The sequence below is a fragment of the Rhodoblastus acidophilus genome, from assembly GCF_025961575.1.
Taxonomy (GTDB): Bacteria; Pseudomonadota; Alphaproteobacteria; order Rhizobiales; family Beijerinckiaceae; genus Rhodoblastus; species Rhodoblastus acidophilus_C.
The window spans coordinates 57,672-114,101 of record NZ_JAOQNX010000003.1 but is presented as its reverse complement, the minus strand read 5'-3'; the positions used below and the strand labels follow the sequence as shown (position 1 = coordinate 114,101).

Below are 56,430 nucleotides of genomic sequence, written 5' to 3'. Positions count from 1 at the left end.
CCGGCCCGGACGCGCCGACGCTCTATAATTTCGAGCCGCTGCACCATATTGTCGCGCTGGAGGCGCGGAGCGTGGTGGCCCGGTTCGAGGATTACGCCGCAGCCGAAAAAGGCCAGCCGCAGCCGCGCAACGTGAATTTTATTACGGGCGCAAGCGGCACCACCGACATCGAAGGCGTGCTGGCCCGCGGCGCCCACGGGCCGCGACGCCTGCACATTGTTTTCATCGGATAAACAGCCCAATCAGGGCTCACCAAGGGAGCTGCGACCTTCCATAACGTTGCGTCATTCACGATGCTGTGATACCCGGGGTAATCGAATATTAAAATGATTGCCCGAGGCGCCCATGAGCACCGACCTGTCGAAATCCGACAACCAAAGCCCGACTTTTGTCAATTCGCATAAGATAACCACCGAATATAGCAGCGATGGATCAATCACCTTGGTCTCGACCGCTGCGGACGGTACGTTGGGGAACAACTCTGGAAACAGCTCGGGAAGCTGGATCCCGCGTTTTTCTCCTGATGGAACCAAAATCTCGTTCGAGTCGAACTCCTCGAATCTGGTCGCGGGAGACGCCAACAACGACCAGGATGTTTTCGTCAAGGATTTGAAGACGGGCGACATTGCACTCGTTTCCACCGCGAGCGATGGGTCGAAAGGGAATGGCGGCAGCAACGGCGGCGTCTTCTCTCCCGACGGGACCAAGATCGCGTTCAACTCCAGCGCGTCCAACCTTGTAGCGGGCGACACCAATGGCGTCACGGACCTTTTCATCAAGGATTTGACGACCGGCGCAACCACCCGCATATCCACCGCCTCCGATGGAGGGCAGGCGAACGATTCGACTTACGATCCGCCAGACTTTTCGTCGGACGGAACAAAGATCGTCTTCGATTCCGACGCCTCCAATCTCGTCGCCGGCGACACCAACAATGCCCCGGATGTTTTCCTCAAGGACTTGACGACCGGCGCGATCACCCGCGTCTCGACCGGCGCCGATGGATCGCAGTTGCCGGGCAGTTTCGGCCACTCCCTCTCTCCGGACGGAAGCAAAATCGCGTTCATCAGTTATGCCGGCGCGATAGATTATACCCATCCCTTCTGGTGGCTTAGCACGCCGTCACAAATCTTCGTCAAGGACCTCGCTACGGGCGAATTGACCTGCGTCTCGACATCCGCCGACGGGACACAGTCAAACGGCCGGTGTAGCGACGCCATATTCTCTCCGGACGGAACGAAGATCGCCTTCGGCTCCGACGCCACGAACCTGGTCGCAAACGACGCCAGCGGTTCCGACGATTTTTTCGTCAAGGATCTGGTCACCGGCGCGGTCACAATCGTGTCGTCCGCCGCCGACGGAACGCCAGCCAATAATTACATTGGAGAATACTGCATCTTCTCCCCGGATGGGACCAAGATCGCGTTCGACTCCGGCGCGTCCAATCTTGTCGAAGGCGACACCAACAATTCGTCGGACGTTTTTGTCAGGGATTTGACGACCGGCGCCATCACCCGCGTTTCGACGGGCGCTGACGGCGCGCAGGCAAATAACACCAGCTATGACCCATCATTTTCGCGGGATGGAAACAGCATCGCCTTCAACTCATACGCGTCCGATCTGGTCGCGGGCGACACCAACGCCACGTCGGACATTTTCGTCAAAACCTTCGCCAGTTCGGAGGCCGTCACATCGACCCTCACCGGCACAGTTCAGGACGACCCCACCAAGACGCACCTCACCACCGGCGGCCAGTTCCTGTTTGCGGACGCGGATCCCGCCGACACCCACTCGATCACGGTGACGGCGGGCGCCCACGCGCTCGGAACCCTAAATGCGACGCTGAAAAACGATTCGACCGGCAACCAGACCGGCAAGGTCGATTGGACCTACAACATTGATGAAAGCAAGGTCGCCGCGCTCCAGGGCGCGCCGGGGACCGACACGTTCGTGGTCACCGTGACGGACACAGCGGGCGGCGTCCTGACCGAAGAGATCACCGTCAACATCATCTGCTTCTATCCGGGAACATGGGTCGCAACCCCCATGGGCGAGGCCGCTGTCGAAACGCTCAAGGCCGGAGACCTGGTCATGACGTCGAGCGGCGAGGTCGCGCCGATCCGCTGGATGGGCCGGCAAACGGTGTCCACCCGCTTCGCCGATCCGGTGCGGGTCCTGCCCATTCGCATCAAGGCCGGCGCGCTGGGCGAGAACAGCCCCACACGCGATCTGCTTGTCTCGCCCGATCACGCGCTCATGCTCGGCGGCGTGCTGATCCACGCGGGCGCGCTGGTGAACGGCGCGACGATCACACGCGAACACGATGTTCCCCAGGTTTTCACCTATTGGCACATCGAACTCGCCGATCACGCGCTGATTCTCGCCGAAGGCGTCGCCGCCGAAACTTTTGTTGACAACGTCGACCGGCTCGCTTTCGACAATTGGCGGGAGCACGAAGCGGCTGGCGACCCGCCGCCGATGGCCGAGATGACTTTTCCGCGGGTGAAATCGGCGCGGCAGGTTCCAAGAGCCATTCGCGCGCTTCTGGATCGCCGCGCGGCGGCCATCGGTCTGGCGGCTTCAGAGGCCGCGTGAAACATAGGCCCCTGCGGTGAACTTCACCGCAGGGGCCCTGGATCGCTTCGGCCGCCGGCCGGGGACCGCATCAAAAATCGACGAAATGTCCCTGCGCGTTGAAGACGCGGTGACGGAGGTCGATGCCGAACGGACCGTCGGGGGTTTCCACTTCGATGTAGAACAAGGTTTCGGTCACGACCTGCGTCCGCAGGAACGCGACCGCCGCCTGGCGGCTGCCCGCCCGATAGACTTTTTTCGTCGCCATGAAGGCGGGGTCGATGGAATCCACGCCGAACGTGGTCAGCACATAGATGACCTCGTCCGGGGCGAGGGCGGGAAAAGGCTCCGGCGCAGGCTCCGGCTCGGAAAGCTCTTCCTCGTCTTCGGGCTCGGTCTCTTCGGCCTCGGGCTCTACGGTGGACGCCGCTTCGATCGGCTGTTGGGGCGGCGCAGGCTCGGAGTCCAAAACCTCCGGCGCCGCGGGCGCTGCTTCGGGGGCGCTGGCGGTCGACTGTTCAGGGGGCTCAGCGTCCTGTGCAATTGATTGCACGGCCTCCGGCGCGCTGGCGACCGGCTGTTCCGCCGCCTGAATCTCGCTTTCGGGCTTGGGCGCGCTTTCGGCCAAAACCGTTGCGCTGGCTGTGGATTTGGAGCCGCCGAACAATCTTGCGAAGAAACCCATGAGTCCGTTCCCTTGCGCCGTTTTTTTTGCGAGGCGTCCACTCCAGGACACTCAGAAGGACATGCGTCATTAATCCCGCCCCAAGCGGAGCGCAGAACCGCCCGAGTTTTCAACCAAGCAAGCGATTTGAATTCACGGGGATTGGCTGCGCATTGCTTTGCATCAACGCGCGTTGCGGGCCTCCAGCCGCCTCAAAGCGATCACCGCGATTTCATGGCGCGCGGCGCCGTTCTCGCGTCGATGCGGATCGAATGAGACGAAAATTCTCCGGATTCCGGCGGCGATTCGACCTCGTGCGGCGTCAAATCAGCCATCTCAGTATTTTTACGGAATTCGGCCGCCTTTATTCCGTGTCGCGCCCCTGGGGCTCGCGATAGCGCGTCCCCTCCGTCTTCGGGCTCTTGAGTTTCTTGCGTTGTCCCTGCTGCAGCATTTCGATCTGCACCTGCTGGATTTCAGACAGGCGCTGCCATTGCCGGGAGATCAGATAGTCGATCTTTTCGTGGAGATGGCGGATTTCCAGTTCCGCCTTGAGGTTGACGCGATAGTCGTTGAACGAGCGCTGGCGGTCCTTCTCCTCCTGGCGCTTCTGGCTCATCATGATCACCGGCGCCTGGATCGCGGCCAACGTCGACAGGACGAGGTTGAGCAGGATGAAGGGATAGGGATCGAAGGCGTCGCCCTTGACGATATTATAGGCCATCCACACCGCCAGGAACCCGGCGAAGGACAGCAAAAACTTCCAACTGCCGCCAAAGCTCGCGAGATGGTCGGAGAGGCGCTCGCCAAAAGTGCGATGCTCCTCGAAATCATCCTCGATGTTTTCGGCGATCGTGTCCTGGTTGGCGATGCTTTCGGCCACCTGCCGGTCGAGCTCGGAAAACTCGCCATGCTCCTGCTGCAAGAGCTCCTCGACATAGAGCATCTGGTAGCGCGCGAGTTCGCCCAGACTGATGCGGGCGTTTTCCGGGAGGTCCGGGTGGTCGCGCCGGATGCGTTCGGCGAGCGAGGGCCGCAGGCTGTCGATGCGCACCATCTGCCGCTTGCGATAGCGCCGCCCGCTGATCGCGGACGCCAGTTTTTTCACGCGCGGCTTGCCGCTGACGTCGGACTCCAATTCGAACGTCGGCTCGTCGGCCTCATGGTCGGCCGGATTCACGTCGAGCGGCAGAGTCTCAGGCGGCGCGGACATTGTCATCTCCGAAGCGAAGCGGCCGGTGGCGTTTCACGAACGCCTTGGGATCATCCGGGTTGCGCTTATCGGCTTGTGACGGCGCCGCCGCTGCGCTGTCAAGCGGTCTTGCGGCTCCAGATCCAGCAGGAGCCGCTCGGGTCGTTCGCGCCTTCGACAAACAGGCAGCCGGCCGGCGCGACGAACAGCTTGCAGGACCGGCAATCCCTGCCGTCGCCCGATGGCGCGTGGAAGCGCACCGCGGCCTGGGACAGCTTGACCCTGGCGCTGGCCGCGCCCGCCGGAAGCAGCGAACCGGCGGCCAAACCGCCGACGAGCAAAGTCCTTCGTGAAACCTTGGCATTGCCGGTGCGAGTGGTCATGGCGCCCTCCGTCGCGGAAAAAATAAAGCTGAGCCGTCTTGAGATGCGGGGGAACTCCAACACGACGGGCCTTGAGCGGAGCTGGTTTGCTCGAGGCGAGCGTCACGCGCCTCTCGCCCGCCAAATCCAGCATGTGCCCTCCGGCTCGATCGGCCCCTCGACGAAGGCGCAACTCGACGGCGCCACGAACAGCGCGCAGGAACGACAGGTCCTGTCGTCAGCGGACAATTTCTTAAATCGAACCGCGTCCTTCGACAGCTTGACGTGGGCGCTGGCTTCGCCGACGGGAAGCGCCGCCGCGCAACCGGCGGGCATTCCGCCGAGCAAGGCCCTGCGCGAAAAATGCGGATTTCTGGAATGAAATCGGGCCATAACGACCTCTCCAAACCAAATGTTCAAATCAGAATCGTTTCGAATGTATAGACAAGCATTAACCGAAACGGCGAAGGCCACAGCGGGGCTAATATAGGACTTTCATTTGAATTGTTTATGGCGTATTTGCGGCATACATAACATAAATTACAAAAATGTCGCAAATATTAGAAATGTATTTTAATGCCCTAAAAATTTCGCAGATCAGCGTCAATCGAAGCGCGCGGCCAGAGCGAGCGCCCGCCAGGCCCGCGCCGCATCGGAGAGATAGGCGCCTTTGCGCCAGACCAGGGCGAGGCGCCAGTCGACGCCGGGTTCGTCGAGCACCAGGCTGACCACGCCGCGCCGGGCGTGGCTTTCGACCAGCAGCCGGGGCAAAAAGGCCGCGCCGACGCCGGCCGCCGCCAACTCCACCAGAAAATCGATCTGACCGGAGCGCGCCGCCACCGCCGGCTCGAACCCCGCGCGATGGCAGGCGTTGATGATGACGCGGTTCTGCGCAAACCCGCTCTCGAACAGGATCAGCGGCGTCTCGCGCAGGTCGTTGATGCAGATGGTGTCGCGCCGCGCCAGCGGATGATCGGCGGCGACCAGGGTCATGAGGGGGTCGCGGCGGATTTCATGGGCCTCAAAATCCTCATCCACCGGCAGCAGCGAGGCGGCGAAATCGATTTCGCCGAGCCGCAGGATTTCCTCGAGCCGGGCGCTGCCCTGCTCGACCAGGCGAATGTCGATGCCCGGATAGGCTTTGCGAAACTGCGCGAACAGCGGCGCGAACAGGATGCCGCTGCCGACCGGCGGCAGGCCCAGCCGCAGCACGCCGCGCTTCAAGCCGCGCAACTCAGCGATTTCGGCCAGGAGATCGTCGCGCTCGGCGAGCAGGCGCAGCGCGCGGGCATAAACGGCTTCGCCGATCGGGGTCAGGCGGGGCTTTGGCGCGGGACGGTCGAGCAGCGGCGCGCCGACCTCGTCCTCGAGCGCGCGCACCGCCTTGCTGACCGTGGATTGCGTGGCGTTCAAAACCTTGCCCGCCGCGGTAAACCCGTTTTGGCGGATCACCTCGACAAAGGCGCGCAGGTTTTTGAGGTCCATGCCATTCTTCTATGGAATGGCTATCAGGAAATCAATTCATTTCCAGAATTGGAAACCGCGGCATAATCTGCCTACATTGATCCAGAACAATGCGGGGCAAACCCGCGCGTTTGGGGAGGAGGCGAAAGCCTTCCAGTAAAAAAATCGAGGGCCCCGACGCCGGAGGACCGTCTTCCGGACGCGGAGACTCATGTCCGGAGGCAAATCCATGGACCGCAACGAGGCCGCGCAGGAAACGCGGGAATGGCTGGAGTCGCTGAACTCCGTGCAGGAATTCGAGGGCGTCGAGCGCGTCGACGAGCTCTTGAACGAAGTGGTCGCCGAGGCGCGCAAGAATGGCGCGCAGCTGCCCTTTGCCTGGAACACGGCTTATATCAACACCATCCCGCCCGAAAACCAGCCCGACCATCCGGGCGTCCGCCCCATCGAGTCAAAAATCCGCGCCGCGATCCGCTGGAACGCCGCCGCGCTGGTGCTCAAGGCGAATAAAGTTTCCTCCGAACTCGGCGGCCACATCGCCTCCTTCCAGTCCGCCGCCACGCTTTACGATGTCGGCTTCATGCATTTTTGGCATGCGCCCTCGGAAAAACACGCCGGCGACCTGATTTTCATCCAGGGCCATTCCTCCCCCGGCATTTACGCCCGCGCCTTTCTCGAGGGGCGCATTTCCGAAGAGCAGATGCTGAATTTCCGCCAGGAGGTCGACGGCAAAGGCTTGTCGTCCTACCCGCACCCCTGGCTGATGCCGGATTTTTGGCAGTTTCCCACGGTGTCCATGGGCCTGGGCCCGCTGATGGCGATCTATCAGGCCCGCTTCCTGCGCTATCTCGAAGGGCGCGGCCTGATCCAGACGCAAGAGCGCAAAGTCTGGGCGTTCATGGGCGACGGCGAGATGGACGAGCCGGAATCGCTGGGCGCCATCTCTCTGGCGGGACGCGAAAAACTCGACAATCTGATCTTTGTCATTAATTGCAATCTGCAGCGCCTCGACGGCCCGGTGCGCGGCAATGGCAAGATCATCCAGGAGCTTGAAGCCGATTTCCGCGGCGCCGGCTGGAACGTCATCAAACTGGTGTGGGGCACGGGCTGGGACGAGCTTCTGGCCCGCGACTATTCCGGGCGGCTGCGCCAGTTGATGGAGGAATGCGTCGACGGCGAATACCAGGATTTCAAGTCGAAGAACGGCGCTTATATCCGCGAGAAATTCTTCGGCCGCTATCCCGAGACCGCCGCCATGGTCAAGGACTGGTCGGACGAGAAAATCTGGAAGCTGACCCGCGGCGGCCATGACTCGCGCAAAATTTTCGCCGCCTACAAGGCCGCTGTCGAGCACAAGGGCCAGCCGACGCTGATCCTCGCCAAAACCGTCAAAGGCTATGGCATGGGCTCGGCCGGCGAAGCGCAGATGATGGCGCATCAGGCGAAGAAAATGAATGTCGAGGCGCTGAAGCAATTCAGGGATCGCTTCAACATTCCCGTCGCCGACAGCGAGATCGAGCACCTGCCGCTGATCAAATTCCCGCCGGGCTCGGAAGAAGACAATTATCTGCACGATTGCCGGCAGGCGCTGGGCGGCTATCTGCCGGCGCGCCGGCGCCATTCGGAACCGCTGGAAATCCCGCCGCTCTCCGCCTTCGAGCTGCAGTTGAAAAGCACCGAAGGCCGCGAAATCTCCACCACCATGGCTTTTGTCCGCGTGCTCAACCATTTGTTGCGCGACAAGAACATCGGCAAGCGCATCGTGCCGATCGTGCCCGACGAATCCCGCACGTTTGGCATGGAGGGCATGTTCCGCCAGTACGGCATCTTTTCCCAGGTCGGCCAGCTCTACCGGCCGCAGGATGCCGACCAGCTCTCCTGGTACAAGGAGGACCGCTCCGGCCAGATGCTGCAGGAAGGCATCAACGAGGCCGGCGCCATGGCGAGCTGGATCGCGGCGGCGACCTCCTACGCCAATTCCAACACGCCGATGATCCCGTTCTACATCTATTACTCGATGTTCGGGTTCCAGCGCGTCCACGACCTCGCCTGGGCGGCGGGCGACATGCGCGCGCGCGGCTTTTTGCTCGGCGGCACCTCCGGGCGCACCACGCTCAACGGCGAAGGTCTCCAGCACGAGGACGGCCACAGCCACATCTTTTCGCAGACCATCCCGAACTGCGTCTCCTATGACGCGACGTTTTCCTATGAAGTCGCGGTCATCGTGCAGCGCGGCCTGCAACGCATGTATGCCGAAAACGAGGATGTCTATTTCTACCTGACCCTGCTCAACGAGAATTACGAGCACCCGGCCATGCCGGAAGGGGCGGAAGAGGGCATTATCAAGGGCGCCTATGTGTTCAAGCGCGCGCCCGAGGGCACGCCCAAGGAAAAGCGCATCACTTTGCTCGGCTCCGGCGCGATTCTGCGCGAAGTCATCGCCGGCGCCGCGCAATTGGAGCGCGATTTTGGCGTGCATGCCGACATTGTCGCGGTCACCAGTTTTTCGGAGCTGAAGCGCGAGGCCGATCATGTCGAGCGCTGGAACATGCTGCATCCGATGGAAGAGGCGCGCGTCCCCTACATCACGCAATTGCTGAACGCGCTGGGCGACAGCCCGGTGGTGGCCTCGACCGACTATATCCGCGCCTTCGCCGAGCAAATCCGCGCCTATGTGCCGGGCAAATACAAGGTTTTAGGCACCGATGGGTTCGGCCGCTCGGACTATCGGCGGAAATTGCGCAGCTTCTTCGAGGTCGACCGCAATTTCGTCGCCCTCGCCGGCCTGAAGGCGATGGCGGATTCGCAGCTGATCCCGAGCAAGCGGGTGGCCGAGGCCATCGATCTCTACCAGATCGATCCGGAAAAGCCCGATCCCACACGGGTTTGACGCCCTTAGCGTCATGGCCGGGCGCGTCCCGGCCATCCACGCGGCGCCGACATGCGAGCGGGCGAAGAATTGTTCTCGCGGCTCGGCGTGGATGCCCGGGACAGGCCGGGCATGGCGGCAGATCCAAAATTCTTCCGTTCTTTCAAGGTTCACTCAAATGTCCCAGATTGAAGTCAAAGTCCCCGATATCGGCGATTTCAAAGACGTGCCCGTGATCGAAGTGCTGGTGAAGCCGGGCGACGTCATCAAGGCCGAAGACCCGCTGATCGTGCTCGAGAGCGACAAGGCGACGATGGAAGTCCCCGCCCCCGCCAGCGGCAAGGTCGGCGAACTCAAGGTGAAGATCGGCGACCGCGTCGCCGAGGGCGTCGTCATCCTCCTGTTGGAGGCCGAAGGCGCCCCCGCCCCGGCCCCGGTCGTGCCGGCGGCGCCGCCGCCCGAACGCCGGCTCGAACCCATCGCCGTCACCGACGAGATCGACACCGGCAAGCCGGAAAAGCCGGTCAAATCCGGCGCGGCGCCGCTGCTCGGCCCGGGCGGCGCGACCGCGGATTTCTCAAAAGTGTTCGCCTCGCCCGCCGTGCGGCGCCTCGCCCGCGAACTCGACATCGACCTCAACCAGGTGCCGGCGACCGGCGACAAGGGCCGCATCACCAAGGAGGACGTGCGCAACTTTTTGGGGGGCGGCGCGGCGCCAGCGGCTGCGGCGACCGGCGCGGGCATTCCCGAAATCCCCGCCATCGACTTTTCCAAATTCGGTCCGATCGAGGAAAAGCCGCTGTCGCGGATCAAGAAACTGTCGGGGCCGTTCCTGCATCGCTCCTGGCTCAACGTGCCCGCCGTCACGCAGAACGACGAGGCCGACATCACCGATCTCGAAGAGTTTCGCAAAAAGCTCGATGACGAGGGCAAGAAGGCCAAGGAGCCCTATCGCGTTTCGCTTCTCCCCTTCCTGGTGCGCGCCAGCGTCGCGGTCTTGAAAGACTTTCCGGACTTCAATTCCTCGCTGAGCCCGAGCAAGGACGCGCTGATCTACAAAAAATACTGGAATATCGGTTTTGCCGCGGACACGCCCGAGGGCCTTGTGGTCCCGGTGATTAGGGACGCCGACAAGAAGGGCGTATTGCAGATCGCGAAAGAACTTGGCGAGCTCTCGACCAAGGCGCGGGCCGGCAAACTGACGCCAGCGGAAATGTCGGGCGCCACTTTCACGATTTCGTCGCTGGGCGGCATCGGCGGCACCTCGTTCAGCCCGATCGTCAATGCGCCTGAAGTCGCCATTCTCGGCGTGGTGCGCTCGAAAATGGCGCCGGTCTGGAACGGCAAGGACTTTGTGCCGCGGCTGATGCTGCCGCTGTCGCTCTCCTACGACCACCGCGTCATCGACGGCGCCGCCGCGGCCCGGTTCGCCCGCGCGCTCGCGGTGGTGCTGGAAGACATTCGCCGGCTGGCCCTCTGAATTCCGGCGCCTGGGCGCCGGAATTTCAGAATTTTCTTTAGAACGCGTTTTCTTGCCGCGAACCGGATTCCACTTCGCTTGAAAACGCTATGGAATCGAGGGCTATGAGATGAGCATCGAAATCAAGGTTCCCGACATCGGCGATTTCAAGGACGTGCCGATTATCGAAATTCTGGTGAAGGCCGGCGATGCGATCAAGCCGGAAGACCCGCTTGTCGTCCTGGAAAGCGACAAGGCGACCATGGAAGTCCCCGCGCCGCAGGCGGGCGTGGTCAAGGAGCTGAAGGTCAAGGTCGGCGACCGCGTCGGCGAAGGCGCGGTGCTGCTGCTGCTGGAAGGCGAGGCGAAGGCCGAAGCCGCGCAAAAGGCCGAAGCCGCGCCGGCTGACGGGGGACAGGAACGCGTTGCGGCGAGCGCAACGCGATCCAGTCCCCAGGCCGATCTCCACGCCGAAGTGCTGGTGCTTGGCGCCGGTCCGGGCGGCTACACCGCCGCCTTCCGCGCCGCCGACCTCGGCGCCAAGGTGGTGCTGGTGGAGCGCTGGAATGTTTTGGGCGGCGTCTGCCTCAATGTCGGCTGCATCCCCTCCAAGGCGCTGCTTCACGCCGCCAAAGTGGTGGACGAAGCCAATGACATGGCCGCACACGGCATTTCCTTCGGCCCGCCGCAAGTCGATCTCGACACATTGCGCGACTGGAAGAAAAGCGTGGTGCAGCGCCTGACCGGCGGGCTCGCCGGAATGGCCAAGCAGCGCAAGGTCACGGTCGTTACCGGCCTGGGCGCCTTCGCCTCCGCCAACACGCTCGAGGTGACGGGCGAAGACGGCAAAAAAATCATCTCCTTCGACAAGGCGATCATCGCCGCCGGCTCGGAGCCGGTCACCCTGCCCTTCATTCCGCACGCCGACCCGCGCGTGATGGATTCCACAGGCGCGCTGGCGCTGACGAACATTCCGCAAAAGCTGCTGGTGCTGGGCGGCGGCATCATCGGGTTGGAAATGGCGACCGTCTATATGGCGCTGGGCTCCAAGGTCACCATTGTCGAGCTGATGGACCAGATCATCCCCGGCGCCGACAAGGACATTGTCACGCCGCTGTCGAAACGGCTGTCGAAGAAGGCCGAAATCTTGGTGAAGACCAAGGTGACCGCGGTGAAGGCGGAGGAGGCCGGCCTGCGCGCCACGCTGGAAGGCCCCGACGGAACGCGCGAAGAGCTGTTCGACAAGCTTTTGGTCGCCGTAGGCCGCAAGCCGAACGGAAAGCTGATCGCCGCCGAAAAAGCCGGCGTGACCGTGGACGAGCGCGGCTTTATCGCCGTCGACAAGCAGATGCGCACCAATGTCGGGCATATTTTTGCGATCGGCGATGTGGTGGGCCAGCCCATGCTCGCCCACAAGGCGACCCATGAGGCCAAGGTCGCGGCGGAAGTGGCCTGCGGCCACAAGAGCGCCTTCGACGCCAAGGTGATTCCGTCCGTCGCCTATACCGACCCGGAAGTGGCCTGGGTTGGCGTCACCGAAAACGAGGCCAAGGCGCAGGGGCTGAAATACGGCAAGGCGGTCTTCCCCTGGGCGGCGTCCGGCCGCGCTCTGTCGCTCGGCCGCGACGAGGGTTTGACCAAGGCGCTTTTCGATGAAGACAGCAAACGTCTGCTTGGCGTCGGCATTGTCGGCGTCGGCGCCGGCGATCTGATCGCCGAAGCGGCGCTCGCCATCGAACTGGGCGCGGACGCCGAGGACATCGGCCTGACCATCCACCCCCACCCCACCCTGTCCGAAACCATCGGCATGGCGGCGGAGCTGTTTGAGGGCACGATCACCGACCTGATCCCGCCGAAGAAGAAGAAGTAGCGCGCCCGTTTCCAACCGCCCGCTTCGCACCACGCGAAGCGGGACGGCGCGGGCGCCCCGCCGTCAGTTCACCAGAACGGGCGCCTGCCCGACCAGCGTGCGATCCTCGATCTGCCGGACGAGGAAATCGGCGACATCCGCGCGCGCAATAATCCCGTTGCGCCATTGCGACGGTTTGGTCAGGACCTTGTAGCGGCCGGTCGCCGCGCCATTGGTGAGCACGCCGGGCCGCGCGATGGTCCAGTCGAGCCCGCTGTCCTTAATCAGCTTTTCCTGCACGCTCTTGTCGCCATAGGCGCGGCCGAACACCAGGTTGAACGGTACGATCTGCAACAGGCCGATGCTGTCGCGGCTGTCGCCGGCGCCGAAACCGGTGACGCAGAGCAGCCGCTTGACGCCCTTGGCTTTCATCGCCGCGACCAGGACGCGCGTCGCCTCCGAGAACAAGCTGACGGGCCGGAACAGGTCGCCGAAGCCCACGCCGAGGGCCTGAATGACCACGTCCACGCCGGCGAGGGCCGCTTCGACATCCCGAGGGTTCAAAGCGTCGCCGCTGACTTTTTCGAGATTGGGATGCGTGAGCGTGATGCCGCTCGCCGAACGCGCGAAGGCGCGCACGCGATGGCCCGCCTCAAGCGCCTGCCGCGTGGTATCCAGGCCAATGCCCCTGCTGGCGCCGATGATCAGAATTCGCATGAACAACACCTTTTCCAAATGCCGGCGTGACCGGCGCAGGAAAGGATATTGTTTCGGGCATGGGATAGCGCAAGCGGGGGGCGGTTTCTGCATTCAGGCGCGTGGACCGCCCCCGCCCTTCGAGACGCGCCTTAGGCGCTCCTCAGGATGAGGGCTACTGACAGATTGTCATGAAAAGGTCTGCTCAAACGTTCACTTCGAACCAATTGGCCTCAACATTCCCCTCACCCTGAGGAGCCCGCGTCAGCGGGCGTCTCGAAGGGCGAGGGCGTCGTTGGCTTCACCCTCCAACACCTCCATTGTGAGCCCCCGGCAATCCTCCAGCACAACATCGGCGCCGCCCAGATCGTCGGCGGCGCAATAGGCCGAGCGCACGGCGATCACCCGCAGGCCCGCCCCCTTCGCCGAAAGAATCCCGTTGCGGGAATCCTCGACCGCCACGCAATCGGCAGCGGGAAGCTCCAGCAGGCGCAGCGCGAGCTCATAAACATCCGGCGCCGGCTTTTTCCGCTCCACCATGTCCCCAGCGGCCACGGCGACGAAACGGTCGCGCCAATGCGCCCCCAGCGTTGAAGACAGCAGCGCCTCAATGTTCGGCAAGCTGGTCGTGGTGGCGATAGCCAGCTTTGTTCCTCGCTCGCGCAGCGCGTCCAGAAATTCGGCGATCCCCGGCCGCAACGAAACCTCGCCGCCTTGCACCATGCGTGTGTAAAAAGCCGTCTTCGCCTTGTGCAGCGCGCCGATCTGCTCCGCCTCCATCGGCGGCTTGCCAGAAATTTCCAAAAAGTGCGCGATGCGTTCTTTTCCTCCGGTCACCTTGAGCAGGCGCCGGTAAAGCTCCTGGTCCCAGCTCCAGTCCAGGCCGGCATTCGAAAAAGCCCGGTTGAAGGCGAGGCGGTGGACCTCCTCGGTTTCCGCCAGCGTGCCGTCGACATCGAAAATCACTGCTTTGATCATGGGGCCTCCGCGCCGACTGTGCGACAGCCCGAGCGAAAGGCAAATTTCAAAAAGACCAAGGCGGCGTCAGAAAAACTTAATTGCCGGCGTCGGTTGGGAAGGCGCCAAAGACTTTGCGCAAAATGCCGGGCGTGATCGCCGACAGCGGATTGACCGACAGGACCGGCGCGCTCGGGCGGCCCGTCACGCGGAAATTCACGCCAATCAGCCCTTCCTTGTCGCCGCCGCCGAGGATGAGGCCGACCACGGGAAGCTGGCCGAACAGGTTGTTCACCCCATAGGCCGGCACAAAGGTCCCGGAAAAATCCAGCGTGTCGCGGTTGAAGTCGGCGACGCCCTCGATGGTCGAGCCGATATTGGTCGAGGCGATGGCGCCGTCGCGCACCCGCAGCACGCCGTCGCGATTTTCGATCACCGCATGCAGGCGGCTGAACGCCACCATATCGGCGTTGAGCTGCGCCCGCGCCGCGAATTGCTCGTTGGCCGGCGCCGAGGCGAAGGAGCGGATCGCCGGTTCGCCGCGCAGGATGAATTTTTCAATGTCCACCGGCCCGGCGAGCCCGCCATTGGCCAGGCGGAAGGCGGCGCGCAGACGCCCGCCCTCCATATGGTCGTAGAGGTCGAGGAAGGCGACCAGCCCGCCGGCGTCGGTGGAGGTCGCCTTCAGCAAAGGCGGCCCATTGTCGGGGCGGCTCAGGCTCATCTCGACGAGATCGTCGCCGAGCTTGCCGGAAAAGGTCAGCGCGCGATAATTCGTTCCCTTCTTCGACAGGCGCAACACCGCATTGGACAGAATCTGGCGGTTGGCGCCCGACATCACCGTGGTTTGCAGGTCCAGCTCGACATCCGCGTTGTCGGGCCGATCCCCCCCGCGCGTAAAACTTTTCAAAAAGGGCCGGGCGTCGAGCGACTCGCCCTTGGCGGTGATTTTCATCGTCTCGCCGGCCTTGCTGGCCTCGAGTTGCAGGGAATCCCCGGGCGAAAGTTTCAATTGGGAAAACTTCGCGGAAATGAGCCCGCCATCCGCCCCCAGCTGCGCCACCCCCCGCGCGGAGGCGCCGCCGCCTTCGAACACGATCTGGTCGAACGTCGCCCCGCCGCGCTCCTCCTCGCGATAGGAAAAACTTGCCTTGGCTGGGCGCCCCGCCGGCTTGTAGAGGCCGGGAATGGGATAGTTCAGGGTGGTCTTGGCGAGATCGACCTCGACCTGCGCCTGCTGGCGCGCCGCGCCGACCGAGCCGGCGAGCTTGACCGCCATCGGGCCGGTGAGCGCATTGCCGAGGGTGATCCCCGCTTTCGCGCGCGCCGCTTCGTCCATGACGAAGGTGATCAGGCCCTGCGCCGGCTCGACGCCTTTTTGCGTCACCTCGAGCGTCGCGGCCGCGCCGAACAGCTTGCCCGTTCCCACGACTTTCAACGCCCGGTCGGCCACGGTCACCACCAGGCTGCCCTGGTCGAGTTTCTCCTTGCCCACCAGCCGTTCCGCCGAAAAATTCTCGACCTTGGCGGAGACGTCGAGCATCCCTTCGTCCGGCCCGACGCCTGGCCCGATGAAGGTGCGATAGCCAAACGTTCCGTCGAACTGGCCCCGAATGGTTTTCGGGTCGAGCGGCATATTGGCGATTTTTTCCAGCCCGGGCCGCGACAGAATTTCGCCGAGCACGTCGACATGGCCGCGCGCCCGGGTCACGACATTCAGCGGCATCGGCCGCGCGGCGATATTCGGCATGGCGAACTGACCGTCGGACAGGTCGATCCGATGGCCGGGCGCGCTTTCCATCACCCCGCCGGTGGCGGTGAAATGGGTGGCGCGTCCCGTGGTGCGCCCCTGGCCGCCCAGGCCCGTCACCGCCGGCGCGCCTTCGAGGAAGGTGAAGGCGACATCCTTGAGCGTGTAGTCGATGAGGATGCGGTCATCCATGGGCGGAATTTGCGCGCGCATCATGCGCAGGTCGACGTCGTCGAGATCGACGGCGAGGCGCAGGCTTTCCATGATCCCGCCCTGGAGGTGGTCGCCGAGCCAGCCGCGCGGCGCCGCGCCGAAGGCGTTGGGCCAGATCGCCAGCACGCCGGCCGCCGGCGTCTTCGCCATGGAAATGCCGAGCCGCACATGCGGGCCGTTCACCCAGTCGATGGCGCCCTGCATGGCCGCCGCCAGCTCGGGGCCGCGCATTTCGACACGTTTCACATCGAGCCGCTTCGCCTCGGTGTCGAGGCTGAAATCGCCGGTAAAGCCCGCGAGCGTGATGGCCCTTTCATTGGCGCGGTCCGGCCCGATGGTTCCCGGCTCGGTCTGTTCGAACTGGATGGCCCAGGGGCCGCCCGGCTCCGTGGGCGCGGAAGCCGCGCCGTGCAGAAACAGTCGCGTCGGGCCGGAAAACACCTGCGCCTGGTCGACGACAAGCCTGTGGGCGCCGGGCTCCCAGCGCAGCGCGGCAAAAGCCTCGTCGATGAAGGTCGGGGCGAAATCGGGATCGTCGTAGCGCCAGAAGCCGGAGCTCAAGCCAAGGCGCGCATGGGCGTCGAGCACATGGCCGTCCGCCTGGAACGAGGCCTCCGCCTTGAGATTGAGGGAAATGTCGGAATCGACGGGCAGGCTCGACTTGCCCAGCGCCAGCGCAAGTTCGTCGATGGTGAAGCCGCCGCCCTCCAGCGTCAGCGCCCGGGGTTCGTCACGGGCGCCGCGCACCTCGCCGCGCAGCCGCCAGCGTCCGTTGGGACCGTCGGCGGCCACATTGACCTCAGCCAGGCTCTGGCCGCCGGATCGCTTGCGGTCGAGCGCGAAGGCGAAGTTTTCGAAGCCGCGCGTCTGACCCGCGGCAAGGTCGATCAGCGCCAGGCGCCCCCGTCGCACGCCGAAATGATCGAGTTGCGCGATCGGGCTGTCGCGCCCCGAGGCGAGATCGAACACATTGTTGATGGCGTGGCCGATCTGCGCCAGGATTTTGCCACGGGGGGCGGGCGGCGCGGCGGCGGCCGGCGGCGGCGCGTCCGGCGCGGGAGCGTCCGGCGCGGCTTGCGGCGCGGCTTGCGGCGCCTCGTCGGCGCCGAAACTCATGTCGACGCCGCCGTCGGGCTGAATGCGCAATTGCACCTGCAGGTCTTCGATATCGACGCGCTTGGGCTCGATCGATCCCGTAAACAACGCCGTAACAGAGACATGCACGTCGGCCTTGGGGGCGGAGAGGATCTTGTGGCCGTCGGAGGCGTCGCGCACGGCGATCCCGGTCAGCGCCAAGGCCAAGCCGCGTTCGTCGCGCTCCAGCGCCAGCCCCTCGATCGTCAGCTTGCGTCCCGCGCCGACGCGATCCTGGAGCGCGCTGACGGCGAGCGGACGCAGGGGTTCGAGGTCGACGCGCCCGCCGGCGAATGTGTAAAGCGCCAATCCGGCGAAAATGACCAGGGACAGCAGGACGAAGGACAGAATCGCCCCCGCGGCGCGCCACGACGGCCGCCGCTTGGTCTTGCGGCGCGCAGGGCGGCGCAGGCTGGTCATTGTGTCCCCCTGCTCCGACAAATTCCCTCCGCTCGTGTCTCGCTTGTCAGGCTGACGAAGCGCGCCGAATCGCACAATATGAATTAGAATGGTTCTCGCGCAGGTCGGAACGCCTGACAAGGACCGGCTTCATCGGCGTGGAGCAACGCCACACCATTCTGACGAAAGGAAGGCCAATGGCCAAGGTTTTGGAGATCGGCGATCCCGCCCCGGACTTCACGCTGCCCCGTGACGGCGCCGGATCGCTCGGCCTGAAGAATTTTGGCGGCAAGAAGCTCGTCCTTTATTTCTATCCCAAGGACAACACCTCCGGCTGCACCGCCGAGGCGAAGGATTTTAATGCGCTGCTGATGGAGTTCGCCGAGGCCAATGCGTCGGTGGTCGGCGTGTCGCCCGATCCGGTGAAGTCGCATGACAAGTTCCGCGAAAAATTCGAGCTGGCCTTCCCGCTGCTCTCCGACGAGGCGAAATCCATGCTGGAGGCCTATGGCGTCTGGGTGGAAAAGAGCATGTACGGCCGCAAATATATGGGGGTGGAGCGCACCACTTTTCTCATCGACCCCGCCGGCAAGATCGTCAACATCTGGCGCAAGGTGAAGACGACCGGGCATGCGGCCGAGGTGCTGAAGGCCGTCAAGGCGATGTAAGGCCGTCGCCGTCATGCCCGGGCTTGTCCCGGGCATCCACGCCGACCCGCAGGGATAATTCTGCGACGGTTCGCGTTGCGGCGCCGCGTGGATGGCCGGGACAAGCCCGGCCATGACGACATGGAATGGGTTGGCTCACAAGAGTCGCCCGTGTCTGTAAAGCGGCCGGGGACAGCAGACCCCGTTCTCGTTTTCGTTCCGTTCCCTTTTGCCCGACTTTTTGCTAGGACGTCGGGCGAGAAAACGCGAATCGAGTTCAGATGGCCGCCAACGACGATCTTTTCGGCAATGCCGCCAAGGCGAAAAAGGCTCCCGCGGAGGCGCGCAAACCTACGCCGCCGCCGCCGGGCGAAGACGGCTATACCGCCGCCTCCATCGAGGTTTTGGAGGGGTTGGAGCCGGTGCGGCGGCGCCCCGGCATGTATATCGGCGGCACTGACGAGACGGCGCTCCACCATCTGTTCGCCGAAGTGCTCGACAATTCCATGGACGAGGCGGTCGCGGGCCACGCCACCCGCATCGAGGTGCATTTCGAGGCTGACGGTTTTCTCAGCGTCACCGACAACGGGCGCGGCATTCCCGTCGATCCCCACCCCAAATTTCCGAAAAAGTCGGCGCTGGAAGTGATCATGTGCACGCTGCACGCCGGCGGCAAGTTCGATTCCGGGGCCTATCAAACCTCAGGCGGTCTGCACGGCGTCGGCGTCTCCGTGGTCAACGCCTTGTCCGAACGGCTGGAGGTCGAGGTGGCGCGGGCGCAAACCCTGTATCGCCAAATTTTCGAGCGCGGCCATCCCGTGGGCAAGCTGGAAACGGTCGGCCGCGTCGCCAACCGTCGCGGCACAAAAGTGCGCTTCCGCCCTGATCCCCAGATCTTTAAAGAAATCTGCAAGTTCAGCCCGGCGCGCCTGTTCAAGATGGCGCGGGCCAAGGCCTATCTGTTTGGCGGCGTCGAAATCCGCTGGAAATGCGCGCCCGAACTGTTGGACCCCGCCGGCAAGACGCCGCCGGAGGCCGTGTTCCACTTCCCCGGCGGGCTAAAAGATTATCTCGCCGCCGACATCGAGGGGAAAGCGCAGGTCGCCGAAACGTTTTTCGTCGGACGCATCGACAAGGCGGAGCGCCACGGCTCCCTGGAATGGGCGGTGACCTGGCTGGCGAATGACGACGGCTTCGTTCATTCCTACTGCAACACCATTCCGACGCCGGACGGGGGCACCCATGAGAGCGGCTTGCGTCTGGCCCTGTTGCGGGCGCTCAAAGATCACGCCGAGCGCATCGGCCAGGGCAAACGCGCCGGCGCGATCACCAGCGAAGATCTGATGGCCGGCTGCGCCGCGCTGATCTCGGTATTCATTCGCGAGCCGGAATTCCAGGGCCAGAACAAGAGCCGGCTGATGACGGTCGAGGCCTCGCGCATTGTCGAGAATGCGGTGCGCGATGCCTTTGATCACTGGCTCGCCGCCTCGCCCGCCCAGGCCAAAAATCTGCTGGATTGGGCGATCGAGCGCGCCGAAGAACGGTTGCGCCGCCGCGCCGAGAAAGACGTGGCGCGCAAAAGCGCGACGCGAAAGCTGCGCCTGCCGGGGAAGCTCGCGGATTGCACCAATACGGCGGCGGACGGGTCGGAACTGTTCATCGTCGAGGGCGATTCGGCGGGTGGCTCGGCGAAACAGGCGCGCGACCGCGCCAGCCAGGCGGTGCTGCCGCTGCGCGGCAAGATTTTGAACGTCGCCAGCGCCACCCGCGACAAGATGGCGGCCAACCAGCAGATCGGCGACCTCGTGCAGGCGCTGGGCGTCGGCACCGGCTCGCACTACCGCGCGGAAGACCTGCGCTACGACAAGATCATCATCATGACCGACGCCGACGTCGACGGCGCCCATATCGCCTCGCTGCTGATCACCTTCTTCTACCGGCAAATGCCGAAGCTGATCGAGCAGGGCCACCTGTTTCTGGCGGTGCCGCCGCTCTACAAGATCAGCCAGGGCGCGAAAACGTTTTACGCGCGCGACGAACTGCACCGGGACGAGATCATCAAGAAGGAATTCGCCCGCGGCAAGGTCGAGATCAGCCGATTCAAGGGCCTCGGCGAGATGATGCCGCAACAATTGCGCGATACCACCATGGCCGTGGGCAAGCGCACCTTGCTCAAGGTGAGCATTGTCGAGGAAGATCGCGAGGAGACGGCGGATTCCGTCGAGCGGCTGATGGGAACAAAACCCGAAGCGCGCTTCGCCTTCCTCCAGGAGCGCGCCGCCTTTGCCGCCGAGGCCGATCTGGTTGATCTCTAAATGGCAAAGACTATGACTTCGATTATCCAAACAGGAGCATTCAAATGAGCCCAGTTGACGTGAAGCGATACACCAAGCCCCAGATCGGCTTGCACAACATTATGGCGCTGCTGATCATCGGCCTCTACTTTTTCGGCCTGTCGCTGGAGTCGTTCCCGAAGGACGTTCGCGGCGTCTATGTCAATTTCCACAAGCTCGGCGGCGTGCTGATCGTCGTGCTGCTGCTGGCGCGCGTCATCCTGCGCAGCGTCACCCCGCCGCCGCCGTTCCCGGAGTCGATGGGCGCGGGCTTCACCAAGATCGCCCATCTCGGCCATTACGCGCTCTACGCCCTGATGGCGATTGTGCCGCTTTCCGGCGTCGCCATGAGCCTGGCGGCCGGCCGCGGCATCAACTTCTACCTGTTCCAGCTGGCTTCGCCGTTCGAAGCCAACAAGGCGATCAGCGGTCCGCTGCACGAGGTCCACGAGATCAGCGCCAACCTGCTGTTCTTCCTGGTTCTCGGCCATGTCGCGGTGGCGCTCTATCACCAGTTCGTCCTCAAGGACAACCTGCTCTACCGGCTGAGCCCGAAGGGCAAGTAATCCACAAGGGGTAAGGGTCGTTTAACCAACGAGGGGCATTCTGGCGGCAACAAGGAGTCGCCAGATGCCTTTCACGGAAGAGCCGGAGTCCCGCTCGCCGAAGTTTTTCGACAAGATCGCGCTGTTCAGCGCCGTTGTTTCCCTGCTTTGCGTGCTCGGCGCGCATCTCATCGACCGCATGTCCCAGGACGGATCGCTGATGGCGCTGGTGAAATCGCGCGCCGCGCCGGAGATCGACTATTCGGGAACGGCGTCGATCGGAAAACCGGCGAATGCGACACTCAATCCTTGCGGAAACCGCTAGGATTACAGAAACCCATTGACTTTCACGCCGCCCGGACTAAATGTCCGGGCGGCGTTATTCGTTCGCGCGCGCCCGTTCCGCAGTTTCGCGCCATTGCGCTAAGGCGGCGGTAGTCATCCCTGTCCGAAGCCGGTCAAATCCGGCGCTTTTGCAAGCCGCGAGCAAAAACCCTCTGGGATCCTTAATGCAATTTTCTGAACTCGGCCTCAGCGAAAAGGTGCTGCGCGCCGTGGAAGCCTCGGGTTACACGACCCCCACGCCGATCCAGGCGCAGGCCATACCTTTCGCGCTGACCGGACGCGATGTGCTGGGCATCGCCCAGACCGGCACCGGCAAGACCGCCGCCTTCGTTCTTCCCATGCTGTCGCGCCTCGAACAGGGCCGCGCCCGCGCCCGCGTTCCGCGCACGCTGATTCTGGAGCCGACCCGCGAACTCGCGGCGCAAGTCGAAGAGAGTTTCAACAAATATGGCGCGCAGCACAAGCTGAACGTCGCCCTCCTGATCGGCGGCGTCTCCTTCGGCGACCAGGAAACCAAGATCATGCGCGGCGCCGACGTGTTGATCGCGACGCCCGGCCGCCTGCTCGACTTTTTCGAGCGCGGCAAACTTTTGCTGACCGGCATCGAAATCCTCGTCATCGACGAGGCGGATCGCATGCTCGACATGGGTTTCATTCCCGACATCGAAAAAATCTGCAAGCTGGTGCCGTTCACCCGCCAGACCCTGTTCTTCTCGGCGACCATGCCGCCGGAAATCACCCGGCTCACCGAACAGTTTTTGCACAATCCCGCCCGGGTCGAAGTGGCGCGCGCCGCGACCACCGCGACCACCATCACCCAGGGACTGATCGCCTCCCATGGCGGCGGCGACAAGCGCGAAACCCTGCGCCGCCTGCTGCGCGAGGCTGAAGATCTCAAGAACGCCATCGTGTTCTGCAACCGCAAGCGCGACGTCGCCATCGTCCACAAAAGCCTGGTCAAGCACGGCTTTCCCGCGGGTTGCCTGCACGGCGACATGGACCAGCCGGCGCGCATGGCCTCGCTCGACGCGTTCAAGAACGGCGACATCGACATTCTCGTCTGTTCCGACGTCGCCGCGCGTGGCCTCGACATTCCCGATGTCAGCCACGTCTTCAATTTCGACGCGCCCAGCCATCCGGAAGACTATGTCCACCGCATCGGCCGCACCGGGCGCGCCGGGCGCAGCGGCGTGGCCTACACGATCATTACCGCGGATGACGCCAAGCACCTTCATCAGATCCAGGATCTGATCAAGAAGGAGATCGACTGGCTCGGCCCGAAGCTCGACGAATTGGCGCCGCCCGAACATACCGAGCGCGACCGCGCCCGCGCCACCCGCACGCGCGACCGGCGCGGCGGGCGCGTCGAGCGCAGCGACCGTCCCGAGCGCGGCCGTCGCGAAAGGTCGGACGAGCCCCGTCCCGAGCGGGCGCCCCGTGAGCATGTCGCTGCGGAAGAGGCGCGTCCTCTGCGCGAAAAGCCGGTGCGCGAGCCGAGGGAGCCGCGTCCGCCGCGCGAACAGCGCGCCCCCCGCCGCCGCGAGCGCGAGGACGACGGTCCCGCCGTGATCGGTTTCGGCGATCATCTCCCGGGATTTTTGATGCGCCCGGTGCGGGCGAAGGCCAAGCGCGCGGAATAAGGAAAACTTTCCGCGTCCCTGCTCCCCTTGCAGCGCGATTTCAACCCAAGACCGTCATGCCCGGGCTTGTCCCGGGCATCCACGCCGGCCCGCCAGGAAAATCCTTCGGCAGTTCGCAGTGCGGCGCCGCGTGGATGGCCGGGACGACGCCCGGCCATGACGACATAGAGTTGCATCGCAATGCGGACATTCGCGTATCTGTGGAGCCGATAATTTCCCCGGACAGCCGTGCCCCTTGCGGTAGAAGGAGCGCCCAGCCGTTTCGATAAAAAAAGCCGACCGCGATGAACGGTCGGCTTTTTCTTTGGCGTAACGCCCCACCCTTACGGCGCAGCGTCGATCTCCGCGCCGACCTTGGCGATCGCCTGCTGGTAAACGCCGGCGGCGTTCCATTCCTTCAGCGCGGCGAAATTGGGTTCGCCCGGGCCGTAGCCGGCGCCGCGCGTCCAGCCGTGCGCCTTCAGATAATTGGCGGTGGACATCAGCGCGCCCTGCGCCGTGTCGAGGCTGCCCACGCCATATTGCAGCACGGTCTTCGGCATGAACTGGGTCATGCCGACCTCGCCGTGCATGGAGCCGATGGTGCCGGCGGAAAACGTGCCGCGATCGACCAGGGTCAGGGCCGCGTTGAGCTGATCGGTAAAATATTCGGTGCGGCGGCAGTCATAGGCGAGGGTCGCCACGGCCGAGAGCATGTTCTGGTGGCCGGACACCGCGCCAAAACCCGTTTCCATGCCCCAGATCGCCAGCAGCGGGCCGGGCGGCACGCCATAGGTGGCTTCGATCTGCGAGAACAGGGCGGCATATTGGTGCTTCAGCTTCTTGCCGCGCGCGGCGATGGCGGCGCAGCCGCGCTTCTGGCAGAATTGCGGCAGCGAGAGCTGGAAGCTGTGCTGGCCGCGGTCGGCGTTGATGGTCGCCTGGGCATAGGAGGTCGACATCAGCGCATTGACCGCGCGCTGGCTGTACCGGCCGCCGATTTCCCGGGCATAGGCGGACTTCCAGGCCTCAAATCCGCCGCCGGAATTGCCGCATTGCGCCGCCTCGGCGACCGGCGCAAACGCCAGAATGGCGGCGACGCCCATCACCAACGTAGAAACTGCTTTCATCACGATCCTCATGCGCGCTCAAAAGGGGGCTTTGTTCGGCGTGATCTTAGCCAAAACCACGACCGACGCGAGTGCAAAATCGCGTCAGGGCGCGGAAAGCGGCGCTTCGGCCCGGGGTGTGGCCGCCCCGCCCTACTCGCCCATGAATTTCAGCTGGTGCGAGCGATAGAGGTCCATGATCGCCGCCGCCGTCTCCTCGATCGACCGGCGCGTGACGTCGATCATCGGCCAATTGCGCTGGTTGAACAGCCGCCGCGACTGGGCGATCTCGTCCGACACCATGGCGCGGTCGACATAGCTGGTGTTGTCGGCGACGTTCAGCGACAGCAAGCGGTTCTCGCGGATCTGCACGATGCGTTCGGGCGCGGCGAGCAGGCCGACCACCAGCGGGCGCCGCAGCGCGAAGATCGACGGCGGGATCGGCGCGCCCGGCACCAGCGGCAGGTTGGCGGTCTTGATGCCGCGATTGGCGAGATAGATGCTCGTCGGCGTTTTTGACGTGCGACTGACGCCGAGAATCACCACGTCGGCGTCCTCGAACTCGTCCACCATTTGGCCGTCGTCATGGGCCATCGTGTAGTTCAGCGCCTCGATGCGGCGGAAATATTCGGAATTGAGCGTGTGCTGCGCGCCGGGGCGCGGGCTTTGCGAGGGGCCGAGATAAGAATGGAACAGGTTGACGATCGGCTCCAGCACCGACAGCGACACCGCGCCGAATTCGGCGCAAGCCGCCTGCAATTCGCGGCTGAGGGCCTCGTCGACCAGCGTGTAGAGCACGATGCCGGGCGCCGACTGGATCTCGTTGATCACCCGCGCCAACTGGTCGGCGTTGCGCACCAGGGGATAGACGTGTTCGATCGACACGGTCCCCTGATATTGCGCCACCACGGCGCGACTGACGGCGATCAGGGTTTCGCCCGTGGAGTCCGAAACAAGATGCAGGTGAAAATAGTTGCGGGTCATCGGCGGGTCCCGGGGATGCGAGTCGCATGTTTCTAGCGCCTTTCGCGGCGAAAGACAGCCGGGCGCCCTTTCATTGTGGCGACAAAAGGGCTTAACTCAAAAAATGTTTGACTCGCTTTATCAAAACTTCAGCGAAACCGCCGATCCCTCGCTCGGCGCGCCGCGCCTGAAGATTTTGCGCACGAGCTTGCGGGCGCAAAAACTCGACGGTTTTCTCGTTCCCCGCGCCGACGCCCACCAGAACGAATATGTCGCGCCCTGCGAGGAGCGGCTGGCCTGGCTCACCGGCTTCACCGGCAGCGCCGGCTTTGCCGTAGTGTTGCGCGACAAGGCGGCGCTGTTCGTCGACGGGCGCTACACGATCCAGGCGCGCGAACAGGTCGATCCCGACGCGTTCGCCGTTCTCGCGCCGGAGACGACGCCGATCACGGAATGGCTGGCGCAAAACGCCCGAAAAAAGTCGTGCATCGGCTATGATCCCTGGCTGCACACGCCGGCGCAGGTCGCCCGCTACGAGGAGGCGGCCAAGCGCGCCGGCGCGGAGCTGGTGGCCGTCGAGGCCAATCCGATCGACGCTTTGTGGCTGGACCGCCCCGCCCCGCCCCGCGGTCCCGTCGCCCTGCATCCGCTGAGCAAGGCCGGCGAAAAGGCGGACAAAAAGCTCGCCCGAATTCGCGAGGCGTTTGAGGCCGACGCCTTTCTGATCAGCGATCCGCACGACCTCGCCTGGGCTTTTAATCTGCGCGGCGCCGATCTCGGCCATACCCCGATTGCGCTGGGGTTTGCGCTGATTTTCAAGGCCGGCGCGGCGAAACTGTTTTTGGACGCGGAAAAACTCAGCTCGCGCGTGGGCGCGGCGCTGGCCGAACTCGCCGATCTCGCCCCGCCAAACACCCTGCCGGCGGCGCTGGCCGAGCTTGGCAAGAAAAAGCGCAAAATCCTGTTCGATTCCGGCACGGCGGCGGCGGCGCTCACCCGGATCGCCAGCGCGGCGGGCGCGCAGGTCGAACTGGCGCAAAGCCCGATCGCGCGGATGAAAGCGGTGAAAAACGCCGCCGAACTGGACGGCGCCCGCGCCGCCCATCTGCGCGACGGCGTGGCGCTGACGAAATTTTTGTGCTGGTTCGACGCCGAGGCGCCCAAGGGCAAGCTGACGGAAATCTCCGCCGCTTTGGCGTTGGAAAAATTTCGCCGCGAGACCGGAGTTCTCAAAGACCTGTCGTTCCCGACCATTTCCGCCTTTGGCGCCCATGCCGCCCTGCCCCATTATCGTGTGACCGACGGGTCCAACGCAAAAATCGGCAAAGGCGTCTATCTCGTCGATTCCGGCGCGCAATATCTCGATGGCACGACGGATGTCACCCGCACCGTCGCCGTCGGCGCGCCGTCGAAAGCGTTCACCGACGCTTACACCCGCGTGCTCAAGGGCCATATCGCCATTGCGCGCGCGGTGTTTCCGCAAAAAACCGTCGGCGCGCAGCTCGATGCGCTGGCGCGGCTGTCGCTGTGGCGCGCGGGATTCGACTTCGATCACGGCGTCGGCCATGGCGTCGGCTCCTATCTTTCCGTGCATGAGGGGCCGCAGCGCATTTCGAAAATGGGCGGCGTGGCGCTGGAGCCGGGCATGATCCTCTCCAACGAGCCCGGCTATTATCGCGAGGGCGCCTTCGGCATCCGCATCGAAAATCTGGTTGCGGTGGAGCCGAAGCGGATTGCAGGAGGTGAGCGCGACATGCTCGGCTTCGAGACGCTGACGCTCGCCCCCATCGACACGCGGCCGGTGGATGCGTCCATGCTCGATGCGGAGGAAAAAGCCTGGCTCAACGCCTATCATGCGCGGGTGCGCAAGACGCTGTCGCCCTTGCTGTCCGCGCCGGAGCGCGCCTGGCTGAAAAATGCGACCGCTCCTGTTTAGATTACGTTTTCGTAAAATCCCGGCGGAAGCTGGCAATCGCCGCGCCACAGCCTATATCTGAATAAGGTTCCGCCTGACGGAGACGATCCTTGGACGACATGGTGAAATCGGCCCGCCCGCACCGCGAGCGCGCTGCGAAAAAAGTACCGCACAAGCCGACCCGCGCAGAAGCCGAGGCCGCCGTGGCGACCTTGCTGGCCTGGGCCGGCGACGATCCAAGTCGCGAGGGTCTGCGCGACACGCCGGCGCGGGTCGCCAAGGCCTATCAGGAATTGTTCGCGGGCTACGCCCAGGACCCGTCGGACGTGCTCGACACCGTATTCGAGGATGTCGGCGGCTACGGCGAAATGGTGCTGGTGAAGGACATTCCCTTCTATTCGCATTGCGAGCACCATATCGCGCCGTTCTTCGGCCATGTGCATATCGCCTATTACCCCGCCGGCGGCGTGTTCGGCCTGTCCAAATTCGGCCGTCTCGTCGACATTTACGCGCGCCGGCTGCAGACGCAGGAAACCATGACGGCGCAAATTCTGGCGGCGCTGGACGCGCGTCTCCATGCGCGCGGCGCGGCGGTGATGATCGAAGCCGAGCATATGTGCATGTCGATGCGCGGCGTGCGCAAGCCCGGCGCGACCACCGTGACCATGCAGTTTTCGGGGCCGTTCAAGAGCGATCCGGCGGAGCAGGCGCGGTTTTTGAGTCTGGTGCGCAGCAAGTAACGAGATTCACGGCTCTACAGTGACGCGGTTTTCCCGTAAACGGTGAGACTGGATGTCGTCATGGCCGGGCGTCGTCCCGGCCATCCACGCGGCGCCGTAACGCGAACTGTCGCACGATTTCCCTTGCGGATCGGCGTGGATGCCCGGGACAAGCCCGGGCATGACGTTCGTATGAGAGATCGAGCGCTTCATGTCCTTTCCGCCTCCCTCCGCCTCAAAACACGACCTTGAAGAAGGCGCCGTGTTCACGCCCAAATTCGACGCCAACGGGCTGATCGTCTGCGTCACCCAGGAGGCCGCGACCGGCGAAATCCTGATGCTCGCCTATATGAACGAGCTGGCGCTGGAAAAGACTCTTGAGACCGGCGTGGTCCATTACTGGTCGCGCTCGCGCAACGCGCTCTGGCGCAAAGGCGACACCTCCGGACAGGTGCAAAAGCTCGTCGACCTTCGCGTCGATTGCGATCAGGACGCCGTGCTGGTGCGGGTCGAGGCCGGCGGCGACGGCAAGGCCTGCCACACCGGCCGCAAATCCTGCTTCTATCGCGCCGTTTCGCCGGAAGGCCGCCTCTCCGAGGTTTGAAGCAGTTTTGTAACCGCCTGCGCGAGATCGTCGGCGACCAGGGTGGGGTTGACGCGCTTTTCGTGTCCCGGCCGGTACTTGCCGGTGCGCACCAATATGCCCGCGAGCCCCGCCGCCATGGCGCCGCCGATGTCCGCTTCCGCATCGTCGCCGATCATGGCTGTTTGCGCCGGCGTCAGCCCCATGGCGGCGACGGCGCCGAGGAAAAAATCGGCGCTGGGCTTGCCGAACACATGCGCCGTCGTTTCGCAGGCATATTCCAGCGCGACGACAAAACCGCCGACATCCAGGCTCAGCTTGTGGTCGCCGTCCAGAAAATTGCGGTTGCGCGCCAGCGCCAGAAATTCGGCGCCATCATGGATCAGGCGGAAGGCGTGGTTGAGATTGGCGTAGGAGAAGGCGTCGCGGGCGTCGCCGATCACCACCGCATCGGCGCCGGGCTCGACGCCTTCGAAATCTTCGAGCAGATCGGGATGAATCAGTAGATACGGTTTGGCCCCGCTCCGCCGCAGATGATCGCGCGCCAGGCTCGCTGGGGTAAAAAAATCGTCGGGCTCGACGTCAAGCCCGAGCCGCGCGAGATCGGCGATCAGGCGGCGGCGCGGTTTTGTTGTCGTGTTGGTGACGAAACGCAGCGGCATGCCGGCAGCGCGCAGCTTGTCAATCGCCTCCAGCGCGCCGGGAAGCGGCGCGCCGCCGACGGTGACGACGCCGTCGAGGTCGAGGAGCAGACCACGCACCGCTGAGAGCATGCAAACCTCCGCTAAAGCATTTTCAAGCGAAGTGGATGCCGGTTCGCGTGAAGAAAATGCGTAAAAACAGAGAAAGAGCGCGCGCTCGGTGAACGGCAGTTCACCGAGCCGCGCTCTCGCATGCTCTCACGGCGCGCGGGCGCGGCGCAAGACTCCGCTTACACCGCCTTCACCTGCGCCAAGAACGCATCGCATTCCTCGCGCAAACTCCGCGTCTGCCGCGACAGGTCCATCACCGCCTCCAGCATTCTTTCGGCCGACTGGCCCGATTGCCGCGAGGCCGCGCGCACCTCTTCCATCACATGGGTCAATTCGGCTGTTCGAGCGGCGGTGTGATGCACGTTCTCGGCGATTTCGCGGGTCGCGTCGCCTTGCGCGCCGACCGATACGGCGATGGCCGAGGCGATCGCATTGACCTCGTGGGTGGCTTCGGTCATGGCGCCAATGCCGCCCGCCGCCTCCTGGGAGGCGCGCTGGACATTGCCGATCTGGTCAGAAATTTCCGCCGTGGCGCGGGTGGTCTGCTCCGCGAGCGTCTTCACCTCCTGCGCCACAACCGCAAAACCCCGGCCCATTTCGCCGGCGCGCGCCGCCTCGATGGTGGCGTTCAAGGCCAACATATTGGTCTGCTGGGCGATGCCGGTGATCAGCTCGACAATGCCGCCAATGTGCTGAATGGCGCCGCCAAGCTCCTCCATGCGCCCATGGGTCTTGTCGGCCTCGCGCTCCGCATGGGAGGACAAGTCTTGCGACCGGCCGGCCTGACCGCCGATTTCGTCCACGGAATGCGCCAATTGCTCGGCCGCCGCCGCGAGCGAACGGATGTTGGCCGCCGCGGTCTCCGCGGCATGGGCGCCGGAGTCCGCGCGTTCGCCGGTGTGGCCGGCCTCCTCGGCCAGCGAACGGGCGGCGGTCTCCAACTGGTTGGCGGCGCCGGCGACGGCTGTGACCACGCCGCCCACGGCGGCCTCAAATCGTTCGGCGAGGGCGCGCATGTCGTTGGAGCGCGCCTGGGCGGCCTCGCGCCGCGCCTGCGCCCGCTGCGCGCTCGCCGCCTGGTTGGCTTCGTTAAGATTGCGGCGGAAGGCGTCGACCTCGCGCGCCATGGCGCCCATTTCATCGGACCGGTCGAGCCCGGGCAGAACCGCGTCATACTGGCCCTGCGCCATTTCGCGCAGAACGGCGGTCGTACGCGTCATCCGTCCGGCGATGAAGCGGCCGACGCCCCAGGCGGTGGCGATGAACAGCAGCACCAGCGGCGTCACCCAAAGCGCGACGCGCCCGGCCATGGCCAGCAATTGCGCGATGATGTCGTCGAGATAGACGCCGCTGCCGAGCATCAGGCCGAATTCGGGGATGGATTTGACATAGGCGAGCTTTTCGACCGGCGCCTCCTTGCCGGGTTTCTTCCAGTTGTAGGTCGTGAACCCCTCGCCGCGCGTCCGCGCGAAATCGGTCAGGATCTGGAAGGGATGGCCGCCGTTGGGGTCGGTCATCTCCTTGAGATCCTTGCCCTCGAGCTGCGGGGTGACCGGGGTCAGCAAACCGACGCCGTCAAGCGAAAGGGCGTAGATATAGCCGGACTGGCCGAAGCGGAGCGGGCGCAGGCGCTCGAGCCCGGCGCGGATCGCCGCTTGCTGGTCGCCGCCGGCCTCGTTCACGCTCAGCTTGAGGATCTGCGTGGCCATCTCGACCTCGGCGCGCAATTCGGCGCGGCGATGTTCGAGCGTTTCATTGTAGAAATTGGTGAAGGCGACGGCGGTGCCGAGGGCCATGGTGACCAGCGCCGCGAGCGCGAGGGCGAGCACCATCTGGGTGATTGAAAGCGAAAGGCGCGGGCGCGCGGCATCGCTGGGCATTGCGGCAAACTCCAAAACAGCAAACGCCGCAATGTCTTCGCCCCCGCTTGCGCGAGGCTGTTGACGTTACTCCCGCGACACTGCGCCGCGGCGCACCACGAGGATGGGATGGCGCTGTTTGCCGCGCCTGAGCTGAATGATGTGCGGCGGCTCGCGGAACACCACCGGCTTGTCCGTGAGGATTTCGATGCTGGGCGGACGCGGCCCGTAGAGGCGCGGGTCGATGAACTCGTGGGTGACGATCTCGCCGCCCGGCTCCGGCGCGACGCCGGGCGGGGCCATGAACACCGGCCAGCCCCCGCCATAATTAACCCAGCCGGGACGATGATGATGGTGGTCGAAGCCGGGCGGGTGTTGGGCGAGGGGCGGACCGGGACGATGCGCCGGCGCCAACGGACGGTTCATGATCGGCCCACGCGCGACAGGACCAGTGACCGGACCATGCGCGCGCTGTGCAAAGGCGGGAAAGGCCAGCGCGAGCGATGTCGTCAGAAAAAGGGCGATCTGTTTCATTTTGCGGCTCCCCGCCTGCCCATGCGTTCCAAATACGAACGACGATTAAGGTTTGCACGGGTTGCCGCAAGGGAGGCGCCAGTGACGCAGAGGAGTCGTCAGAACAGCATGTTGAACCTCAGCATGCTTTGAACGCGCTCAAAATTGTCGAGGTCGAGCGCGCGCGGGTCGCCGACGGCGTCGCCGGCCACCTGAACGTTGACCGTCCCGGACAAGCCGACGTGCTTGGTGACATGCATCGAGAAGGTCGGGCCGATATAGAGCGCCTCGCCGGAAAAGCGGTTCAGCCCGAGGCCGTCATAGGCGCGCAGGTAACGCATTTCGCCGCCCATGACGAGCGCGGCGCCGACACGCGTCGACAAGGCGCCGTGAAGCTCCAGACTGGAATCGCGCGACCATGCATTGGCGCCGACGTCGTTCGACGCGCCAAGGCCATACCAGAGATTGAAGGCGCCCCAGAGCCGGTCCTTGACCAGCTCCTTGTCGGCCAGCAGCGCAAATTCGCTGCCATAGCCCTGGGCCTGCGCGCCGGTCGCCTCGTCGATCGGGCTCCAGCCGGGTTGGGCGTGCAGCGTCAGGCCGAACGGCATGGTCTCGCGGTCGAGCAGCTTGTAGCGCATCTCCAGTACGGCGCCCTGGAAGGCCGCCGCGCTGCGGTTGTCGTAACCGGGAACGTTGCGGATGACGTTGCCGCCGAAGGACAGGCCGGGCGCGACACGGAAATTGTCGGTCAGCGTGAACTTCAGCAGATTGAGCGACCCCAGCGTGTTGTAAATTCCCGCGCGTTTGCCGAACACGCCGACATTCTCGTTCTCGAATTCGATTTCGCCCTTCTCGCCAATGTCCGAGCCCATGGTGAAGCCAAAAATGTGCTCGGTGTCGACATGTTCGTGCTCGGTCACGCCGCCCAGCGCCGCGCCAAGGACGCCCGTGCGCCAAGCGGGCGTGTCGGCTTGCGCCGGCGCGCAGGCGAGCATGGCGACGCCGGCCGCGAACGCGCCCATCCCTTTCGCCAAGCCATTGCGCGCATCCCATTCCGAACCGAACATCCGCATCCCCCAGTCAGTGGCCCCAACAGCCTGATAAACCGACACTAAAGGGGAGGCCGATCCGCATTGAAGCAAATCCGGCGATTTTAGAAAAATTCTAAATCAGGCGTCCGGCGCCAAATTGAAGCGCCGGACGGGGCGGCCGCTTACGCCTTCACCCGCACATAATCGCCGGGCGCGTCGCCGAGAATCTTGACCTTGCCGCTGCCGGGCTGCCGCGCTGGGACCTTTTGCGGCGCCTGCGCGGTGACCCATTGCGCCCAGTCCGGCCACCAGGAGCCGGGATGAACCTCCGCCTTGGCCACCCAATCGTTGAAGGCGCCTTCGGGCTTGGGGCCGGTCCAATACTGGTATTTCGGCTTGGGGCCGGGCGGATTGATCACGCCGGCGATATGGCCGGAGCCGCCGAGCACGTAGCGCATCGGCCCGCCGAACAGTTTTGCGCCCGTAAACACCGATTTCGCCGGAGCGATATGGTCTTCCTTGGTGGCGAGATTGTAGATCGGGATCTTGACCTTGCTGAAGTCGAGGGTCACATCGCCCAAAACCATCTCGCCGCGGCCCATTCGGTTTTCGAGATAGCAATTGCGCAAGTAATAGGAATGGTTGGCCTTGGGCATGCGGGTGGAATCGCTGTTCCACGTCAGCAGGTCGAAGGCCATGGGCTCGATGCCCTTGAGGTAATTGTTGACGACATAGGACCAGATCATGTCGTTCGGGCGCAGCATGTTGAAGGCGTTGGCCATCGACCGGCCCTCGAGATAGCCGGCCATCTCCATCTCGGCCTCGATGTTCTTGATCCTGTCCTCGGAGGCGAACACTTTGAGATCGCCGGCGTCGGTGAAATCGACCTGGGTGGTGAACAGGGTCGCCGAAGCGATGCGGTCGTCGCCTTTCGCCGCCATATAGGCGAGGCTCGCCGCGGTCAGCGTGCCGCCGACGCAATAGCCGATCGCCGTCACCTTTTTCTCGCCGGTGATGGTCTCGATCTGATTGAGCGCCTCGAACACGCCCTCGGTCATGTAGGAATAAAAATCCTTGTCGGCGTGGCGCGCATCCGGATTGACCCAGGAGATGCAGAATACGGTGAGGCCCTGCGACACAGCCCAGCGGATGAAACTCTTGTCCTGATTGAGGTCGAGGATATAGAACTTGTTGATCCAGGGCGGGATGATCAGCAGCGGGCGCTTGTAGACCTCTTCCGTGGTCGGCGCGTATTGGAGCAGTTCAAACAGGTCGTTGCGGAAGATGACCTTGCCGGGCGTGGTGGCGAGATTGACGCCGAGCTTGAAATTGCCGCCCGAGGTCTGGCGGATGCGCAAGGCGCCTTCGCCCGCCGCAATATCCTCCGCCAGCATTTTCATGCCGCGCGCGAGATTTTCGCCCTCGGCCTTCCAGGTGGTGTGCAGCACTTCCGGGTTGGTGAGCAGGAAATTCGACGGCGCCAGCGCCGCGGCGATCTGGCGGACGTAAAACGCCGCCTTGTCGCGGGTGCGCTTGTCGAGTTCGGCGTCCTCGACCATGTGCTCGGCCCAGGACGCGGAAATCGTATAGGCCTGGCGCATGAAGTCGAAGATCGGATGCATCTGCCAGTCGGGCGAGGCAAACCTTTTGTCGCGGGGGTCGACGGGGATGAGCGGCTGGGTCTCCTCGCCGGCCATGCGGCGCAAAGTATTGGTCCACAGGTCGAGGAAGCTCGTGGACAGGCTGGTTTGCGCCTCGATGGTGCGCAGGGGATCGGACAGCCAATATTCCGCGACATGGCCGAAGGTCTTCACCGCATCGGCGACATCGTCGGCGAAGGCGGTCTTGACCTTGCCTTCCTCTACGGGCTTGACCATGGCGGCGAGCGCCAGGCCGCCATGCTCCACGGCCCGGGCGAAATTGCCGGCCATGCGCTCGAAATCGGGAATCGCGGGTCCCGAGGATTCCGGTTTCGCCGCGCCTTCCGCCGGCTTCGCCCCCTTGTCGACGACGGGCGGGCTGTTGGGCGGTTGTCTTGCGGTTTCTACGGGTTTAGCCTCGACCGCCTTGGGCGGCTCGACGGTCTTGGCTTGCTCAGCGGTCTTGGCTTGCTCAGCGGTTTTGGCTTGCGCCGCGGTCTTGGCCCGCGTGGCCGCCTTGCGCGCGGTCACGGGCTTTTTTTCCGCCTGATCGCCCTTGGCCGCATCCGCAGTGTCGACGCCGTTTACCGGTTTCTTGGCGCTTTTCCGTTTGGCGGCAGAACCGAATTGTTTCCCCGGACTGACGTTCATGGGGGCTCCCTCACCTGTTGCCGGGCTCTTGTCGGTTCTTTTCAGCCGCCGTCCCGTTTCAGACATAATAAGACTTTATTTGACTGCTTAAGCAATGATCCGATGGGCGAACGCCCACCTGGATTAGGTTATACCGCACGTAGAGAAAACCAAGGTCCCATGCCGGATTTTTTCGCTTCTTCACGGCTATTGCGCCGCCCCTCCGGAACCGCCGCGATTCTGGCCGCGCTGCTGGCGCTCGGCTCGGTTTCCGTCAAGGCCGAGGAGACCAATCCGCTGCGCGCGGTCACCAACGCCATCGGCCTGACCGCGCCGACCGGCGACCGTCCCGATTTCATCCGCGAAAGCCGTCCGGACGAGGAGAAAATGGATTTCGTCCCCTTCCTCGGTCCGGAAAAGAAGCGCATCCCGGTCAAGACGCCTGCGCAGGCCGCCGCCGACGACGCCGATCTGGTCGCCGCCAAGACCAAGGCGCAAGCGCGGCTGAAAAAGCTGCAATCCGAATCCGTCGAGACATTGGCGCCCGCGCCCAAGCCGCCGAGCGTTGACGACAAATTCTGACGCGATCCGGGCCAAAAAGCGCCTGACACCGGTCAATCCGGGTGCTAACAGCATGTCCCGCGGTCCCGAAGACAGATTTCCTACCGGGCCGGGCAAAGCATAAGGACGAGATTGATGAGCGATTTTTATCGCGTGCGGCGCCTGCCGCCCTATGTGTTCGAACAGGTCAATCGTCTCAAGGCCAAAGCCCGCGCCGCCGGCGCCGACATCATCGACCTCGGCATGGGCAACCCCGACCTGCCCGCCCCCAAACATGTTGTCGACAAGCTGGTGGAGACCGCCGGCAAGCCGCGCACCGACCGCTATTCCGCCTCCAAGGGCATCGCCGGCCTGCGCCGCGCGCAAGCCGGCTATTATGAGCGCCGCTTTGGCGTGAAGCTCAATCCCGACACCGAGATTGTCGCCACGCTCGGCTCCAAGGAAGGTTTTGCGAATATGGCGCAGGCCATCACCGCGCCTGGCGATGTCGTGCTCGCGCCGAATCCCTCCTATCCCATTCACGCCTTCGGTTTTCTCATGGCGGGCGGCGTGATCCGCTCGGTGCCGATCGAGCCCGACGAGAACTATTTCAGGGCCGCCGAGCGCGCCATCCAGCACTCCATCCCCAAACCGATCGCGCTTGTCGTGTGCTATCCGTCCAATCCGACGGCCATGGTGGCGTCGCTCGATTTCTATCGCGACCTCGTCACCTTCGCCAAAAAGCACGACATCTACATTCTCTCGGACATCGCCTATGCCGAGGTCTATTTCGACGACGATCCGCCGCCCTCGGTCCTGCAAGTGCCGGGCGCAAAAGACATTTGCGTCGAATTCTCCTCCATGTCGAAGACGTTTTCGATGGCGGGCTGGCGCGTCGGTTTCGCCGTCGGCAACGAGCGCCTGCTCAGCGCGCTCGGGCGAGTAAAATCCTATCTGGATTATGGCGCGTTCACGCCGATCCAGGTGGCGGCAACCGCCGCGCTCAATGGTCCCGACGATTGCATCAAGGAAATGCGCGCGGTCTATAAAAAGCGCCGCGACGTGATGGTCGAAAGCTTTGCTCAGGCCGGCTGGCACATTCCCGCGCCCTCCGCCTCAATGTTCGCCTGGGTGCCGGTGCCGGACAAATTCAAGCCGCTCGGCAGCCTGGAGTTCTCGAAACTTCTGATTGAAAAGGCCGATGTGGCGGTCGCGCCCGGCGTCGGTTTCGGCGAGCATGGCGACGATTACGTGCGCCTTGCGCTGGTCGAGAATGAGCAGCGCATCCGCCAGGCGGCGCGCGGCATCCGCCGTTTCTTCGAGGGCGAGGATACGCTGCACAACGTCATCCCCGCCCAGGCCCGCGCCTGACACTTTTGTTGAGCCCCCGCGTCCTTCGCGGGGGCTCTTTCTTTTTTACAGCCCGAGCATCAGCTCCAGGTTCTGCACGGCGGCGCCGGACGCGCCCTTGCCGAGATTGTCGAGTTTTGCAATCACCACGGCATGGCGATGGGTCTCGTTGGCATAGACCCGGATTTCCAGATCATTGGTGTTGTTCAGCGCCTGCGGCTCGAGCTTTCCGCCGAGCTCCGGCGCCATCACCCGCACATATGTCGCTCCGGCATAATGCTTTTGCAGCGCCGCTTCGAGGGCGGCGGCATCAGGCTTGCCCGGCAGCGCATCCAGCGCCAGCGGCAGGCTGACCAGCATGCCCTGACGGAAATTGCCCACCGAGGGCGCGAACAGCGGCCGCGCCGACAGTCGGCTATAGGCCATGATCTCGGGAATATGCTTGTGCTCCAGCCCGAGCGCATAAAGCTCGAACGGCGCGGCCTCTCCGGATTCATAGGCCGCGATCATCGCCTTGCCGCCGCCGGAATAGCCGGAGACCGCATTGATGGCGTAGGTCGCATCCGCCGCCAGCAGGCCGGCGTCGATCAGGGGCCGCAGCATGGCGATAGCGCCGGTGGCGTAGCAGCCGGGATTGCCCACCCGTTTCGCCGCGCGGATCGCGTCCGCCTGGCCGGCGCAGAGTTCCGCAAAACCATAGGTCCAGCCCGGCGCGACCCGATGCGCCGTGGACGCGTCGAGGATTTTCGGCGCCTTGTCGCCCAGACTGTCGGCGAGCGCCACGCTTTCCTTGGCCGCATCGTCGGGCAGACAGAGCACGACAAGATCGACGTTCTTGAAAATTTCGGCCTTGGCGGCGGGATTCTTGCGATCTTCGGCCGAGATCGACGCCAGCGTCACATCGGCGCGCCCTTCCAGCCGCTCGCGAATTTGCAAACCGGTGGTTCCGGCTTCGCCATCGATGAAGAGTCTTTTCGGGGCGGTCATAAGAATTCCTCTATCTCCAGGGCCGTCATGCCCGCGCTCGTCGCGGGCATCCACGCCCATCAGCTTGCGCGGCGGCCCGGCGGGATGGCCGGGACAAGTCCGGCCATGACGCGGAAAGATTGCGCGCCTATAACAAAACGGCGCCTTCTTCGCCCGCGCTTTCTTCGCGACGGCGGACTTTTCCGTCGCGGGAGCGCCAAAGGGCTCTGGCCCGGATTTTGCTTATTCTTTAGGCATACGCTCTGGCAAAAACCGAGGACACCAATGCCGCTCTATTCCTTTCACTGCTCCGCCTGCGACGCCGAGACCGAACTGCTGATGCGGTCCGATGAAGCCGCGATTTGCCCGGCTTGCGGCAGCGACAAGATGGAGCGCCTGCCCTCCTGGGTGGCGCCCGACATGAAAATGGAGAAGAATCGCCGGTTGTGGCGCGCCAAGGCCGCCGCCGAGGGCCACTTGTCGAATTACAGCCAGAAAGAACTGTCCACGTTCAAGAAATGACGTGAATCTGTCACGCTCAAGCGGATAGACTCGGCGCGTGGAGACCCTCATGCGCCGATTTCTTTGCCTTCTTGCGCTCTACGCCCTGCCCGCGAGCGCGCAACCCAATGTGCTGCTGTTTGTCGCCGATGGCCTGCGGCCCGGCGTGGTCAACGAAAAGACCGCGCCGACGCTGGCGGCGTTTTCTGCGCGCGGGGTTCGGTTCGCCAACAGCCATTCGCTGTTTCCCACTTTCACCACCGCCAATGCCGCCGCGCTCGCCACCGGCCATTTCGCCGGCGATCACGGCGATTTCTCCAATACGATCTTTGTCGGCAAGCCGATTTTCCTGCCCAATTTCGGGCCGACCGTCACCCCGTTCCTGGAATCGGACCGGGTGCTGGGCGATGTCGACGCCAATTTTGACGGGAATTACCTGAATGAGGAAACCATCCTCCAGGCCGCCCGCCAAAAAGGTTTTGCGACCGCCGCCATCGGCAAGCTCGGGCCGACGCTGATCCAGGACCATTTGGCCCGCGACGGTCAGACCATCGTCATCGACGACAGCACCGGGCATTCAGGCCCGGACGAGGACGCCGGCGTCGCCCTGCCCGCCGAAATCCAGAAGAAGCTGGAGGAAAAGGGCCTCGGGGTCGCAAAGCCGCGCGCCATGCCCAATGTCGCGCAGCAGGCCGATTTCGTCCGCGCCGCGACCGAGGTCGTGCTGCCCTGGTTCAAGCAGCGCGGCCAGACGTTTGTCATGGTGTTCTGGTCGCGCGACCCCGACGGCACCCAGCACGCCCAGACGGATTCGCTGGAAAAGCTCGTTCCCGGCATCAACGGCCCGACCTCGCTGGCCGCGATCCGCAACGCCGACGACAATTTCGCCGCCCTGCTCGCCGCCTTGAAGACGCAGGGTCTCGACGCCGACACCGATGTGATCGTCACCTCCGACCACGGCTTTTCCACCATTTCCAAGGAAAGCGCGACCAGTTGGGCGGCGACGCAGAGTTTTGACAAGGTCGCCGCCGGGCAATTGACGCCCGGCTTTGTCGCGCTCGACCTCGCCCACGCCCTGGCGCTGCCGATCTTCGACCCGGACAAGGGCAACGCGCCGGTCAAGCCGGGCGCGACGCCCAGCCGCGGCAATGGCCTGCTCGGCGACGATCCCGCGGACCCCGAAATCGTGGTCGCCGGCAATGGCGGCTCGGACCTGATCTATCTCCCCAAAGCGAAGGACCCCGCCGCCGCCAATGCGCTGGCGCGGAAAATCGCGCTAATCCTGTCGGCGCAGGACTATGTCAGCGGCATTTTCGCCAGCGACGATCTCGGGCCCGTGCCGGGCGCGTTAAAATTTTCCGAAATCGGCCTGAAGGGCGCGGCCGTCACCCCCGTCCCGGCGCTGGTCGTCAATTTCCGCAGCTTTTCCACCGGATGCGACGACCCCACCGCCTGCGGCGTCCAGGTGGCCGACACCAGCCTGCGCCAGGGCCAGGGCATGCACGGCTCGTTCTCGCGGGCGGACACGCGCAATGTCATGGCCGCCGCCGGCCCGAGTTTCCGCAGCGCCCATGTGGACCTCGCCCCGGCCAGCAATGCGGATATCGGCATGACCATCGCCCGGCTGCTCGATCTCGACATTCGCCACAAGGGCGGACTCGTCGGCCGGGTTCTGACCGAGGCCATGCCCAATGGCGCCGAGCCCGATTTTACACGCGGCGCCGTGTCTTCAACGCCCGACGCGCTGGGCCACGTCACAATTCTGAGTTTTCAGCAGGTGGGACCGACGCGTTATTTTGACGCGGCCGGCTATCCCGGCCGCACGCTCGGCCTGCCCGCGACTTTGCAATGAAAAAGCCGCATTGGGGGCGGTCGTGACCCGCCCCCGCCCTTCGAGACAGCCGCTTCGCGGCTTCCTCAGGGTGAGGGCTACTGAATCGGTTCGCCTCTCAGCCCGGGAACCAGGCCTCCAGCGGGAAACGGTAGTAGATCGAGATGATGTCGGCGCCTGGATTGGGCTTGTTGTAAACTTTTTCCGCCAGTTGCGCATTGGACAGGTGGCTGATGGCCACGCCGAAGCGCGAACGGTCGGCAAATTCATAGGACAGTTCGAGCTGGGTGCGGAATTCGAGCGGATAATTCAGCCTTTTGCCGTCGCCGGGCATGAACAGGCCGGGCTCGAATTTCGGCGTGACATGGAGCGGGCCGACATTCACGTCATAGGCGATGCCGGCGCCGATCCAGGTTCCGCCAGATGAGGTGACCTCCACGCCGGCGGTCGGATGCAGGCGACCATAAATGTCCGGCGTCGGCAGGAAATTATAGCCGCCATGAACTTCCAGACGCATGTCCGTCGCCGGATAATGCGGACGGTTGTAGTCGACCTTGAAGAAGGCGATGCGCGGATCGAGAAAGGTTTCGTCGAAAAAGCCGAGGCCGAAGCCGAGCAGGGTGGGGTCTCCGGCAAGGGAGGCGGAGGTCATCGCCAGCAGACAGACTGCCGCGAGACACGCGTCGCGAATCCGCATCGCCACCATTCCCCCATCCGTTCCGGAGTGATCCCGGAAGCAGATGGTTAACCATAGTGAGACGCGCCCCGCGCCACAATCACATTTCTGCAACAGGGCGCAGCAAATACAACCTGGGGTTTAGCGGTAAGGAGACGGGGCGGGCTGATTATAGCCGGGCGGGTTGTAGCCGGGACGATAGCCGCCCTGCTGCTGTTGCTGCTGCAGACGCTTCTGCTTGTAATAATGCCGCGCCGCGAGGCAGCCGGCGAGCGCGCCCGACCAAGTGTGCTTGACCGCGTGGCCGGCGACGCCGCCGGCGATCGCGCCGCGGATGCAGCCCTTGGCCTGCGCCTGCGTGGCCAAACCGAAAGGCGCCGCGAGAGACAGGGCGAGCGCGGCGGCGAAAAACTTGTTCATGCCAATACCCCAGAATGGACGCGATCCGTCTCGCGTTGCGCTAATATGGACGCGCTTGATTTGTTTTGCGACGTCCGCGCCGCCAGGGGCGCCAAAATTTACGGAGCCGCCGCCGTCACATCCTTCATGACGCCGCGCCGCGCCAAGGCCACGACCACCAGGAAGCTGAACGAGCACAGCAGGGCGGACAGGCCATAGGCCATGCCGGGCATATGGCCCTTGGAGATTTCAAAGGCGAGCAATTGGGTGAAGGTGATCGGGCCGATCATGCCAGACACCCCGCGCAGGCTCGACACCGCGCCTTGCAGCGCGCCCTGCTCGGAGACGCCGACAAAGCGGGTGGCCATGGACTGCATGGCCGGCGCCGCGAGGCTCCACAAAGCGATCAGCGGGATCGCGGCGAGGAAGGCCCAGCCGACCGGCGCGACGGCGAAGCCGACGAAGCCGAGGACGCCGAACACCAGGCCGGCGACCGCCGAGGGGGTTTCGCCGAACCGCTTCACCGCATGACGCACCAGGCCGCCGGCGACGAGGGTCTGGAAAATGCCGACGCCAGCGAGCGCGAGGCCGGTCTCGGTCGGGGTCCAGTGATAGCGGTAGTCGGTGTAGAGCACGAACAGGCTCGGCAGCGATTCATGCGCCAGCAGCGACAGGAAGATCGCGAGGACGATCGCCGCCAGCGCGGAATCGCGGCGGATGAATTTGAGGGCGCCGAACACGCTGGCGCTGCGCCAGACGAATTTCTTCGTGCGGTTTTCCGGGGCTAGCGATTCCGGCAGAACGAAATAGCCATAGACGGCGTTCGCCAGGCTGAAACCCGCCGCAGCCCAGAACGGCAGTCGCAGGTCGATGCCGCCAAGCCAGCCGCCGAGCGCCGGGCCAATGGTAAAACCGACGCCGAACACCGCGCCGAGCAGGCCGAATTTGGCCGCGCGTTTATCCGCCGGGGTGATGTCGGCGATATAGGCTTGCGCGGTGGAGAAACTGGCGGCGGCGGCGCCGGAGGCGAGGCGGCCGATGAACAGCCAGGTCAGGCTCGGGGCCAGCGCCATCACCAGATAATCGACGCCGAGGCCGATATTGGAGAGCAGGACCACCGGACGGCGGCCGAAGCGGTCGGACAGGGCGCCCAGCACCGGCTGGCACATGAACTGCGCCATCGCCCAGGCGATGCCAAAATAGCCGACCCAGCGCGAGGCCGCGGAAAAGTCGCCATCCCGGAAAGAAACGATCAGTTTCGGCAGGACCGGGACAATAATGCCAAGAGCGAGCACATCGAGCGCGGCCGTGATGAAGATGAAAATGAACGCGGCCTTGCCGGGCTTGTAGGACTGCATCACCAACGTCTCCCAACTTTCAGTCCTGTAACGCTTCATTGACACGTCATGCAAATGAAATCTTGCGCCCTCCTCCGTGAGTCGTAGCCGCGACGCGGAACAAGCCGCGGAAACTTGCGTTGGCGCAAAAAGGGGTGGGGAATGAGGACGATCCGGACCAGCGCCTTGCTTCTGCTGCTGGCGCCCGCCGCGCTCGCCGCCCAGACTGACCCCGATCGCGACAGCGCCGCCCTCGACAGGATCTGCGCGGCCTCCCCCGAGCCCGACGCCGACGCCCGCGACCAGAATATTTTGAGCACGCTGGGGACGGCGCTGCTGCTCGGCGACGATCAGAAAGCCAAGTTGAGGGACTATCGCGACGCGCAAGCCAAGGCGGTCGCCGATGCGCGCTCCAGCCTGTGCGAGCGAAAACCCGATCTGGGCGCGCTGCAGGGCGCGCTCGACTTCCGCAAGGCCATGGCCCAGGCCCAGCTCGACGCGCTCAACGCCGCCAGCCCGAAACTGCTCGATTTCTATAACAGCCTCAATCCCGAGCAGAGGGCGAAATTCGACGCCATGCGGGCCAATTTCGGCCGGCGGTCCCGATGAGGCGGGCGGCCCTCCTCCTCGCCGCGGCGGTTCTGGCGTCGGGTCCGGCGGACGCCCTGCCGCTGTTCATCGCCACGCCGCATGTTCAGGCCACGCCGATCGAACTGGCGCGTCACACGCGCCATCACAAGCGCCGCCACGCCCGCGCGTCGTCGGCGAGCGGCGAGGCCGTGGTCGGCGAGTTGTTCTGGCCGCTCCATGTCGCGACGCCCGATTTCGACGATCCCGCCTGCGCCTTCGTCGGCTGCGCCCCCGGCTGGACGCTCGGTCCGCTCGCTTGGGGTCTCTATGGCGTCGGCTTTTCCGATCCTCTGGGCCTGTCACGGTGACATCAGCGCAACGCGCGGGCACACCGGCATTTTCCAATCCTTAACCACGTCCGCATAGACTCCCTAAACCATATCCGGCGACAGACCGGAGGAGACGGGTATCCATGCGTAAAGCTCCCACGGCCCACGATCCGCATCTTTTCGCCATCAGCCTCGCCTTTCGCACGTTTCGCCGCGATTTCACCCTCGCGCCGCATTGGGCCTATCTCCTGTTCGGCATCGTCCCGATGCTCTGCGCCGCGCTGCTCGGCGCCGCGCTCTATCTCGTCTTCCGCGACGACATGCTGACCGCGCTGATGCGGCGCCAGGCGCAGATGCAATTCGCCTATGAGGACCGCATCGCCGCGCTGCGCGACCAGGTCGACCAGATGGCGACGCGCCAGCTCGCCAATCAGGACACGGTCGAAGGCAAGGTGGCCGAACTCGCGGTGCGCCAGGCGCGGCTGGAATCGCGCTCCGCCCTGGTCAGCGCCCTTGCCGCGAAAATCGCGCCCGGCGGCGACGGCGTCAGCGCCATCGACCGCATCGCCCCTTCCGCCGCCCGCGCCGCGACGCCTCCCGCGCCCGCCTATGCCGCGCCCGCTTATGCCGCGCCGGCGCGCTCCCTCGAGCCACAGCCGGCGCCGACAAAACCCGCGCCAGAAGGTTTTGACCTGCGCCGCGGCGGGGACCCGGCGCCCGTTCCCGAGGACGTCTCCGACGCGAGCGACGCGCTGTCGCCGCAGGATCGCCTGCGCGCCCTCGCCGGCAATGTCGAGCGCATCGAGCGCCGGCAGGCCGCCGCGCTCGAGCAATTGCGCGGTCCCGCCACGGCGCGCGCGGAAAACCTGCGGCAGGCCTTCACGGAAGCCGGCCTGCCCGTCGAGCGGCTGCTGCGCCATGCGGCCTCGGTCAAGCCGGCCAAAGGCGGCGAGGCCGTGGGCGGTCCCTTCGAGCCCGCATCAAGAGCCGACGCCTTCGGCAACTCCTACGTCACGACGGAGCGCGCCTTCGAGCGCGCCTATGGCGACGTCAACCGGGCCGTGACGCTGATGGACGGCTTGCGCCGCGCCCTGCCCTTCGCGCCGCTGCGCCAGCCGCTGCCCGGCCCGCTCGACGTCACCTCAACCTTCGGCTATCGCACCGACCCGTTCCTGGGCCGCCCGGCGCTGCACTCCGGCATGGATTTGCGCGCCCCCTATGGCGAACCCGTGCGCGCCACGGCGAGCGGCCGCGTCACGGCCGCCGAAAGCTCCGGCGGCTACGGCAATATGGTCGAGGTCGATCACGGCGCCGGACTCGCCACCCGTTACGGCCATCTCTCGCAGATCGACGTGAGCGAGGGCGAGTGGGTCGAGGCGGGCGCGATCATCGGCCGCATCGGCTCCACCGGACGCTCTACCGGCCCGCATCTGCATTATGAGGTGCGCGTCGACGGCGCGGCCGTCGATCCCTCGCGTTATCTCAAAGCCGGGCGGCTGCTCACGGCTGGGCTGTAGCTTTTTCCGCCATGGCGCGCGCCGGCAGGATTTTTTGCAGCGCCGCCCGCAGCTTTTCGTCCGGCTTGGCGCCGCTGGTATAGCGGAAAGAGAAGCCGCCCTGCCCTTCGGCGCGCCTGTCGCGCAAGACATGGTCGGCGCGGCGGGCGATCGCCGGCGCGGGATCGATCCAATGCACCGGCCAGGGCGCCAGGCGCACAAATTGTTCCTTCAGCAAGGGATAATGGGTGCAGGCCAGCACCACGCAATCGGTGCGCCGCTCGCCGCTGACGACGAAGCAGGGCGCGATCTCCGCCGCCACCTCGGCCTCGTCGAGCTGTTCGCCTTGCACAAAAGCCTCGGCGAGGCTGGCGAGTTTGCGCGCGCCCACCAGGGCGACGTCGCAATGGCCGGCAAATTTTTCGACGAGATCGCGGGTGTAGTCGCGCGACACTGTCCCCGGCGTCGCCAGAATCGAGATCATCCGGGTCGCGGAAAATTCCGCCGCCGGTTTTATCGCGGGCACCGTGCCGACGAAGGGAATGGACCATTTCGCCCGCAGGTGCGGCAGAACCAGGGTGGACGCCGTGTTGCAGGCGATGACCACGCAATCCGGCTGTTCCGAGCCGATCAGCGCAGCCATGGCGTTCATCACCAGCGCCACCACCTCGCTTTCGGGGCGCGGGCCGTAGGGAAAGCCGAGATCGTCGGCGGCATAGACGAAATCGGCGTCCGGCCGCTGTTTCATCAGGGCGCGCAACACCGTGAGCCCGCCGAGGCCGGAATCGAACACCAGAATTTTCGCGCGAATCGAAGCGGCGATCATGCCCCGCTTTAGCGCGAATCCTTTGCCGCGGCCAAGGATTCAGATTTTCGGCGCTTGCGAAAACTCCGGCGCGTCGCAGGTCAGCTTGACCCAGGGCTGGCGCGAGCGGGTCCAGCATTGCAGCGCCACCCGCTGCAAAACCCTGGTGTCGTCGAGCGTGCCGGCGCGCAGGATGAACATGCCGGGACGCAGGAGATTGTGGCTGCCCATCGGCGAGCCGCAGCGTGGACAGAAATAGCGCTTCAAAATATTGCCGCTGTCGCCGCGGTCCTCATAGACCGCCATGTCGCCTGACAATTCGATGTCCGCCTCGGGCGTCAGCAGATTGACGGAAAAGGCGGAGCCGGAGCTTTTTTGGCAATGGGTGCAATGGCAGACGGAGATTTTGGGCGGCAACGCCTTCAGCCGATAGCGCACCGCGCCACACAGGCATCCCCCTGAAATCTCTTCCATGCCTTATCCTTTCAGCACGACCGCGACGGCGCCCGCCAGATCCGAGGACTGTTCCGCCAGAGCATCGGCGCCGGCGGCCTCCAGCTCCTCGCGGGAGCCAAAACCCCACAAAACGCCGACGCTCCTCATTCCATTCGCGCGGGCGCCAAAAATGTCATAGCGGCGATCCCCCACCATCACCGCCCGCGCGGGGTCGATCGCCTGCTCGGCGATAATATGAGCGAGAAGCTGCGGTTTTTCGTCGAGGGCGCCGCCGGGAACGGAGCCGTAAACCGTTTGGAAAAACCGGGCGAGTTCGAGGTGATCCAGGATGCGTCGGGCGAATGCCTGACGCTTGGACGTGGCGACGAACAGCCGCGCGCCCGTCTCCGCCAGCGCTTGCACGGCCTCGGCGATGCCGGGATAGGGGGCGCAGTCGTAAAGGCCGGTCTCGCCGTAATAGGCGCGATAGGCCGCCACGCCCTCGGCGACGCGGTCGTCGCCGCGCGCGCCGAGCAGGCTCGTGATCATCTCTTCGAGCGGCGGGCCGATATAGGCTTTGATGTCCTGGGCGCCGGCGGGATGGCCAAGGGCGCGCAGAGTCGCCTCGCAGCTGGCGATGATGCCGGGCTCGGAATCGATCAGCGTGCCGTCGAGGTCGAGAAGTATGGTCGAGGTCATGCGCGTTCATAGCTTTTCGCGCCGGAGGCGTAAACGTTCGCCCGCTTGACGCCCCCGCCCGCCTCCTGTAGGAAGCCGTCTCTCTCCCGCTGGCCCCGGCCGGCGGGAAAGTTTTTCGCACCCGCGACCGTTCCCTTTCAGGTGAGCGATCTGTCGGCTTCCCCGGAAGCAGAGGAGGGCGCGATCTCCGCCGGCGTTTTTTTCGAAACCGCCGAACGCGAGGATCGCCGACCGCGCCGGCCGTCAGGCCGAAGCGCGACACGGTTCTCGTGCGCCAAATATCGAGGACCTTATGACCAAGCGTTCAGAAGCCAAGTATAAAATTGACCGCCGTATGGGCCAGAACATCTGGGGCCGCCCGAAGAGCCCGGTCAACAAGCGCGAATACGGCCCCGGCCAGCACGGCCAGCGCCGCAAGGGCAAGCTCTCCGACTTCGGCACCCAGCTCAAGGCCAAGCAGAAGCTCAAGGGCTATTACGGCAACATTTCCGAGAAGCAGTTCCGCAAGTACTACGCCGAAGCGATCCGCATGAAGGGCGACTCGGGCGACAACATGATCGGCCTGCTGGAGCGCCGCCTGGACGCCGTCGTCTATCGCGCGAAGTTCGTGCCGACCGTGTTCGCCGCGCGCCAGTTCGTCAACCACGGCCATGTCAAGGTCAACGGCCGCCGCGTCAACATCGCCTCCTATCTGGTGAAGGCCGGCGACGTGATCGAGGTCAAGGAATCCTCGCGTCAGCTCGTGACTGTGCTGGAATCCGTGGCGCTGGCCGAGCGCGACGTGCCGGATTACTACGAGGTCGATCATTCCAAGATGACCGCCAAGCTGACCCGCGTTCCGCTGCCGAGCGAAGTGCCCTACCCGGTGCTGATGGAGCCGAATCTGGTCATCGAATTCTATTCGCGCTGATCCTTCGGCGCCTCCGCGACAAAGCCAAGCCGCCCCTCGGGCGGCTTTTTTGTGCGCCAAGCAACGGCTATTTTTGCGCGGCGACCAAGCCGCCTTTCTGGGCGGCTTTTGTGTGCAATGCCGTTTTGATTCAGGTCATAGACCGAACCGGCATCCTGCGACAGTCTTTGGGCTCCCAGGGGGCCAACATGTGACAATTGGCTGTCCGGGCAGGAATGCGGCCCGGTCCGTCACGCGAAAGCGAGCGGAAGGATCGGGTCATCCGTCGGCAGTCCGGCGGCAAGATATGCCGCGTCCCAGAGACATGGCGGGCGAGAGATCATCTCGCCCAAGCCGGAAGCTCAACGGGGCGCGGATGCGGTGACGGTCAGATTTTAGCGAAGAGCCCGGCCAGACGCATCAATCCCTCCGGCCAGGGACCGTGACCGCTCTCGGCGTTGATATGGCCGGCGTCGCCCGCGTCGGCCAAGTCCAGCGCCCAAACGTCAGCGAGCCGTTCGGCGAAAGCCCAATCGGCGAAAGGATCGCTGCGGCTGGCCACCAGCACGCCGGGAACTTGAAGCGCCGCTTGCGGCGCTTTTTCTTTGAACAAAGGGTCGACCGGCTGATCGGCCAGCGCGAGGCTGTCGAGGTCGGGCGGCGCCACCAGGAAGGCCGCCTTGACCTTGTCGCCGCCATGCTCCGCGATGGCGCTGGCGGCCGCCAGCGCGCCCAGGCTGTGGCCGACCAGGGCGACAGGCCGGGTCGCCGCCCCGATCTGACGCACAATCGCGTCCACCCAAGGTTTGTGCTGCGGCCGGTCAAAATCCTCCTGCGCGACCAGGCGCGCGGTGGACAGTTTTTGCACCCAGCGGGTCTGCCAATGGTCGGGTCCCGAGCCGCCGAGGCCGGGGATGATGAGAAGATCGAGTTCGGAAATGCGCATGGGCTCTATTTAGCGCAAGCCAAGCGGAAGGGAAGCGCGCCGCGCGTCAGACCGCCATATTGTCGATCAGGCGCGTGCGTCCCAGCCGCGCCGCCACCAGCAGCCGCACCGGTCCGTCGGCAAGCGCCGCAACGGGCGCCAAGCTTTCGGCATGGCGGGCTTCAAAATAATCGAGCGCGAAACCGCCGGCCTCGATTTTTTGCGCGGCGGCGGCGCACAGCGCCGAAACGTCTTTGCCGGCGCGTATGGCCTCGGCGGTCTCGCTCAGGACCTGCGACAGCAGGACCGCTTGGCCGCGTTCCTCCGCGCTCAGATAGACGTTGCGCGAGGACATGGCGAGGCCGTCGGCTTCGCGCTTGATGGGAACGCCGAAGATTTGCGTGGGAATGTCGAGGTCGCGCGCCATCTGCCGGATGACTGCGAGCTGCTGAAAATCCTTTTCGCCGAAACAGGCGCCATCGGCCTGCGCCTGGTTGAGCAGTTTGGCGACGACCTGGGCGACGCCGGCGAAATGGTCGGGCCGGAACTTGTCCTCCAGCCCCGCCAGCGCCGGACCGCCCGGAATGACCTTTGTCGAAAAGCCGGCAGGATAGATTTCCTCGGGCGGCGGCGCGAAACAGCCGTCAGCGCCGATCGAGGCGAGCTTGTCCACGTCCGCCGCAAAAGTGCGGGGATAGGCGCCGAAATCCTCGTTGGCGGCGAATTGCGTGGGATTGACGAAGATGCTGTAGACCGTCCGCCCAAAACCCTTTGCGCGCGCGAACTCGGCCAACGAGAGGTGTCCGGCGTGCAGGGCGCCCATTGTGGGGATCAGCGCAATTTTTTCCCCCTGCCCGCGCCAGCGCGCCACGGCGGCGCGCATCTCGGCGATGGTGCGGAAAATCTCGGGCTGGCTCATAGCATCGACTCGTTCTTGATGGCGCGGAATTTGGGCGGCGCCGCTTCCGCCGCCAGTCCGCCGCAGGCGCGCAAAAATTCGACATGTTCGCGCGGAAAACCATGCGCGACGGCGCTGGCGACGATCTTTTCCATATAGTCTGACGGCGCGCGGCCAAGGCTCGCCTCGGGACGGCCGAGATAGACCAGCGCGCGGACCGCGCCGCCCTTGTCGCGGATCACCGGCAGAACCAGCTTTTCATAGGCGCCCTGGGCGACGCCCTCATAGCGGTCGAGCGCGGCGAGCGCGCCAAAGCCGAGCTCCCACAGCACGCCATAGGTCAGCGCGCTGGGATCGCGCGCCAGGGTGGCGAAACCGTCGGGCAGCAGGGCGAAGCGGAATTTGGGCAGCCGCGCCACGCCGAGCAGTTTGGCGTTCGGGCAACGCGCCGCCATATCGGCGACGCTCATATTGGAGCCATAGGCGAAGGTCAGAGGCATGTCGGTCGCAAAAGTTTGAAACTCCTTGCGCCCGCCACGCCGCCGCGTCAAGCCGCGAGGCTCTGGCCCAGAGCGGAAGCCTCCGGGGCGGGCGCCGCCAGCACCTGGGTGACGAGCCAGTTGTAATACCAGGCGAACAGCCAGGGGATCGGAATGAGCAGGAAGGAGCCGAGCACCAGCACCAGCGTGCGCCACAGCAGCTCCAGGCCCTCGCCGACGAATTCGAAGCGGTGGCTGCCCGCGACATTGCGGCAGATCCAGCGCGCCTGATAGCGGATCACCCAGGCCCAGCCGATGATCGTCAGGACGGAAAGGCCGAGCAGCAGGCTCCAGCCGAAGAAGGCCCAGAATCCCCCCTGAAAGGCGACGCGCAAGGCGCCGTCCTCGCTGCGGGCGGAGTCGACGAGCCAGCGCAGGATCAGGAAGGAAAAGACCACCTGGACCAGCGAGCCGATCAGTTGCGCCGCCTGGACATCGCCGCGCTGCGCCGCATGGGCGTCTCCGGCGCCGAGAAGCGAGGGGATGATCACCGACAAAGCGAGACCGATGAACAGGAAAGCGGGACGGCCGAGGCCGCTCTCCAGCCCGAGGCGGGCGCCGTTGGGCAGGCTGACGCGCTCCATCAGCCAGCGATAGAGCCAGAGCGCCAGCCAGGGCGCGGGAAGGATGAAGAGAAAGCCGATCCCGGCGACAAGGCTGCGCCAGAACAGGCCCCAGACCGGAAAATCCGCGCGCAGGGCCGCCGAGGCGCCGGGGGGCGGCGCCGACATGGCGGCGGCGAGTTCGGGCACGTCGCGGGCCGCCCGGGGCGCGCCGCCCTCGGGCCAGACCAGACAATCCGGCGCGATGCGGCCGGAGCGGGCGATGACAAGCAATTCCTCGAAGGAGACGGGGCCGTTTTGATGGCCGGCGCGATCCTTGAAATAATAATTCCAGGACATGGAGAAACTCCAGCATGACCGCGGCAGTCTGCGCCACGCCTGCGGAAAACGCCAGCGCGCGAGGGCTGGAAACAGGAAACGGCGGGCCTTTCCTGGGACCCGCCGCCTCTTTCTTCCCGCTAGCCGTGTCTCGCGGTGAGGGAATTCTTTTTTACAGGCCCGCCAAAAAGTTGGTGGGATCGACGGGCTTGTGGCCCTTGCGCAGCTCGAAGTGCAGCTGCGGGGAGGAGACGTTGCCGCTCTGGCCGGAGACCGCAATCACCTGGCCGCGCTTGACCTTGTCGCCGCGCTTGACGTTCAGCGTGCTGTTGTTGGCGTAGACGCTGTCGAAGCCGTTGGGATGGTGGATCAGGACCAGATTGCCATAGCCCTTCAGCTCGCTGCCGGCATAGGTGACCTCGCCGGCCTCTGCCGCCTTCACCGCCGTGCCCTCGGGCACCGCGATATTAATGCCGTCATTGCCGCCGCCGCCATAGCCGCCGATCACGCGGCCGCGCGCCGGCCAGCGGAATTCCGGATTGGCGCTGTCGCCGCCCCCCTCGGGCGTGGAGCTGACGGTGGTGGAGCGGTCGACCGACTTCGGCTGAACCGTTTCGGGCGCGGCTTCCGCGACCCTGGGCTTTTCCACCGCCGGCGCGACCTGCGCCTGCTGCTGGGCCTTGGCCTGCGCCTTGGCGAGCTGTTCCGCCTTCTTCGCCTCGGCGGCGGCGGCCTTGGCCTCGGCGGCGGCCTTGGCTTCGGCGAGGGCCGCCTGCTTGGCCTCGGCCATTTTTTTCGCGTCAGCGGCGGCGGTCTTCTTGGCTTCCGCGGAAGCCAGCTTGTTCGCGTCGGCGGCGGCCTGAATCTCCTGGGCCTTCTTCTTCTCGATGGCGCGCGCGGCCTCCTTGATCGCGTCGGCGCGGGCCTCGGCGAGCTTGGCCTTGCGCTCGGCGATGGGATCGACCTTCGGCTTGACGGCGGAGACCGGCAGGGCGGCCTGCTCGTTCTCCTCGGCGACCAGCGATTTCGGGCCGGGCTTCATCACCAGGCGCGGTTCGGGTTTCCGCGGCGCGGGCGCCGGCGCGGCCTCTTCGGCGTCCTCGCGCGGCCGGATCGGCTGCGCCTTGGCGACCAGAGCCGGCGCCGCCTGAGGCGCGGCCGAACGCGCCGCCTCGGCGCGGGCGGAGGCGTTGTAGACCGGGATGGTCAGGCGCGTCCCCGGCTGGACCTGGGCCGCCGAGCGATAGCCGTTCAGCTGCAGAAGGGTCTCGGTGGGCACGCCATAGCGGTTGGCGATCGCGCCGGCGGTCTCGCCCTGAGCGACGACGACGGGCGCGCCGCCTTCGACCGACCAGCCGCCGACGCGACCCGCGACCGTGCGCGGCGCGGGGGCCGGCGCGGCGACGGCCCGGACCGGGGCGGGCTGGATCGGCGCGGACTGGATCGGCGCGGGCGCCGCGATTTGGGGCGGCGGCAGCGGCTGGCTGGCGATGGGCGCCACGGGAGCGGCGCGGCTCACCGGCAGCGGCGCGACCGGACGCGGCGCGGCGGAGCGGCGCAGATCGGCGGTGGGCTCGCGGCTCGGCGCGGGCTCGTCGAAGGTGCGGAACGCTTCGGAGAAAAAGCCTTTGTTGTCGCCGGAATCGGCATATTTGCTCACCGGCGGCAGGGTCGAGCCGGTGGGCGTTCGGTCATAGCCGGAGGCGGAGGCCTTGAACGGATTGGAGAAGGGATCGTCAATCCGGGAGGAGTCGGCGCAGCCCGACAAGGCCAGGGCCGCAACGCCGGCCAACAACAGGCCGATTTCTTTCCGCTTCAGCGCTTGCACCATGACTCAACTCACAAACCGAACATCAACGTGTTGATTTAGAGCTATTTGGGTTAAAGGAGCGTTTAAGATGAATCGTCGTTCACCCAATTTCGCTACGGCAGGCGAGCGGACAGGCTTAACGAGCCGTTAAAGCTTGGCGAACAGCCCGCTCAGCAGGGCCTGCGCCCGGCAAGGTCCAAGCGAGGTCGCTTCGATCCTGTCGCCGGCGATGCGGCGATAAAGCACCCGCTCCGTCCGCTCGCCGGAGGCGCGCGCGGCGATCAGCGCCCCGCCCTCCCCCAATGCGCCGAGCAGATGCGGCGGCGGCGTCTCGACGGCGGCATGGATGATGATGCGGTCGAACAGGCCGAGTTCGGGGGAAATGTCGGCGCCGTCGGCCCAGAGCGCCGCCACATTGGCGATCTTCAGCCGCTCCAGTTTTTCGCGGGCGGCGCGGGCGAGCGAATCGAAACATTCGAGCGTGACCACCCGGTTCGCCAGCCCCGACAGCACCGCCGCCGACCAGCCCGACCCCGTCCCGACCTCGAGCACCCGCATATGCGGGGCGACGCCCAACGCCGCAAGCGCCAGCGCCAGCTCGGACGGGCTTTCGATGGTCTGGCCGCAGGGCAAGGGCAAGGCGATGTCGCGCAGCGCGAGAGAAACCTGCGCCGCGCCGACGAAATTTTCCCGCGGCGCATTCTCCATGGCGCGCAGCAGGTTGAGATCGTTAAAACCCTTGGAGCGCAGGCTCAGCAGCAGGCGCGCCGCCGCGAGTTTTTGCAATTCCACCCGCGCCTGGGCGGCCGCCGACGGGAAGGGCGGCTGATACGCCATTCAGCCGAAGACGCTGGCGAAATGGGCCAGCCCCGGCTCGTCGGTCAGGTCGAGTTGCAGCGGGGTGACGGAGATGCGATTCTGCGCCACGGCTTCGAGATCGGTCCCCTCCCCCGCAACGAAACTCGGACGCTCGAAGGCGATCCAGTAATAGGGATTGCCGCGCCCGTCGCGGCGGCCCTCGATCTTCATCAGCTCCTGTTCGCGCCGGCCCTGGCGGGTGAGGCTCACGCCCTGCACCTCGTCAGGCGGACAGGCGGGGAAATTGAGGTTGACGAGCACGCCCGGGGGAAAGCCGCGCGCGACGATTTTCTCGATCAGCCCGGCGGCATGGGCCTCCGCGCAGTCCCAGAACGAATTTTCGCCGGCATAGCATTGCGACAGGGCGATGGAGGGAAAGCCCAGCAGCGTGCCCTCCATGGCGCCGGCGATGGTGCCGGAATAGGTGACGTCCTCGGCGACATTCTGGCCGCGATTGACGCCGGACAGGATGAGGTCGGGCGGGTTGTCCAGCATGATTTTTCGCACGCCCATGATGATGCAGTCGGTCGGCGTGCCTTTGACGGCGAAATGATTGTCCGAGACTTTGCGCAGCCGCAGCGGGTCGGAGAGGGACAGCGAATGCGCGACGCCGGACTGGTCGCTTTCCGGGGCGACGACGACGACCTCGTCGGCCAGGCTTTTGGCGATCCGCTCCAGCACGGCCAGGCCGGGGGCATGGATGCCGTCGTCATTGGTGATGAGAATGCGCATGATTTTTGCCGCCCCGCGATTCGGGTGAAGGATTTCGGGCGGTTATAGCGGGAATGGGCGGAGAGGGCAGCCCTTTTGGCCGCCCAGCCGGCCGCCGCACCCTTCTCCCGCAAGGGCACGGCTGTCCGGGGAAATTGTCGGTTCTACAGATACGCGAATGTCCGCATGACGATGCAAATTCATGTCGTCATGGCCGGGCGTCGTCCCGGCCATCCACGCGGCGCCGCAATGCGAACTGCCGGAGGTTTTCCCCCGCGGGCCGGCGTGGATGCCCGGGACAAGCCCGGGCATGACGCTCTTGGGTTGAAATTGCGCTGGGAAACACAACCAAGATTGTTTCCCCGGAGAGCCGTGCCCCTGCGGGAGAAGGGAGGCGCCGTCACATCAGCGGGAGGGAGCCGCAGGGCCATTCAATCGAGCGGAAAACGCGACCGGGCCGGCCCCTGGAAAGTGAAAACGCGCGACCTACACTATATTGTTCTTGTTATGTTCCACGTGAAACATTTTCCAATGTTTCACGGCAGTAAGCCCTTCCGAGACAACCACTTACCCAAGACACAGGCGCCTCGCCGTCGTCAACGCCACCCAACATTTCGTACGCAACCAAAGGGTTGCAGCTGTGAAAATCGACGGTTTTTTGCAAGAATTTTGCGCAAAAAATTCGAAGAATTTTCACAAGAAATCGTAGGTTTTCAACGCAAAACTACAACCGGAAATAGAAATTTCCGCAACAACCAGCCAGCGGGTCGGCGTGGATGACCGGGACAAGCCCGGTCATGACGACGGGGGAAGCGCGAGGCTTACGCCTTCTCGATCTTGTCCAGACCGCCCATATAGGGCCGCAAAACCTCCGGGACCGTGACCGAGCCGTCCTCGTTCTGGTAATTCTCCAGCACCGCCACCAGCGCCCGGCCGACCGCCACGCCCGAGCCGTTGAGCGTGTGGACGAAACGCGGGTTTTTGGCGTCTGCAGGCCGATAGCGCGCCCCCATGCGGCGGGCCTGGAAATCGCCGCACACCGAACAGGAGGAGATTTCGCGATAGCGGTCCTGGCCCGGCAGCCAGACCTCGATGTCATAGGTTTTTTGCGAGGCGAACCCCATGTCGCCGGTGCACAGCAGCACCACGCGATAGGGCAGCCCCAGGCGCTTCAAAACCTCTTCGGCGCAGGCGGTCATGCGCTCGTGCTCGTCGATGGCCTGTTCCGGCGTGGTGATCGACACCATTTCCACCTTGGCAAACTGGTGCTGGCGGATCATGCCGCGGGTGTCGCGGCCCGCCGCGCCGGCCTCTGCGCGGAAACAGGGCGTGCCCGCCGTCATGCGCAGCGGCAGGTTTTTTTCGTCCAGAATCTGTTCGCGGGCCAGATTGGTCAGCGGCACTTCCGCCGTGGGGATCAGCCAGAAATGGTCCAGTTCGCCTGTCGCGCCCCCGGCAAAATGCTGTTCGGCTTCGACAAGGCTCAGCGCCGCGAACTGGTCGTCGCGGAATTTCGGCAATTGCGCCGTGCCGAACATCGCTTGGTCCCGCACCAACAGCGGCGGCGCCACTTCGGTGTAGCCGTGGTGATCGGTGTGCAGGTCGAGCATGAACGCTTCCAGCGCGCGCTCCAGCCGGGCGAGCTTGCCCCTGAGCACGGTGAACCGGGCGCCCGAAATCTTGGAGGCGGCTTCGAAATCCATGAGGCCGAGCGCCTCGCCGATCTCAAAATGCTCCTTCGGCTTGAAGCCGAATTTTTTGGGCTCGCCGACGCGGCGAACCTCGGGATTGTCACTCTCGTCGGCGCCGAACGGGACTTCGGGAAGCGGGCGATTGGGGATCGCGGCCAGCTCCGTCTCCAGCGCCGCGATCGCCTCGCGCTCCTGCGCTTCGAGCGCGCCCATGGTTTCCTTGAGTTCGGCGACCTCGGCCTTGAGCTTTTCGGCGAGCCCAGCGTCCTTGGCCTTCATCGCCGCGCCGATTTCTTTTGACGCGGCGTTGCGGCGCTCCTGCGCAGCTTGCGCTTTTTGAATCGCGTTCTTGCGGGCGTCGTCGAGCGCCACCAGTTTCGAAATCAGGGCGTCGGCGGCGGCCTCGTCCGGCTTGCGCCTCAAAATATCGGCGCGGAAGGCGGCGAGGTCGTCGCGGATCGTCTTGATGTCGTGCATGGCGGGCTCGAAGAATTCGTGGACCGCCC

51 protein-coding genes (1 of these 51 cut by a window edge) are annotated in these 56,430 nt (G+C 64.8%); 22 read left to right on the top strand and 29 right to left on the bottom strand.

Annotation, left to right across the window (positions count from 1 at the left end):
* Together M2320_RS02900 and M2320_RS02895 are read left to right on the top strand one after the other, a co-directional pair.
* Positions 1-233 carry the final stretch of a LutC/YkgG family protein gene (locus tag M2320_RS02900; RefSeq protein ID WP_264596010.1) on the top strand. Its footprint begins 406 nt before the window's first position, so only the last 233 of its 639 coding nucleotides appear in the window; the start codon falls outside the window, past its left edge; its stop codon occupies positions 231-233.
* 112 nt (positions 234-345) lie between these two features.
* A complete protein-coding gene (locus M2320_RS02895) occupies positions 346-2,595 on the top strand; it encodes a Hint domain-containing protein (protein ID WP_264596009.1) in 2,250 nt (749 codons plus the stop codon).
* A 70-nt stretch (positions 2,596-2,665) separates the two neighbouring features.
* Here M2320_RS02895 and M2320_RS02890 read toward each other — a convergent pair whose 3' ends face one another.
* Positions 2,666-3,259 (bottom strand): hypothetical protein, encoded by a 594-nt coding sequence (locus M2320_RS02890; RefSeq protein WP_264596008.1) that lies wholly within the window; start codon positions 3,257-3,259, stop codon positions 2,666-2,668.
* Positions 3,260-3,602: 343 nt separating this feature from the next.
* Positions 3,603-4,451 carry a DUF1003 domain-containing protein gene (locus tag M2320_RS02885; RefSeq protein WP_264596007.1) on the bottom strand — a complete coding sequence of 283 codons (849 nt, stop codon included), beginning with the start codon at positions 4,449-4,451 and terminating at the stop codon, positions 3,603-3,605.
* Positions 4,452-4,559: 108 nt separating this feature from the next.
* Here M2320_RS02885 and M2320_RS02880 point away from each other — a divergent pair, with 108 nt between their 5' ends.
* A complete protein-coding gene (locus tag M2320_RS02880) occupies positions 4,560-5,174 on the top strand; it encodes a hypothetical protein (RefSeq protein ID WP_264596006.1) in 615 nt (204 codons plus the stop codon).
* A gap of 221 nt (positions 5,175-5,395) precedes the next feature.
* On the opposite strand, the gene M2320_RS02875 is transcribed toward M2320_RS02880, so the two are convergent.
* Positions 5,396-6,277: a LysR family transcriptional regulator gene (locus tag M2320_RS02875; protein WP_264596005.1), complete on the bottom strand. Its 882-nt coding sequence runs from the start codon at positions 6,275-6,277 to the stop codon at positions 5,396-5,398.
* Positions 6,278-6,485: 208 nt separating this feature from the next.
* Here M2320_RS02875 and aceE point away from each other — a divergent pair, with 208 nt between their 5' ends.
* The 3 genes from aceE to lpdA all read left to right on the top strand — a co-directional run bounded on the left by aceE (position 6,486) and on the right by lpdA (position 12,454).
* A complete protein-coding gene (aceE, locus tag M2320_RS02870; protein ID WP_264596004.1) occupies positions 6,486-9,146 on the top strand; it encodes a pyruvate dehydrogenase (acetyl-transferring), homodimeric type in 2,661 nt (886 codons plus the stop codon).
* Positions 9,147-9,159: 13 nt separating this feature from the next.
* The gene (gene aceF, locus M2320_RS02865) at positions 9,160-10,605 is read left to right on the top strand and encodes a dihydrolipoyllysine-residue acetyltransferase (protein WP_319801409.1); all 1,446 of its coding nucleotides are present in this window, start codon (positions 9,160-9,162) and stop codon (positions 10,603-10,605) included.
* Between the two features lie 109 nt (positions 10,606-10,714).
* The gene (gene lpdA / locus M2320_RS02860; RefSeq protein ID WP_264596002.1) at positions 10,715-12,454 is read left to right on the top strand and encodes a dihydrolipoyl dehydrogenase; all 1,740 of its coding nucleotides are present in this window, start codon (positions 10,715-10,717) and stop codon (positions 12,452-12,454) included.
* Between the two features lie 63 nt (positions 12,455-12,517).
* Here lpdA and M2320_RS02855 read toward each other — a convergent pair whose 3' ends face one another.
* The 3 genes from M2320_RS02855 to M2320_RS02845 form a co-directional block, all read right to left on the bottom strand.
* A complete protein-coding gene (locus tag M2320_RS02855) occupies positions 12,518-13,150 on the bottom strand; it encodes an NAD(P)-dependent oxidoreductase (protein WP_264596001.1) in 633 nt (210 codons plus the stop codon).
* 243 nt (positions 13,151-13,393) lie between these two features.
* Complete coding sequence (locus M2320_RS02850; protein WP_264596000.1) at positions 13,394-14,107, bottom strand: HAD-IA family hydrolase; 714 nt, start codon at positions 14,105-14,107, stop codon at positions 13,394-13,396.
* Positions 14,108-14,183: 76 nt separating this feature from the next.
* Positions 14,184-17,603 carry an AsmA-like C-terminal region-containing protein gene (locus M2320_RS02845; protein WP_264595999.1) on the bottom strand — a complete coding sequence of 1,140 codons (3,420 nt, stop codon included), beginning with the start codon at positions 17,601-17,603 and terminating at the stop codon, positions 14,184-14,186.
* 176 nt (positions 17,604-17,779) lie between these two features.
* Here M2320_RS02845 and M2320_RS02840 point away from each other — a divergent pair, with 176 nt between their 5' ends.
* The 5 genes from M2320_RS02840 (at position 17,780) to M2320_RS02820 (ending at position 23,092) form a co-directional block, all read left to right on the top strand.
* On the top strand, positions 17,780-18,250 hold the full coding sequence (locus M2320_RS02840; RefSeq protein ID WP_184425672.1) for a peroxiredoxin: 471 nt from the start codon (positions 17,780-17,782) through the stop codon (positions 18,248-18,250).
* A gap of 260 nt (positions 18,251-18,510) precedes the next feature.
* Positions 18,511-20,544 (top strand): DNA topoisomerase IV subunit B, encoded by a 2,034-nt coding sequence (parE, locus tag M2320_RS02835; RefSeq protein ID WP_264595998.1) that lies wholly within the window; start codon positions 18,511-18,513, stop codon positions 20,542-20,544.
* A gap of 44 nt (positions 20,545-20,588) precedes the next feature.
* Entirely contained in the window at positions 20,589-21,128 is a 540-nt protein-coding gene (locus tag M2320_RS02830) for a cytochrome b (protein ID WP_264595997.1), read from the top strand.
* A 64-nt stretch (positions 21,129-21,192) separates the two neighbouring features.
* Positions 21,193-21,432 carry a hypothetical protein gene (locus tag M2320_RS02825; RefSeq protein WP_184425666.1) on the top strand — a complete coding sequence of 80 codons (240 nt, stop codon included), beginning with the start codon at positions 21,193-21,195 and terminating at the stop codon, positions 21,430-21,432.
* Between the two features lie 184 nt (positions 21,433-21,616).
* Entirely contained in the window at positions 21,617-23,092 is a 1,476-nt protein-coding gene (locus M2320_RS02820) for a DEAD/DEAH box helicase (protein ID WP_264595996.1), read from the top strand.
* 323 nt (positions 23,093-23,415) lie between these two features.
* Here M2320_RS02820 and M2320_RS02815 read toward each other — a convergent pair whose 3' ends face one another.
* A complete protein-coding gene (locus tag M2320_RS02815; RefSeq protein ID WP_264595995.1) occupies positions 23,416-24,201 on the bottom strand; it encodes a lytic murein transglycosylase in 786 nt (261 codons plus the stop codon).
* A 132-nt stretch (positions 24,202-24,333) separates the two neighbouring features.
* A complete protein-coding gene (locus M2320_RS02810) occupies positions 24,334-25,164 on the bottom strand; it encodes a pyruvate, water dikinase regulatory protein (protein ID WP_184425660.1) in 831 nt (276 codons plus the stop codon).
* Between the two features lie 103 nt (positions 25,165-25,267).
* Here M2320_RS02810 and M2320_RS02805 point away from each other — a divergent pair, with 103 nt between their 5' ends.
* Together M2320_RS02805 and folE are read left to right on the top strand one after the other, a co-directional pair.
* Positions 25,268-27,079, top strand: a complete 1,812-nt coding sequence (locus M2320_RS02805; RefSeq protein ID WP_264595994.1) for an aminopeptidase P family protein — start codon at positions 25,268-25,270, stop codon at positions 27,077-27,079.
* 89 nt (positions 27,080-27,168) lie between these two features.
* Positions 27,169-27,798, top strand: a complete 630-nt coding sequence (folE, locus tag M2320_RS02800) for a GTP cyclohydrolase I FolE (RefSeq protein WP_425540646.1) — start codon at positions 27,169-27,171, stop codon at positions 27,796-27,798.
* Between the two features lie 6 nt (positions 27,799-27,804).
* Here folE and M2320_RS02795 read toward each other — a convergent pair whose 3' ends face one another.
* The gene (locus M2320_RS02795; protein ID WP_264595993.1) at positions 27,805-27,990 is read right to left on the bottom strand and encodes a hypothetical protein; all 186 of its coding nucleotides are present in this window, start codon (positions 27,988-27,990) and stop codon (positions 27,805-27,807) included.
* Here M2320_RS02795 and hisI point away from each other — a divergent pair.
* The gene (gene hisI, locus M2320_RS02790) at positions 27,989-28,381 is read left to right on the top strand and encodes a phosphoribosyl-AMP cyclohydrolase (RefSeq protein ID WP_184425654.1); all 393 of its coding nucleotides are present in this window, start codon (positions 27,989-27,991) and stop codon (positions 28,379-28,381) included. The two genes, M2320_RS02795 and hisI, sit on opposite strands and share 2 nt — an antisense overlap.
* On the opposite strand, the gene M2320_RS02785 is transcribed toward hisI, so the two are convergent.
* The 5 genes from M2320_RS02785 to M2320_RS02765 form a co-directional block, all read right to left on the bottom strand.
* Complete coding sequence (locus tag M2320_RS02785) at positions 28,339-29,133, bottom strand: TIGR01458 family HAD-type hydrolase (protein ID WP_264595992.1); 795 nt, start codon at positions 29,131-29,133, stop codon at positions 28,339-28,341. The genes hisI and M2320_RS02785 overlap by 43 nt on opposite strands.
* Positions 29,134-29,291: 158 nt before the next feature.
* Entirely contained in the window at positions 29,292-30,992 is a 1,701-nt protein-coding gene (locus tag M2320_RS02780; protein WP_264595991.1) for a methyl-accepting chemotaxis protein, read from the bottom strand.
* A 66-nt stretch (positions 30,993-31,058) separates the two neighbouring features.
* On the bottom strand, positions 31,059-31,505 hold the full coding sequence (locus M2320_RS02775; protein WP_264595990.1) for a hypothetical protein: 447 nt from the start codon (positions 31,503-31,505) through the stop codon (positions 31,059-31,061).
* A gap of 98 nt (positions 31,506-31,603) precedes the next feature.
* The gene (locus tag M2320_RS02770) at positions 31,604-32,509 is read right to left on the bottom strand and encodes a hypothetical protein (RefSeq protein WP_264595989.1); all 906 of its coding nucleotides are present in this window, start codon (positions 32,507-32,509) and stop codon (positions 31,604-31,606) included.
* A 191-nt stretch (positions 32,510-32,700) separates the two neighbouring features.
* Positions 32,701-34,809, bottom strand: a complete 2,109-nt coding sequence (locus tag M2320_RS02765; RefSeq protein WP_319801408.1) for a class I poly(R)-hydroxyalkanoic acid synthase — start codon at positions 34,807-34,809, stop codon at positions 32,701-32,703.
* A 159-nt stretch (positions 34,810-34,968) separates the two neighbouring features.
* Here M2320_RS02765 and M2320_RS02760 point away from each other — a divergent pair, with 159 nt between their 5' ends.
* Together M2320_RS02760 and M2320_RS02755 are read left to right on the top strand one after the other, a co-directional pair.
* Positions 34,969-35,370, top strand: a complete 402-nt coding sequence (locus M2320_RS02760) for a hypothetical protein (protein ID WP_264595988.1) — start codon at positions 34,969-34,971, stop codon at positions 35,368-35,370.
* A gap of 114 nt (positions 35,371-35,484) precedes the next feature.
* On the top strand, positions 35,485-36,699 hold the full coding sequence (locus tag M2320_RS02755; protein ID WP_184425640.1) for an LL-diaminopimelate aminotransferase: 1,215 nt from the start codon (positions 35,485-35,487) through the stop codon (positions 36,697-36,699).
* A 45-nt stretch (positions 36,700-36,744) separates the two neighbouring features.
* Here the strand turns inward: M2320_RS02755 and argC are convergent, their stop codons facing one another.
* Positions 36,745-37,665: an N-acetyl-gamma-glutamyl-phosphate reductase gene (argC, locus tag M2320_RS02750; protein WP_264595987.1), complete on the bottom strand. Its 921-nt coding sequence runs from the start codon at positions 37,663-37,665 to the stop codon at positions 36,745-36,747.
* 264 nt (positions 37,666-37,929) lie between these two features.
* On the opposite strand from argC, the gene M2320_RS02745 reads away from it, so the two are divergent.
* Both M2320_RS02745 and M2320_RS02740 read left to right on the top strand, forming a co-directional pair.
* Positions 37,930-38,166: an FmdB family zinc ribbon protein gene (locus tag M2320_RS02745; protein ID WP_184425636.1), complete on the top strand. Its 237-nt coding sequence runs from the start codon at positions 37,930-37,932 to the stop codon at positions 38,164-38,166.
* Between the two features lie 49 nt (positions 38,167-38,215).
* Positions 38,216-39,997 carry an alkaline phosphatase family protein gene (locus tag M2320_RS02740; protein WP_264595986.1) on the top strand — a complete coding sequence of 594 codons (1,782 nt, stop codon included), beginning with the start codon at positions 38,216-38,218 and terminating at the stop codon, positions 39,995-39,997.
* Positions 39,998-40,094: 97 nt separating this feature from the next.
* Here the strand turns inward: M2320_RS02740 and M2320_RS02735 are convergent, their stop codons facing one another.
* The 3 genes from M2320_RS02735 to M2320_RS02725 form a co-directional block, all read right to left on the bottom strand.
* Positions 40,095-40,682, bottom strand: coding sequence for an acyloxyacyl hydrolase (locus M2320_RS02735; protein WP_264595985.1), 588 nt, complete (start codon positions 40,680-40,682; stop codon positions 40,095-40,097).
* 111 nt (positions 40,683-40,793) lie between these two features.
* The gene (locus tag M2320_RS02730; protein WP_264595984.1) at positions 40,794-41,072 is read right to left on the bottom strand and encodes a hypothetical protein; all 279 of its coding nucleotides are present in this window, start codon (positions 41,070-41,072) and stop codon (positions 40,794-40,796) included.
* 98 nt (positions 41,073-41,170) lie between these two features.
* Positions 41,171-42,409 (bottom strand): TCR/Tet family MFS transporter, encoded by a 1,239-nt coding sequence (locus M2320_RS02725; protein ID WP_184425864.1) that lies wholly within the window; start codon positions 42,407-42,409, stop codon positions 41,171-41,173.
* A gap of 141 nt (positions 42,410-42,550) precedes the next feature.
* On the opposite strand from M2320_RS02725, the gene M2320_RS02720 reads away from it, so the two are divergent.
* From M2320_RS02720 to M2320_RS23245, 3 genes are all read left to right on the top strand, one after another.
* Positions 42,551-42,997: a Spy/CpxP family protein refolding chaperone gene (locus M2320_RS02720; protein ID WP_264595983.1), complete on the top strand. Its 447-nt coding sequence runs from the start codon at positions 42,551-42,553 to the stop codon at positions 42,995-42,997.
* Complete coding sequence (locus M2320_RS02715; RefSeq protein WP_264595982.1) at positions 42,994-43,326, top strand: hypothetical protein; 333 nt, start codon at positions 42,994-42,996, stop codon at positions 43,324-43,326. The genes M2320_RS02720 and M2320_RS02715 overlap by 4 nt, the downstream gene beginning before the upstream one ends.
* 104 nt (positions 43,327-43,430) lie before the next feature.
* Complete coding sequence (locus M2320_RS23245; protein ID WP_319801407.1) at positions 43,431-44,804, top strand: M23 family metallopeptidase; 1,374 nt, start codon at positions 43,431-43,433, stop codon at positions 44,802-44,804.
* On the opposite strand, the gene murI is transcribed toward M2320_RS23245, so the two are convergent.
* The 3 genes from murI to M2320_RS02695 are packed head-to-tail and all read right to left on the bottom strand — an operon-like array spanning position 44,788 to position 46,722.
* Positions 44,788-45,609: a glutamate racemase gene (gene murI / locus M2320_RS02705; protein WP_264595981.1), complete on the bottom strand. Its 822-nt coding sequence runs from the start codon at positions 45,607-45,609 to the stop codon at positions 44,788-44,790. The genes M2320_RS23245 and murI overlap by 17 nt on opposite strands.
* Positions 45,610-45,648: 39 nt before the next feature.
* Positions 45,649-46,062, bottom strand: coding sequence for a GFA family protein (locus M2320_RS02700; RefSeq protein ID WP_264595980.1), 414 nt, complete (start codon positions 46,060-46,062; stop codon positions 45,649-45,651).
* A 3-nt stretch (positions 46,063-46,065) separates the two neighbouring features.
* Positions 46,066-46,722, bottom strand: coding sequence for an HAD hydrolase-like protein (locus tag M2320_RS02695; protein ID WP_264595979.1), 657 nt, complete (start codon positions 46,720-46,722; stop codon positions 46,066-46,068).
* A gap of 292 nt (positions 46,723-47,014) precedes the next feature.
* On the opposite strand from M2320_RS02695, the gene rpsD reads away from it, so the two are divergent.
* On the top strand, positions 47,015-47,632 hold the full coding sequence (rpsD, locus tag M2320_RS02690) for a 30S ribosomal protein S4 (protein WP_184425618.1): 618 nt from the start codon (positions 47,015-47,017) through the stop codon (positions 47,630-47,632).
* Positions 47,633-47,999: 367 nt separating this feature from the next.
* On the opposite strand, the gene M2320_RS02685 is transcribed toward rpsD, so the two are convergent.
* The 8 genes from M2320_RS02685 to serS form a co-directional block, all read right to left on the bottom strand.
* A complete protein-coding gene (locus M2320_RS02685) occupies positions 48,000-48,557 on the bottom strand; it encodes an RBBP9/YdeN family alpha/beta hydrolase (RefSeq protein WP_264595978.1) in 558 nt (185 codons plus the stop codon).
* Between the two features lie 46 nt (positions 48,558-48,603).
* On the bottom strand, positions 48,604-49,455 hold the full coding sequence (gene panC / locus M2320_RS02680) for a pantoate--beta-alanine ligase (RefSeq protein WP_264595977.1): 852 nt from the start codon (positions 49,453-49,455) through the stop codon (positions 48,604-48,606).
* On the bottom strand, positions 49,452-49,934 hold the full coding sequence (locus M2320_RS02675) for a gamma-glutamylcyclotransferase family protein (RefSeq protein WP_264595976.1): 483 nt from the start codon (positions 49,932-49,934) through the stop codon (positions 49,452-49,454). Before M2320_RS02675 ends, panC begins: the two co-directional genes overlap by 4 nt.
* A 47-nt stretch (positions 49,935-49,981) precedes the next feature.
* Positions 49,982-50,875 carry a DUF4339 domain-containing protein gene (locus M2320_RS02670; protein WP_264595975.1) on the bottom strand — a complete coding sequence of 298 codons (894 nt, stop codon included), beginning with the start codon at positions 50,873-50,875 and terminating at the stop codon, positions 49,982-49,984.
* Positions 50,876-51,026: 151 nt separating this feature from the next.
* A complete protein-coding gene (locus M2320_RS02665; protein WP_264595974.1) occupies positions 51,027-52,685 on the bottom strand; it encodes a LysM peptidoglycan-binding domain-containing M23 family metallopeptidase in 1,659 nt (552 codons plus the stop codon).
* Positions 52,686-52,811: 126 nt separating this feature from the next.
* Positions 52,812-53,501 (bottom strand): protein-L-isoaspartate O-methyltransferase family protein, encoded by a 690-nt coding sequence (locus M2320_RS02660; RefSeq protein WP_264595973.1) that lies wholly within the window; start codon positions 53,499-53,501, stop codon positions 52,812-52,814.
* Complete coding sequence (surE, locus tag M2320_RS02655) at positions 53,502-54,254, bottom strand: 5'/3'-nucleotidase SurE (RefSeq protein ID WP_184425604.1); 753 nt, start codon at positions 54,252-54,254, stop codon at positions 53,502-53,504. It lies immediately after the preceding gene.
* 800 nt (positions 54,255-55,054) lie between these two features.
* Positions 55,055-56,401: a serine--tRNA ligase gene (gene serS, locus M2320_RS02650; RefSeq protein ID WP_264595972.1), complete on the bottom strand. Its 1,347-nt coding sequence runs from the start codon at positions 56,399-56,401 to the stop codon at positions 55,055-55,057.
* Between the last annotated feature and the right edge of the window lie 29 nt (positions 56,402-56,430).

Bases quoted from the DNA above. Each gene is read 5' to 3' on its own strand.
- M2320_RS02895 (WP_264596009.1), top strand. From the start codon at position 346: ATGAGCACCGACCTGTCGAAATCCGACAACCAAAGCCCGACTTTTGTC.
- M2320_RS02890 (WP_264596008.1), bottom strand. From the start codon at position 3,259: ATGGGTTTCTTCGCAAGATTGTTCGGCGGCTCCAAATCCACAGCCAGC.
- M2320_RS02885 (WP_264596007.1), bottom strand. From the start codon at position 4,451: ATGTCCGCGCCGCCTGAGACTCTGCCGCTCGACGTGAATCCGGCCGAC.
- M2320_RS02875 (WP_264596005.1), bottom strand. From the start codon at position 6,277: ATGGACCTCAAAAACCTGCGCGCCTTTGTCGAGGTGATCCGCCAAAAC.
- aceE (WP_264596004.1), top strand. From the start codon at position 6,486: ATGGACCGCAACGAGGCCGCGCAGGAAACGCGGGAATGGCTGGAGTCG.
- aceF (WP_319801409.1), top strand. From the start codon at position 9,160: ATGGCCGGGCGCGTCCCGGCCATCCACGCGGCGCCGACATGCGAGCGG.
- lpdA (WP_264596002.1), top strand. From the start codon at position 10,715: ATGAGCATCGAAATCAAGGTTCCCGACATCGGCGATTTCAAGGACGTG.
- M2320_RS02855 (WP_264596001.1), bottom strand. From the start codon at position 13,150: ATGCGAATTCTGATCATCGGCGCCAGCAGGGGCATTGGCCTGGATACC.
- M2320_RS02850 (WP_264596000.1), bottom strand. From the start codon at position 14,107: ATGATCAAAGCAGTGATTTTCGATGTCGACGGCACGCTGGCGGAAACC.
- M2320_RS02845 (WP_264595999.1), bottom strand. From the start codon at position 17,603: ATGACCAGCCTGCGCCGCCCTGCGCGCCGCAAGACCAAGCGGCGGCCG.
- M2320_RS02840 (WP_184425672.1), top strand. From the start codon at position 17,780: ATGGCCAAGGTTTTGGAGATCGGCGATCCCGCCCCGGACTTCACGCTG.
- parE (WP_264595998.1), top strand. From the start codon at position 18,511: ATGGCCGCCAACGACGATCTTTTCGGCAATGCCGCCAAGGCGAAAAAG.
- M2320_RS02830 (WP_264595997.1), top strand. From the start codon at position 20,589: ATGAGCCCAGTTGACGTGAAGCGATACACCAAGCCCCAGATCGGCTTG.
- M2320_RS02825 (WP_184425666.1), top strand. From the start codon at position 21,193: ATGCCTTTCACGGAAGAGCCGGAGTCCCGCTCGCCGAAGTTTTTCGAC.
- M2320_RS02820 (WP_264595996.1), top strand. From the start codon at position 21,617: ATGCAATTTTCTGAACTCGGCCTCAGCGAAAAGGTGCTGCGCGCCGTG.
- M2320_RS02815 (WP_264595995.1), bottom strand. From the start codon at position 24,201: ATGAAAGCAGTTTCTACGTTGGTGATGGGCGTCGCCGCCATTCTGGCG.
- M2320_RS02810 (WP_184425660.1), bottom strand. From the start codon at position 25,164: ATGACCCGCAACTATTTTCACCTGCATCTTGTTTCGGACTCCACGGGC.
- M2320_RS02805 (WP_264595994.1), top strand. From the start codon at position 25,268: ATGTTTGACTCGCTTTATCAAAACTTCAGCGAAACCGCCGATCCCTCG.
- hisI (WP_184425654.1), top strand. From the start codon at position 27,989: ATGTCCTTTCCGCCTCCCTCCGCCTCAAAACACGACCTTGAAGAAGGC.
- M2320_RS02795 (WP_264595993.1), bottom strand. From the start codon at position 27,990: ATGAAGCGCTCGATCTCTCATACGAACGTCATGCCCGGGCTTGTCCCG.
- M2320_RS02785 (WP_264595992.1), bottom strand. From the start codon at position 29,133: ATGCTCTCAGCGGTGCGTGGTCTGCTCCTCGACCTCGACGGCGTCGTC.
- M2320_RS02780 (WP_264595991.1), bottom strand. From the start codon at position 30,992: ATGCCCAGCGATGCCGCGCGCCCGCGCCTTTCGCTTTCAATCACCCAG.
- M2320_RS02775 (WP_264595990.1), bottom strand. From the start codon at position 31,505: ATGAAACAGATCGCCCTTTTTCTGACGACATCGCTCGCGCTGGCCTTT.
- M2320_RS02770 (WP_264595989.1), bottom strand. From the start codon at position 32,509: ATGGGCGCGTTCGCGGCCGGCGTCGCCATGCTCGCCTGCGCGCCGGCG.
- M2320_RS02765 (WP_319801408.1), bottom strand. From the start codon at position 34,809: ATGAACGTCAGTCCGGGGAAACAATTCGGTTCTGCCGCCAAACGGAAA.
- M2320_RS02760 (WP_264595988.1), top strand. From the start codon at position 34,969: ATGCCGGATTTTTTCGCTTCTTCACGGCTATTGCGCCGCCCCTCCGGA.
- M2320_RS02755 (WP_184425640.1), top strand. From the start codon at position 35,485: ATGAGCGATTTTTATCGCGTGCGGCGCCTGCCGCCCTATGTGTTCGAA.
- argC (WP_264595987.1), bottom strand. From the start codon at position 37,665: ATGACCGCCCCGAAAAGACTCTTCATCGATGGCGAAGCCGGAACCACC.
- M2320_RS02745 (WP_184425636.1), top strand. From the start codon at position 37,930: ATGCCGCTCTATTCCTTTCACTGCTCCGCCTGCGACGCCGAGACCGAA.
- M2320_RS02740 (WP_264595986.1), top strand. From the start codon at position 38,216: ATGCGCCGATTTCTTTGCCTTCTTGCGCTCTACGCCCTGCCCGCGAGC.
- M2320_RS02735 (WP_264595985.1), bottom strand. From the start codon at position 40,682: ATGGTGGCGATGCGGATTCGCGACGCGTGTCTCGCGGCAGTCTGTCTG.
- M2320_RS02730 (WP_264595984.1), bottom strand. From the start codon at position 41,072: ATGAACAAGTTTTTCGCCGCCGCGCTCGCCCTGTCTCTCGCGGCGCCT.
- M2320_RS02725 (WP_184425864.1), bottom strand. From the start codon at position 42,409: ATGCAGTCCTACAAGCCCGGCAAGGCCGCGTTCATTTTCATCTTCATC.
- M2320_RS02720 (WP_264595983.1), top strand. From the start codon at position 42,551: ATGAGGACGATCCGGACCAGCGCCTTGCTTCTGCTGCTGGCGCCCGCC.
- M2320_RS02715 (WP_264595982.1), top strand. From the start codon at position 42,994: ATGAGGCGGGCGGCCCTCCTCCTCGCCGCGGCGGTTCTGGCGTCGGGT.
- M2320_RS23245 (WP_319801407.1), top strand. From the start codon at position 43,431: ATGCGTAAAGCTCCCACGGCCCACGATCCGCATCTTTTCGCCATCAGC.
- murI (WP_264595981.1), bottom strand. From the start codon at position 45,609: ATGATCGCCGCTTCGATTCGCGCGAAAATTCTGGTGTTCGATTCCGGC.
- M2320_RS02700 (WP_264595980.1), bottom strand. From the start codon at position 46,062: ATGGAAGAGATTTCAGGGGGATGCCTGTGTGGCGCGGTGCGCTATCGG.
- M2320_RS02695 (WP_264595979.1), bottom strand. From the start codon at position 46,722: ATGACCTCGACCATACTTCTCGACCTCGACGGCACGCTGATCGATTCC.
- rpsD (WP_184425618.1), top strand. From the start codon at position 47,015: ATGACCAAGCGTTCAGAAGCCAAGTATAAAATTGACCGCCGTATGGGC.
- M2320_RS02685 (WP_264595978.1), bottom strand. From the start codon at position 48,557: ATGCGCATTTCCGAACTCGATCTTCTCATCATCCCCGGCCTCGGCGGC.
- panC (WP_264595977.1), bottom strand. From the start codon at position 49,455: ATGAGCCAGCCCGAGATTTTCCGCACCATCGCCGAGATGCGCGCCGCC.
- M2320_RS02675 (WP_264595976.1), bottom strand. From the start codon at position 49,934: ATGCCTCTGACCTTCGCCTATGGCTCCAATATGAGCGTCGCCGATATG.
- M2320_RS02670 (WP_264595975.1), bottom strand. From the start codon at position 50,875: ATGTCCTGGAATTATTATTTCAAGGATCGCGCCGGCCATCAAAACGGC.
- M2320_RS02665 (WP_264595974.1), bottom strand. From the start codon at position 52,685: ATGGTGCAAGCGCTGAAGCGGAAAGAAATCGGCCTGTTGTTGGCCGGC.
- M2320_RS02660 (WP_264595973.1), bottom strand. From the start codon at position 53,501: ATGGCGTATCAGCCGCCCTTCCCGTCGGCGGCCGCCCAGGCGCGGGTG.
- surE (WP_184425604.1), bottom strand. From the start codon at position 54,254: ATGCGCATTCTCATCACCAATGACGACGGCATCCATGCCCCCGGCCTG.
- serS (WP_264595972.1), bottom strand. From the start codon at position 56,401: ATGCACGACATCAAGACGATCCGCGACGACCTCGCCGCCTTCCGCGCC.